This is a genomic window from Microbacterium sp. B35-04 (genome assembly GCF_010634885.1).
Classification (GTDB): domain Bacteria; phylum Actinomycetota; class Actinomycetes; order Actinomycetales; family Microbacteriaceae; genus Microbacterium.
In genome coordinates, this window is record NZ_MWLP01000006.1 from 56849 (window position 1) to 109154 (window position 52306).

At 70.0% G+C, this 52306-nt stretch carries 46 protein-coding genes and 2 tRNA genes (1 of these 48 only partly in view); 17 read left to right on the top strand and 31 right to left on the bottom strand.

All coding sequences use genetic code 11. The features are described from left to right. Nucleotides 1-1317, bottom strand: the 5' portion of a protein-coding gene (locus tag B1729_RS01780) for an Rne/Rng family ribonuclease (protein ID WP_163630371.1). 1026 nt of this gene lie to the left of the window's left edge; only the first 1317 of its 2343 coding nucleotides appear in the window; the start codon lies at nt 1315-1317; the stop codon falls past the left edge of the window. 342 nt (nt 1318-1659) lie between these two features. On the opposite strand from B1729_RS01780, the gene B1729_RS01785 reads away from it, so the two are divergent. After that, nucleotides 1660-2283 carry a vitamin K epoxide reductase family protein gene (locus B1729_RS01785; protein WP_163617263.1) on the top strand — a complete coding sequence of 208 codons (624 nt, stop codon included), beginning with the start codon at nt 1660-1662 and terminating at the stop codon, nt 2281-2283. Between the two features lie 36 nt (nt 2284-2319). On the opposite strand, the gene ndk is transcribed toward B1729_RS01785, so the two are convergent. From ndk to ileS, 4 genes are read right to left on the bottom strand one after another with little or no spacing between them, the layout of a single operon-like run. Then, complete coding sequence (gene ndk, locus B1729_RS01790) at nt 2320-2736, bottom strand: nucleoside-diphosphate kinase (RefSeq protein WP_163617264.1); 417 nt, start codon at nt 2734-2736, stop codon at nt 2320-2322. Between the two features lie 23 nt (nt 2737-2759). Continuing rightward, entirely contained in the window at nt 2760-3173 is a 414-nt protein-coding gene (locus tag B1729_RS01795) for a DUF4233 domain-containing protein (RefSeq protein ID WP_163617265.1), read from the bottom strand. Continuing rightward, nucleotides 3170-4528, bottom strand: coding sequence for a folylpolyglutamate synthase/dihydrofolate synthase family protein (locus tag B1729_RS01800; protein WP_163630373.1), 1359 nt, complete (start codon nt 4526-4528; stop codon nt 3170-3172). The genes B1729_RS01795 and B1729_RS01800 overlap by 4 nt, the downstream gene beginning before the upstream one ends. Next, entirely contained in the window at nt 4525-7962 is a 3438-nt protein-coding gene (gene ileS, locus B1729_RS01805) for an isoleucine--tRNA ligase (protein ID WP_163630375.1), read from the bottom strand. Before ileS ends, B1729_RS01800 begins: the two co-directional genes overlap by 4 nt. A gap of 319 nt (nt 7963-8281) precedes the next feature. On the opposite strand from ileS, the gene B1729_RS01810 reads away from it, so the two are divergent. The 3 genes from B1729_RS01810 to B1729_RS01820 all read left to right on the top strand — a co-directional run bounded on the left by B1729_RS01810 (nt 8282) and on the right by B1729_RS01820 (nt 12627). Further along, complete coding sequence (locus B1729_RS01810; RefSeq protein ID WP_239525755.1) at nt 8282-9637, top strand: MFS transporter; 1356 nt, start codon at nt 8282-8284, stop codon at nt 9635-9637. A gap of 145 nt (nt 9638-9782) precedes the next feature. Beyond that, the gene (gene valS, locus B1729_RS01815; RefSeq protein WP_163630377.1) at nt 9783-12377 is read left to right on the top strand and encodes a valine--tRNA ligase; all 2595 of its coding nucleotides are present in this window, start codon (nt 9783-9785) and stop codon (nt 12375-12377) included. A 1-nt stretch (nt 12378) separates the two neighbouring features. Then, nucleotides 12379-12627: a hypothetical protein gene (locus B1729_RS01820; protein ID WP_163617269.1), complete on the top strand. Its 249-nt coding sequence runs from the start codon at nt 12379-12381 to the stop codon at nt 12625-12627. 22 nt (nt 12628-12649) lie between these two features. Here B1729_RS01820 and B1729_RS01825 read toward each other — a convergent pair whose 3' ends face one another. From B1729_RS01825 to B1729_RS01835, 3 genes are read right to left on the bottom strand one after another with little or no spacing between them, the layout of a single operon-like run. After that, nucleotides 12650-14032, bottom strand: coding sequence for an MFS transporter (locus B1729_RS01825; protein WP_163630379.1), 1383 nt, complete (start codon nt 14030-14032; stop codon nt 12650-12652). Further along, entirely contained in the window at nt 14029-14262 is a 234-nt protein-coding gene (locus B1729_RS01830) for a hypothetical protein (protein WP_163617271.1), read from the bottom strand. The genes B1729_RS01825 and B1729_RS01830 overlap by 4 nt, the downstream gene beginning before the upstream one ends. Continuing rightward, nucleotides 14259-14897 (bottom strand): helix-turn-helix domain-containing protein, encoded by a 639-nt coding sequence (locus tag B1729_RS01835; RefSeq protein ID WP_163617272.1) that lies wholly within the window; start codon nt 14895-14897, stop codon nt 14259-14261. Before B1729_RS01835 ends, B1729_RS01830 begins: the two co-directional genes overlap by 4 nt. Nucleotides 14898-15003: 106 nt before the next feature. Here B1729_RS01835 and B1729_RS01840 point away from each other — a divergent pair, with 106 nt between their 5' ends. After that, a complete protein-coding gene (locus B1729_RS01840; protein ID WP_163630381.1) occupies nt 15004-17055 on the top strand; it encodes a M3 family metallopeptidase in 2052 nt (683 codons plus the stop codon). Between the two features lie 3 nt (nt 17056-17058). On the opposite strand, the gene B1729_RS01845 is transcribed toward B1729_RS01840, so the two are convergent. From B1729_RS01845 to B1729_RS01890, 10 genes are all read right to left on the bottom strand, one after another. Beyond that, nucleotides 17059-18126 (bottom strand): alpha/beta fold hydrolase, encoded by a 1068-nt coding sequence (locus B1729_RS01845; RefSeq protein ID WP_163630383.1) that lies wholly within the window; start codon nt 18124-18126, stop codon nt 17059-17061. A gap of 88 nt (nt 18127-18214) precedes the next feature. Beyond that, nucleotides 18215-19039, bottom strand: coding sequence for a hypothetical protein (locus B1729_RS01850; protein ID WP_163630385.1), 825 nt, complete (start codon nt 19037-19039; stop codon nt 18215-18217). 106 nt (nt 19040-19145) lie between these two features. Beyond that, nucleotides 19146-20264 (bottom strand): epoxide hydrolase, encoded by a 1119-nt coding sequence (locus tag B1729_RS01855; protein WP_163630387.1) that lies wholly within the window; start codon nt 20262-20264, stop codon nt 19146-19148. Between the two features lie 108 nt (nt 20265-20372). Then, nucleotides 20373-21641 carry an ATP-dependent Clp protease ATP-binding subunit ClpX gene (clpX, locus tag B1729_RS01860; RefSeq protein WP_163617277.1) on the bottom strand — a complete coding sequence of 423 codons (1269 nt, stop codon included), beginning with the start codon at nt 21639-21641 and terminating at the stop codon, nt 20373-20375. 210 nt (nt 21642-21851) lie between these two features. Further along, complete coding sequence (locus tag B1729_RS01865; protein WP_163617278.1) at nt 21852-22532, bottom strand: ATP-dependent Clp protease proteolytic subunit; 681 nt, start codon at nt 22530-22532, stop codon at nt 21852-21854. 32 nt (nt 22533-22564) lie between these two features. Further along, nucleotides 22565-23158: an ATP-dependent Clp protease proteolytic subunit gene (locus B1729_RS01870; RefSeq protein WP_163617279.1), complete on the bottom strand. Its 594-nt coding sequence runs from the start codon at nt 23156-23158 to the stop codon at nt 22565-22567. Between the two features lie 79 nt (nt 23159-23237). Beyond that, nucleotides 23238-23729 (bottom strand): tetratricopeptide repeat protein, encoded by a 492-nt coding sequence (locus tag B1729_RS01875; RefSeq protein ID WP_163617280.1) that lies wholly within the window; start codon nt 23727-23729, stop codon nt 23238-23240. Nucleotides 23730-23798: 69 nt separating this feature from the next. Further along, a complete protein-coding gene (gene tig / locus B1729_RS01880) occupies nt 23799-25334 on the bottom strand; it encodes a trigger factor (RefSeq protein ID WP_163630389.1) in 1536 nt (511 codons plus the stop codon). A gap of 80 nt (nt 25335-25414) precedes the next feature. Further along, nucleotides 25415-25488: transfer RNA gene (locus B1729_RS01885), tRNA-Pro, on the bottom strand. Nucleotides 25489-25587: 99 nt separating this feature from the next. Next, nucleotides 25588-25965 (bottom strand): nuclear transport factor 2 family protein, encoded by a 378-nt coding sequence (locus B1729_RS01890; protein ID WP_163617282.1) that lies wholly within the window; start codon nt 25963-25965, stop codon nt 25588-25590. A 100-nt stretch (nt 25966-26065) separates the two neighbouring features. Here B1729_RS01890 and B1729_RS01895 point away from each other — a divergent pair. After that, nucleotides 26066-26139 (top strand) — tRNA-Gly (locus B1729_RS01895). A gap of 65 nt (nt 26140-26204) precedes the next feature. Here B1729_RS01895 and B1729_RS01900 read toward each other — a convergent pair. Continuing rightward, nucleotides 26205-26774 carry a hypothetical protein gene (locus tag B1729_RS01900; protein WP_163617283.1) on the bottom strand — a complete coding sequence of 190 codons (570 nt, stop codon included), beginning with the start codon at nt 26772-26774 and terminating at the stop codon, nt 26205-26207. 182 nt (nt 26775-26956) lie between these two features. On the opposite strand from B1729_RS01900, the gene B1729_RS01905 reads away from it, so the two are divergent. Continuing rightward, on the top strand, nt 26957-27865 hold the full coding sequence (locus B1729_RS01905; protein WP_163617284.1) for an alpha/beta fold hydrolase: 909 nt from the start codon (nt 26957-26959) through the stop codon (nt 27863-27865). Nucleotides 27866-27901: 36 nt separating this feature from the next. Here B1729_RS01905 and B1729_RS01910 read toward each other — a convergent pair whose 3' ends face one another. Together B1729_RS01910 and B1729_RS01915 are read right to left on the bottom strand one after the other, a co-directional pair. After that, a complete protein-coding gene (locus tag B1729_RS01910) occupies nt 27902-28441 on the bottom strand; it encodes a gamma carbonic anhydrase family protein (RefSeq protein ID WP_163617285.1) in 540 nt (179 codons plus the stop codon). After that, nucleotides 28438-30585, bottom strand: a complete 2148-nt coding sequence (locus B1729_RS01915; protein WP_163630391.1) for an acyltransferase family protein — start codon at nt 30583-30585, stop codon at nt 28438-28440. Before B1729_RS01915 ends, B1729_RS01910 begins: the two co-directional genes overlap by 4 nt. 168 nt (nt 30586-30753) lie before the next feature. On the opposite strand from B1729_RS01915, the gene B1729_RS01920 reads away from it, so the two are divergent. Further along, the gene (locus tag B1729_RS01920) at nt 30754-31236 is read left to right on the top strand and encodes a DNA starvation/stationary phase protection protein (protein WP_163630393.1); all 483 of its coding nucleotides are present in this window, start codon (nt 30754-30756) and stop codon (nt 31234-31236) included. A 49-nt stretch (nt 31237-31285) separates the two neighbouring features. Here the strand turns inward: B1729_RS01920 and B1729_RS01925 are convergent, their stop codons facing one another. From B1729_RS01925 to B1729_RS01960, 8 genes are all read right to left on the bottom strand, one after another. Continuing rightward, nucleotides 31286-31954 (bottom strand): response regulator transcription factor, encoded by a 669-nt coding sequence (locus B1729_RS01925; RefSeq protein WP_163630395.1) that lies wholly within the window; start codon nt 31952-31954, stop codon nt 31286-31288. A 20-nt stretch (nt 31955-31974) separates the two neighbouring features. Then, nucleotides 31975-33381, bottom strand: a complete 1407-nt coding sequence (locus B1729_RS01930; protein WP_163630397.1) for a sensor histidine kinase — start codon at nt 33379-33381, stop codon at nt 31975-31977. After that, a complete protein-coding gene (locus B1729_RS01935; protein ID WP_239525756.1) occupies nt 33362-34954 on the bottom strand; it encodes a multicopper oxidase domain-containing protein in 1593 nt (530 codons plus the stop codon). Before B1729_RS01935 ends, B1729_RS01930 begins: the two co-directional genes overlap by 20 nt. A gap of 89 nt (nt 34955-35043) precedes the next feature. After that, the gene (locus B1729_RS01940) at nt 35044-36549 is read right to left on the bottom strand and encodes an amidohydrolase family protein (protein ID WP_163630399.1); all 1506 of its coding nucleotides are present in this window, start codon (nt 36547-36549) and stop codon (nt 35044-35046) included. Then, complete coding sequence (locus B1729_RS01945) at nt 36546-37187, bottom strand: FMN-binding negative transcriptional regulator (protein WP_163630401.1); 642 nt, start codon at nt 37185-37187, stop codon at nt 36546-36548. The genes B1729_RS01940 and B1729_RS01945 overlap by 4 nt, the downstream gene beginning before the upstream one ends. Before the next feature lie 41 nt (nt 37188-37228). Further along, on the bottom strand, nt 37229-38227 hold the full coding sequence (locus tag B1729_RS01950) for a DNA-formamidopyrimidine glycosylase family protein (protein ID WP_163617292.1): 999 nt from the start codon (nt 38225-38227) through the stop codon (nt 37229-37231). Between the two features lie 4 nt (nt 38228-38231). Next, a complete protein-coding gene (locus B1729_RS01955; RefSeq protein ID WP_163617293.1) occupies nt 38232-38774 on the bottom strand; it encodes a ribose-5-phosphate isomerase in 543 nt (180 codons plus the stop codon). 82 nt (nt 38775-38856) lie between these two features. Next, a complete protein-coding gene (locus tag B1729_RS01960) occupies nt 38857-40056 on the bottom strand; it encodes a ferrochelatase (RefSeq protein ID WP_163630403.1) in 1200 nt (399 codons plus the stop codon). 183 nt (nt 40057-40239) lie between these two features. On the opposite strand from B1729_RS01960, the gene pepN reads away from it, so the two are divergent. The 8 genes from pepN (at nt 40240) to B1729_RS02000 (ending at nt 50119) form a co-directional block, all read left to right on the top strand. Continuing rightward, on the top strand, nt 40240-42786 hold the full coding sequence (pepN, locus tag B1729_RS01965; protein WP_163630418.1) for an aminopeptidase N: 2547 nt from the start codon (nt 40240-40242) through the stop codon (nt 42784-42786). Between the two features lie 98 nt (nt 42787-42884). Continuing rightward, complete coding sequence (locus B1729_RS01970) at nt 42885-43793, top strand: ATP-binding cassette domain-containing protein (protein ID WP_163630405.1); 909 nt, start codon at nt 42885-42887, stop codon at nt 43791-43793. Continuing rightward, nucleotides 43793-44653, top strand: coding sequence for an ABC transporter permease (locus B1729_RS01975; RefSeq protein ID WP_204260018.1), 861 nt, complete (start codon nt 43793-43795; stop codon nt 44651-44653). Before B1729_RS01970 ends, B1729_RS01975 begins: the two co-directional genes overlap by 1 nt. Nucleotides 44654-44662: 9 nt before the next feature. Next, nucleotides 44663-45997: a histidine kinase gene (locus B1729_RS01980; protein ID WP_239539319.1), complete on the top strand. Its 1335-nt coding sequence runs from the start codon at nt 44663-44665 to the stop codon at nt 45995-45997. Then, a complete protein-coding gene (locus B1729_RS01985) occupies nt 45975-46667 on the top strand; it encodes a response regulator transcription factor (protein WP_163617296.1) in 693 nt (230 codons plus the stop codon). Before B1729_RS01980 ends, B1729_RS01985 begins: the two co-directional genes overlap by 23 nt. Before the next feature lie 91 nt (nt 46668-46758). Continuing rightward, on the top strand, nt 46759-47871 hold the full coding sequence (locus B1729_RS01990; protein WP_163617297.1) for a mechanosensitive ion channel domain-containing protein: 1113 nt from the start codon (nt 46759-46761) through the stop codon (nt 47869-47871). After that, nucleotides 47868-48410, top strand: coding sequence for a globin (locus tag B1729_RS01995; protein WP_163617298.1), 543 nt, complete (start codon nt 47868-47870; stop codon nt 48408-48410). Before B1729_RS01990 ends, B1729_RS01995 begins: the two co-directional genes overlap by 4 nt. Before the next feature lie 44 nt (nt 48411-48454). Then, complete coding sequence (locus B1729_RS02000; protein ID WP_163630407.1) at nt 48455-50119, top strand: FAD-binding dehydrogenase; 1665 nt, start codon at nt 48455-48457, stop codon at nt 50117-50119. Between the two features lie 39 nt (nt 50120-50158). On the opposite strand, the gene B1729_RS02005 is transcribed toward B1729_RS02000, so the two are convergent. After that, complete coding sequence (locus tag B1729_RS02005) at nt 50159-50836, bottom strand: hypothetical protein (RefSeq protein WP_163617300.1); 678 nt, start codon at nt 50834-50836, stop codon at nt 50159-50161. 112 nt (nt 50837-50948) lie between these two features. On the opposite strand from B1729_RS02005, the gene B1729_RS02010 reads away from it, so the two are divergent. Next, nucleotides 50949-51809 carry an acyl-CoA thioesterase II gene (locus B1729_RS02010; protein WP_163617527.1) on the top strand — a complete coding sequence of 287 codons (861 nt, stop codon included), beginning with the start codon at nt 50949-50951 and terminating at the stop codon, nt 51807-51809. Nucleotides 51810-51812: 3 nt separating this feature from the next. Here B1729_RS02010 and B1729_RS02015 read toward each other — a convergent pair whose 3' ends face one another. Beyond that, nucleotides 51813-52286, bottom strand: coding sequence for a thioesterase family protein (locus tag B1729_RS02015; RefSeq protein ID WP_239539321.1), 474 nt, complete (start codon nt 52284-52286; stop codon nt 51813-51815). Nucleotides 52287-52306: the final 20 nt, after the last annotated feature.

Sequence of the window (52306 nt, forward strand, 5' to 3'; positions counted from 1 at the left end):
CAGCAAGTCGGGCTCGGAGTGCAGCAGCGCCGGCGCCTGGATCGTCTCGATCTGCTTCGAGATGTGCTCCCACTGGTTCGTGAGGCGCTGCACGTCGCGGGTGAGCTGATCCTCGGTGGCACCCTCGGCCGCGGTGCGGACGATGACACCCGACGACTCGGGGAGCACCTCTTTGAGGATCTTCTTGAGGCGCGCACGCTCGGTGTCGGGGAGCTTCCGCGAGATGCCGTTCATCGCACCACCGGGCACGTAGACGAGGTAGCGGCCGGGGAGCGAGATCTGGCTGGTCAGGCGCGCGCCCTTGTGGCCGACGGGGTCCTTCGTCACCTGCACGAGCACGCGGTCGCCGGTCTTCAGCGCCAGCTCGATGCGGCGCGGCTGGTTGCCCGTCTCGACGGCATCCCAATCGACCTCGCCGGAGTAGAGCACGGCGTTGCGACCGCGCCCGATGTCGACGAACGCGGCTTCCATGCTGGGGAGCACGTTCTGCACACGGCCGAGGTACACGTTGCCGATGAGCGACGCGTCCTGGTTGCGCGCGACATAGTGCTCGACGAGGACGTTGTCCTCCTGCACGGCGATCTGGATGCGACCGTTGCGCGAGCGCACGATCATCTGGCGATCCACCGACTCACGGCGCGCGAGGAACTCCGCCTCGGTCACGACGGCGCGGCGGCGCCCGGCCTCGCGGCCGTCACGACGGCGCTGCTTCTTCGCCTCGAGGCGCGTCGACCCCTTGATGCGCTGCGGCTCGGTGATGAGCTCGACCGCCCGCTGACGGGGCTGTGCGGGCTCCGCAGGAGCGGATGCCTCGTCCCGACCCTCGCCACCACGACGGCGGCTGCGCCGGCGGGAGCTGCTCGCCGAGGCGGCCGACTCGGGCTCCTCCTCCTCCGGCTGACGCCCGGAGCGTGCCGGGAGCGGCGCGATCGTGGGTGCGTAGAAGACGAGCTGCGTCGACACCGCCGACACGAACTCCTCGGGCAGCAGACCGAGGCTCACCGCGGTGAGGGGCTGCGGCGCCGCGTCGGGCGCCCCTTCAGCCTCCGGCTGGGGCTGAGGCTCGGACGGAGCCTCGGCGTCGGGGGCAGGCTCTGCCTCGACCGTGGTCGCGGCGTCGTCGTCGGACGACTCAGCGTTCGCTGCATCCGCTGCGGGCAGGGAAGCCTCGCCCGGCGCCGCCGTGTCGGGGGCGGCCTGCGCCGACCCGATCGACGCGTCCGCGTCCGGGGTCGAGGTCACCTCGTCCCCCGCTGAGGTCAGCGGGGCGTCCGATTCGGTCTGAGGGGTGAAGTCGGCATCGTTTCCATCAGCCATCACTGGCGTACTCCTAGCGGGGCGACACCGCGCGTCGCCCGGCGAAATCTCGTGCGGCGCCGCCCATGCCCTCTGGACGGGGCGGTGCCGCGAACTCACTCGGTCTGCAGCGGATATCCGGCGCTAGGCGGATGCTCGCGCTGCCAAGGGCATTCGTCGCCCTGAAGTCTTCTGGTGATGATCGTCACGGCGCGGCCGCGCGTCATCGACCCCCATTATCGCACTTCCCCCGCCAGAATGCCCATTCGCGACGCATGCGGCCCTCCCCCACGCCGTAGGACCGTGATTTGGCACGGCGACGGGTGCGGCATCCGTGCAGATCTCGATGCCATAATCCGAGGCATGCCCGAGCAGCAGACCCACACCCGCCCGACGGGACTCGCCATCTGGCTCGTGATCGCCGGAGTCATCGGGTGGTGGGCCGCCTTCTCGCTGACGATCGAGAAGCTGCACGCGCTCGCGAATCCCGACGCGATCGCGTCGTGCGACCTCAGCGTGCTGGTGCAGTGCAGCGCGAATCTCGACTCGTGGCAGGGCAGCGCGTTCGGCTTCCCGAACCCGATCCTCGGGATCGCCGGCTGGGTCGCGCCGATCGTCGTCGGCATGGCGATCCTCGCCCGTGCCCGCTTCGCGCGCTGGTTCTGGTGGTGCTTCTGGGCAGGGATCGCCTTCGCGTTCGGCCTCGTCATCTGGCTCATCAGCCAGAGCATCTACGCGCCCAACCTGCACACGCTGTGCCCGTGGTGCATGGTGACCTGGTCGGTCACCATCCCCACGTTCTACGCGGTGACCCTGCACCTGCTCCGTGCCGGCCTGGTGCCCGCCACGGAACGCGTCCGCCACGCCGCCGACCGGCTGATGGCCTGGGTTCCGCTGGCGACGATCCTGAGCTTCGCCGTGATCCTGCTGCTTGCGCAGCTCGAGATGAACGCGGTCGTCAACATCTGGCAGACGCTGTTCGGCTGACCGCCGCCGGGCCGCGGCGGTCAGACGGCATCACGCTCAGCCGAACCAGATCTCCAGCTCGCGCGCGGCGGACTCGGGGCTGTCGGAGCCGTGCACGAGGTTCTGCTGCACCTTGAGCCCCCAGTCCCGCCCGAAGTCGCCGCGGATGGTGCCCGGAGCCGCCGTCGTCGGATCGGTCGTGCCGGCGAGCGAGCGGAAGCCCTCGATCACGCGGTTGCCGGCCAGGCGGATGGCGACCGAGGGGCCCGACATCATGAACTCGACCAGCGGCTCGTAGAACGGCTTTCCCTCGTGCTCGGCGTAGTGGTGCTCGAGCGTCTCACGGTCGGGCTCCACGAGCCGGATGTCGACGAGGGCGTACCCCTTCGCCTCGATGCGGGCGAGGATCGCGCCGGTGAGGCCGCGTGCGACGCCGTCGGGCTTGACGAGGACGAGGGTCTCTTCGGTGGCCATGCGGGTCTCCGTTTCGGATCGGGTCATGAGGGGGGACTGAGCTGTTCGGGAGGATTGGCCGCGAGGTCGGCGTTGCGCCGGTCGAGGGCGGCTCCCTTGATCGTCGCATACCCGTACATCCCGCCGAAAATGAGGGCGACGATGGCGAGCGCCGGCACCAGGAAGGCGCCGAGCGCGACGATCCCCTGCAGCACCCATCCGAGCACGATGCCCCAGCGATAGCGGACCACGCGGGTCGTGGCGATCATCAGCAGGGCCAGGACGACGCCGGCGACGATACCCCACCACGGCTCGATCCCCGCAGGAAGCGCCTTCAGGCCGTAGACCGCGAGGCCGGCGAGGAACGCGACGATGGACTCGAAGCCGAGCACGATCGTCGCGAGCGACTCCGCAGCGCCGCGCGGGCGCCGGGGGCGGGGTGCGCGGTCGGCGCTCATTCGCTCCACCCGGCCTTCCAGTCCTCGGCCGCCGCGAGCGTGAGGGCCTCCCCGGCGAGCAGCACGGATCCGGCGATCACGACGGCGCGTCGATCGGATGCCGCCGCCCACGCCCGCGCCGCCTCCGCAGCGTCCGCGAGGCCGCCGTGCACCGACACCCGCAGGTCGTGCGCCTCGGCGAGGTCGGCGATGGCGTCCGCGTCCTCGGCGCGCTCCGAGTCGGGCGTGGTGGCGAACACATGCGCCGCGACAGGCGCGATCTCGGCGACGATTCCGGCGGCGTCCTTGTCGGAGAGCACGCCGAGCACGACGCCCCACTCGTCGAAGTCGAACGCTTCGCGGAGCGCCGTGACCAGCGCACGCGCGCCATGCGGATTGTGAGCGGCGTCCACGAGCACCGTGGGCGCGGCACCGACCAGCTGCAGGCGGCCGGGCGACGTCGCGCCGCCGAGGCCGTCCACGAGCACGTCGCCGGCGATGCGCTGCGATCCGCCGCCGACGAGCGACTCCACCGCGGCGACGGCGAGGGCGGCGTTGAAACCCTGATGCGCGCCGTAGAGCGGCAGGTACTCGTCCTCGTAGGTGCCGGCGAGACCGCGCACGGTGATCTGCTGCCCGCCGACGGCGAGACGCTGCTGTGCCAGTGCGAACTCGGCGCCCTCGAAGGCGATTGAGGCGCCGTGCGCGGCGGCGGCATCGCGGAGCACCGCCTCGGCGGCGGCATCCTGTCGGGCCGACACGACCGCGGCGCCGTCCTTGATGATGCCGGCCTTGACCGCCGCGATCTCGGCGATCGTGTCACCCAGGCGGTCGGCGTGGTCGAGGTCGATCGGGGCGAACACCGCGACGTCGCCGTCGGCGCTGTTCGTCGAGTCCCACGAGCCGCCCATGCCCACCTCGAGCACGAGCACGTCGATCGGGGCGTCGGCGAAGGCGACGAATGCGAGCACCGTGAGCAGCTCGAAGAAGGTGAGCCGCGCGTCGTCGTTCGCCGCCAGCTCGGCGTCGACGAGGTCGACGAACGGCGCGATCTCGTCCCACGCGTCGGCGACGGCGGCGTCATCGATGGGCTCGCCGTCGATCATGATGCGCTCGGTGAAGCGCTCCAGATGAGGGCTCGTGAACAGGCCGGTCCGCAAGCCGTGGGCGCGCACGAGACTCTCGATCATGCGGCTGGTCGAGGTTTTGCCGTTCGTGCCGGTGACGTGGACCACCCGGTAGGTCTTCTGCGGGTCGGCGAGCAGCTCGAGCACGCGGCGGGTGCGCTCCACGCGGGGCTGCACCCACTGCTCGCCCTGTCGCTGCAGGAGCGCCTCGTAGACGGCATCCGCACGCTGCCGCTCACGACCGCTCATCGCGGGACCTCCATCCGGCCCACCGAGACCGTGAACCCGCCGCGGTTGGCGTATGTCCCCGCGTCGATCACCGCCTCGTACTCGACGGGCGCGTCGCCGTCGCCCGCGGCGACGAGCTCGGCGGCCCGCGAGCGCACGTGGTGCGCGACGGCGAGGGTCTCGCCCGCGACGTTGGCGACATCGAACGCGGCGGCGACCGCGTCCGCGTCCGCCGCGTCGTCGAAGAGCAGTCCGAGCCCGATGCGGTCGCTGACGTCGAAGCCGGCGGCCTTGCGGGTGTCCTGGACGGCGCGGATCACGTCGCGGGCCAGACCCTCGGCCTCGAGCTCGGGAGTCGTCGTGGTGTCGAGGAGCACGAAGCCCTCGCCGGACAGCAGCGCGATGGCTGTGCCGTCCGCGACGCCGCCCGCTTCGAGGCTGAGCTCGTACTCCCCCGGCTGCAGCGCGATGCCGTCGACGACCACGCCTCCGTCGCGCTCCTCCCACACGCCCGCCTTGGCGCCGGCGATGATGTGCTGCACCTGCTTGCCGAGGCGCGGACCCACCGCACGCGCGTTGACGGTGAGGCGCTTGCTGATGCCGTAGCGCGCCGACACGTCTTCGCCCAGTTCGATCAGCGCGACCGACTTCACGTTGAGCTCGTCGCGCAGGATGCCCTCGAACTGCGCAAGGGGTGCGGCATCCGTCACCGCCACGGTGAGCGCCGGAAGCGGCAGACGCACGCGGCGGCCCTCCTTCTTGCGCAGCGCGTTGGCGACGCTGGATGCCTCGCGCACGGCATCCATGGCGGTGCGGATGTCGTCCGCGGCCGGGAAGGCGTCGGCGTCGGGCCAGTCCTGCAGGTGCACGCTGCGCCCGCCGGTGAGTCCCTGCCAGACCTTCTCGGAGACGAGGGGGATCAGCGGGGCCGCGACGCGCGTCAGCGTCTCGAGCACCGTGTACAGCGTGTCGAACGCCTCGGTGCTCTTTGCGTGATCAGGGCTCTTCGGATCATCCGAGACGCCCACCCAGAAGCGGTCGCGCGAGCGGCGGATGTACCAGTTGGTCAGCGCCTCCGTGAAGTCGCGCAGTTTCGCCGCGGCGAGCGTCGAATCCAGCGCCTCGAGGTCGGCGGCGACATCCCTCACCAGATCGCCGGTGAGCGCCAGGATGTAGCGATCCAGCACGTCGGTCGAATCGGTGCGCCACGAGGCCTGATAGCCCTCGCCTGCGGTCCCCGAGCCTGTCGAAGGGCCGCCGGCGGCGTTGGCGTACGTCGCGAAGAAGTACCACGCGCTCCACAGCGGCAGCAGGAACTCGCGCACACCGGCGCGGATCCCCTCCTCGGTGACGATGAGGTTGCCGCCGCGCAGGACGGAGCTCGACATCAGGAACCAGCGCATCGCGTCCGAGCCGTCGCGGTCGAACACCTCGCTGACGTCGGGATAGTTCTGCAGCGACTTCGACATCTTGAGCCCGTCGCTGCCCAGCACGATGCCGTGGCACGAGACCCCGGTGAAGGCGGGCCGGTCGAACAGTGCGGTGGACAGCACATGCATGACGTAGAACCAGCCGCGGGTCTGCCCGATGTACTCGACGATGAAGTCGGCCGGCGCGTGCTCGTCGAACCACTGCTGGTTCTCGAAGGGGTAGTGCACCTGCGCGTACGGCATCGAGCCGGAGTCGAACCACACGTCGAAGACGTCCTCGATGCGGCGCATCGTGCTGCGGCCCGTCGGATCGTCGGGGTTCGGGCGGGTCAGATCGTCGATGTACGGCCGGTGCAGGTCCACCTCGCCTTCGGCGTTGCGCGGCAGGCGGCCGAAGTCCCGCTCGAGGTCCTCGAGCGAGCCGTACACGTCGACGCGGGGGTGCTCCGGGTCGTCGCTCTTCCACACCGGGATGGGCGAGCCCCAATACCGGTTGCGGCTGACCGACCAGTCGCGCGCGCCCTCGAGCCACTTGCCGAACTGGCCGTGCTTGACGTTCTCGGGCACCCACGTGATCTGCTCGTTGTTGGCGAGCATGCGGTCCTTGATGTCGGTCACGCGGACGAACCAGCTCGAGACGGCGCGGTAGATGAGCGGGTTGCGGCACCGCCAGCAGTGCGGGTACGAGTGCTCGTAGCTCGCCTCGCGCAGAAGGCGTCCCTCCTGGCGGAGCAGTCGGATCAGCGGGCGGTTGGCGTCCATCCACAGCTGGCCGGCGACGTCCGTCACCTGCGGGAGGAAGCGCCCGCCGTCGTCGAGGCTCATGATGAGCGGGATGCCGGCGGCCTCGGTCACCCGCTGGTCATCCTCACCGAAGGCCGGTGCCTGGTGGACGATGCCGGTGCCGTCGCCGGTCGTGACGTAGTCGTCGACGAGGATGCGCCACGCGCCCTGCGTGCCCCAGGTCGCGGCATCCGCGTAGTAGTCGAAGAGTCGGTCGTAGGTCACGTCCTGGAGGTCAGCGCCGAGGACGGTCTGCTGCACGGCCTCGCGCGCGGCCTCGGCCGACTCGTAGCCGAGGTCCTTGGCGTAGCCGGCGAGCAGCTCCTCGGCGAGCAGGTAGCGGTGCGACTCGGCTTCGGCGGGCTCGTCGTCGCGGTGCACATCCGCCGCGCCGTTCGGGCCGCCGGGCACGACGACGTAGCGGATGTCGGAACCGACGGCGAGGGCGAGGTTCGTGGGCAGCGTCCACGGGGTCGTCGTCCACGCCAGGGCTCGCACGGCGGTGAGGCCGAGCGCCTCGGCCTTCACGCCCGTCAGCGGGAACGTGACCGTCACCGAGGGATCCTGCCGCATCTTGTAGACGTCGTCGTCCATGCGCAGCTCGTGCGCCGAGAGCGGTGTCTCATCGCGCCAGCAGTACGGCAGCACGCGGTGCCCCTCGTACGCGAGACCCTTGTCGTAGATGGTCTTGAACGCCCACAGCACGGACTCCATGTAGGTGAGGTCCAGCGTCTTGTAGCCGCGCTCGAAGTCGACCCAGCGCGCCTGGCGCGTGACGTAGTCCTCCCACTCGCGGGTGTAGGCGAGCACCGACTCCCGGGACTTCGCGTTGAAGGCGGCGATGCCCATCGCCTCGATCTCGCTCTTCTCGGTGATGCCGAGCTGCTTCATCGCCTCCAGCTCGGCCGGCAGGCCGTGCGTGTCCCAGCCGAAGACCCGATCCACCTTCTTGCCGCGCATGGTCTGGAAACGCGGGAAGAGGTCCTTGGCATAGCCGGTGAGGAGGTGGCCGTAGTGCGGCAGGCCATTGGCGAAGGGCGGGCCGTCGTAGAAGACCCACTCGTCGGCGCCCTCGCGCTGATCGATCGAGGCACGGAAGGTCTGGTCCGCCTCCCAGAACGCGAGGGTCTCGCGCTCGATTTCGGGGAAGCGCGGGCTCGGAACGACGGGACTCACTCCGGCGCCGGGGCGTGCCGAAGCATCGGCTGCAGGTCCGAAGGCGGAGGGGCGGGGGTAGGTCATGTTCTCTCGCAGGTGCTCGCTCGTGTGCTTCCTGCGGGGACGACATGCCTGGACCGGTGACCAGACGTACCGCGGTACCACCCTGCTTTGACGTCTCGGGACCCTTCGACAGGGACCGAGCTGCCCTCTCTCACTGCGGCTGTGACGGGCCTGACCCGCTCGGTTCTAATGGGGAATCCGCTCGCGCGGCGTCCTGTTCTTCCGAGTGCTCCCCGGTGATGGCCGGATCGACGCTGTGGAACGAGTCTACCGTGGCCGCACAAGAGGGAATGCGGAGCACGGCGACGGGGTTTCTGGACTCGTGCCAAGATTGACATCCGTGACCGCAGCCGCACCCGAATCCGCTCTGGTTCCCGAATCCGCCCCGACGCGTCGCGTCGCCTGGGCCTCGATGGTGGGAACCTCGCTGGAGTCCTTCGATTTCTACCTGTTCGCCTACTTCTCGGCGTTCTTCGTCGGGCCGCTGTTCTTCGACCCGCTCGGGCAGTTCGGCGCGACCAGCGCCGCGTTCCTGACGATCGCGCTAGCGTTCGTGGTGCGACCGATCGGCGCCGTGATCTTCGGCTACATGGGCGACCGCGTCGGCCGCAGGGCGACCCTGCTGTGGACGGTCGGCATCATGGGTGTCGCGACGGGGCTCATCGGCCTCCTGCCGACCTACGCGCAGGCGGGCTGGCTCGGTGCCGCGCTCCTGATCCTGCTGCGCATCGTGCAGGGCCTGTCACTGGGCGGCGAGTGGGGCGGCTCGATCCTCATCGCGACCGAGAACTCCGGCCCCGTCAAGCGCGCGTTCTACGCCGCGATCCCCCAGCTCGGCTCCCCTGTCGGCTCGATCCTCTCGGCCACCGTGTTCATCGTCCTCACGGCGGTGCTTCCGGCCGAGCAGATCGCGGAGTGGGGATGGCGCATCCCGTTCCTCCTCGCCTTCCCGCTGCTGCTGGTCTCGCTGTACCTGCGCTGGTCGATCTCCGAGACGCCGGTGTTCGAGGGCGTCGTCGCCCAGGGCCGCCGCGACCGCGTCCCCTTCGTGACCATGTTCGCCAAGCGTCCCGGCGCCATGGCGATCGCCATCGGCGCGGCCCTGCTGGGCATCGGGTCGTACTCGCTGATGAACACCTACACCGTCAACTACGGCGTGGAGCAACTGGGCTTCAGCTTCCAGGACCTGCTCATCGCGACCACGATCGGCGGCCTTCTGCAGCTCGTGACCATCCCGCTGTTCGGCGGGTGGGCGGCACGCATCGGCTCAGCGCGCGTCGTGCTCTGGGGCGCACTCGGGACGCTGCTGATCACGTTCCCGATGTACTTCCTGCTCCAGTTCGCGACCTTCCCGATCCTCGTCGCGACGATGCTGATCGGCGGCATCCTTCCGACGATGGCGTGGGCGGCGCTCGGAGGCCTCATGAACGACCTCTTCCCCGACCGCTTCCGCTACTCGGCACTCTCGTTCGCCTACGCGCTGGCCGCGACGATCAGCGGGTTCGTCCCCTACCTCACGCTCACCCTCGGTGAGGCGACGGACTACGCGTGGTGGCACCCCGGTGTGATCCTGGCGATCATGTCGGCCGTCACGCTCGTGTCCGCCTGGCTGGCCACGCGCCGCGCCGTCGAGCCGGAGCTGGCGACCGATCCCGCGAGCGCGACGGCGACCGCGACGGCGAACGCAACGGCCTGATCGGGACGCGTCACGAACGGACGGATGCCGGCTGTCCGGCATCCGTCCGTTCCCGTGTGCAGGAACGCCCGGGCTAGAATCGAGCGACATCCCACACTCAGGCACGCTCACACAGTGCCGCACATATCGCTCGAGGAGTCCCGCCATGACCGACGCTCGCCCCGCACAGGGACCGATTCCGGACAAACCCGTACTGGAGGGCCTCGAGGACAAGTGGGATGCGGCGTGGTCCCGGCAGGGCACCTACCTGTTCGATCGCGCGCGTGCCGCGGAGGTGGGTCGCGAGGGCGTCTACTCGGTGGACACTCCCCCGCCGACCGCGTCGGGGAGTCTTCACATCGGGCACGTCTTCTCGTTCACGCACACCGACCTCAAGGTGCGGTACGAGCGCATGCGCGGCAAGACCGTGTTCTACCCGATGGGCTGGGACGACAACGGCCTGCCCACCGAGCGCCGCGTGCAGAACTACTACGGGGTGCGCTGCGACCCCTCACTCGCGTATGAGTCCGGCTTCACGCCCCCCTTCGAGGGCGGCGACAACAAGTCCAGCCGCGCCGCCGACCAGGTGCCGATCAGCCGCCGGAACTTCATCGAGCTGTGCGAGCGGCTGACCGTCGAAGACGAGAAGCACTTCGAGGCGCTCTTCCGCCAGCTGGGGCTCAGCGTCGACTGGACGCAGACCTACCGCACCATCTCGGACGACACGATCCGCACCAGCCAGCGGGCCTTCCTGCGCAACCTCGAGCGCGGCGAGGCCTACCAGGACCTCGCCCCCACCATGTGGGACATCGACTTCCGCACCGCCATCGCGCAGGCCGAGCTCGAGGAGCGCGACCAGCCGGCGGCGTTCCACCGCGTGGCGTTCCACAAGACCGACGGCTCGGGCGATGTGCACATCGAGACGACCCGCCCGGAGCTGCTGGCCGCGTGCGTCGCGCTCGTCGCGCACCCCGACGACGAGCGCTACCGGCCGCTGTTCGGCACGACCGTTCGCACCCCCCTCTTCGAGGTCGAGGTGCCGGTGCTGGCCCACCCCCTCGCCCAGCCCGACAAGGGCTCGGGCATCGCCATGATCTGCACCTTCGGCGACGTGACCGACATCATCTGGTGGCGCGAGCTGAACCTCCCCAACCGCACCATCCTCGGCCTCGACGGACGCATCGTCCCCGAGGCGCCGGAAGCGATCGAGACGGATGCCGGCGCCGCCGCGTACGCGGAACTCGCCGGCAAGACGGTGTTCAGCGCGAAGAAGCGCGTGGTGGAGCTGCTCCAGGAGTCCGGCGAGCTCGTCGGCGACCCGAAGCCCTTCACCCACGTCGTGAAGTTCTACGAGAAGGGCGATCGCCCGATGGAGATCGTCTCCACTCGTCAGTGGTACATCCGCAACGGCGCCCGCGACGAGGCGCTGCGCGAGAAGCTCATCACGCTCGGGAAGCAGATGTTGTGGCATCCCGATTTCATGCGCGTGCGCTTCGAGAACTGGACCAACGGCCTCACCGGCGACTGGCTCGTCTCGCGCCAGCGGTTCTTCGGCGTGCCGATCCCCGTATGGTACGCGCTCGACGAGAACGGCGAGCGGGACTACGACCGCGTCCTCACTCCCGACCACGCCTCGCTCCCCGTGGACCCGTCGACCGATGTTCCCGCCGGCTACACCGCCGATCAGCGCGGCGTTCCCGGTGGCTTCGAGGGCGAGAACGACATCTTCGACACGTGGGCGACCTCGTCGCTCACGCCGCAGCTCGCCGGCGGCTGGGAGCGCGACCCGGAGCTCTGGAACCTCGTCGCCCCGTTCGACATGCGCCCGCAGGGCCAGGACATCATCCGCACCTGGCTCTTCTCGACGCTGCTGCGCAGCGCCCTCGAGGACGACCGTGCGCCGTGGACGGATGCCGCGATCTCGGGCTTCATCGTGGACCCCGACCGCAAGAAGATGTCGAAGTCCAAGGGCAACGTCGTCACCCCGGCCGACATCCTGTCGCAGCACGGCTCGGACGCGGTCAGGTACTGGGCGGCGTCGAGCCGCCTCGGCACCGACGCGGCGTTCGACCCGCAGAACCCGACACAGGTGAAGATCGGCCGCCGGCTCGCGATCAAGGTGCTCAACGCGGCGAAGTTCGTGCTGTCGTTCCCCGTGCCCGAGGGCGCCCAGGTGACGCACGCGCTGGATGCCTCGATGCTCACGGCGCTGGACGCGGTGGTGCGCGACGCGACCAAGGCGCTGGACGCCTACGACCACGCACGAGCGCTGGAGCTGACGGAGTCGTTCTTCTGGACGTTCTGCGACGACTACCTCGAGCTGGTGAAGGAGCGCGCCTACAACCAGACCGACGTGGGGCAGGCCTCGGCCGCCCTGGCACTGCGCACGGCGCTCTCCACGCTGCTGCGGCTCTTCGCTCCCGTGCTCGCGTTCGCGGCGGAGGAGTCGTGGTCGTGGTTCAACGAGGGCTCGGTGCACAATGCCCAGTGGCCCGAGCCGCTCGGCATCGAGGGCGACCCGGCGGTGCTCCGCATCGTCGGAGAGGCGCTCATCGGCGTCCGTCGTGCGAAGACCGAGGCAAAGGTGTCGCAGAAGGCCCAGGTGTCACATGTCACGATCGGCGCTCCCGCTGACGCCATCGCCGCGCTGCGCCTGGCCGAGGGCGACCTGAAGGCCGTCGGTCGCATCGCCGAGATCCGCTACGACGAAGCCGACGCACTGTCGGTCACCGATATCGAGCTCGCACCGCAGGAGGACTGACATGCAGCTGGGAACCCGCTGGACATCCGGCGACGAACCGCCCCAGGCCGTGCCCGAGGCGCTGCGCCGCGGCATCCGCTCGGTCGATGAGACCATCCCGGCCGACCAGCTCGGTCAGCCGCGTCCGCACTGGACGCTCACCTGGCTCGAAGGCAAGCCGATCGCGGAGCTCGACACCGGCGTGATCGTGACACTCGATGCCGACGGCAAGGCCGTCGCCCGGAACGATCCGGACGACGGCTTCGGCTAGACCGGTTCGAAGAGACCGGGACTCAGTCCTCCGGAGCGTTGTGCGTCGATGCGGAGAGCAGCAGACGCACCGCGACGAGACTCGCGACCAGGGTGACGCCCGCGGCCAGCAGGAACGGCAGCCGCAGATCGATGCGCGCCACCCAGCCGCCGAGCAGGGTCGCGAAGGGGAAGATGCCCCACGTCAGCGTGCGGCTGATGCCCAGCACACGGCCGAACAGGTGCCCGGGCACGATCCGCTGCCGGAGGGCGCCCCACGGCACGTTCCAGGTCGAGACCGCCGCAGCCATGGTGGCGTAGGCGATCGTGGCCGAGATCGCCTCGGGCGCCGCCCACACCCCGGCGAGCCCGATGGCTGCGACGAAGTTGGCCGCGAGCATCACTCGGCCGCGTCCGAACCTGGCGACCAGTGACGCCGCCACCAGCGAGCCCGCGAGGCCGCCCAGCCCGATGCCGGCGGTGACGAGTCCGATGGCGGCCGGCGCGACGTGGTGCACATCGAGGAAGTAGAGGAACACCGGCGCCTGCGCGAACGCGAACGCGCAGCCGACGATCGAGGTGAAGAGGACCATCGAGCGGAGGAAGCGGTGGCTCCAGAGATAGGCGAGCGCTTCTCGTGCCGAGACGTTCGAAGGTGCGGATGCCGCTGCCTCGGGGTCGGCGTCGGTCTCGGTCTCGGCTCCCATGTCGGCCGTAGCGAGAGGCTCACCGGCTGCGACCGCGGCCTCTGCCGTCGATGCGCTGTTCTTCGGCACCGACCGCTCCGACTGCAGCGGCCGGGCGGCCGAGAGCGGCAGCATCACCGCCAGGACGATGGGGATGAGGTAGCCCGCAGCACCGACCCACAGCGGCAGCGCCAGCGAGATGGCGAACAGGACACCGGCGATCGGCGAGGCGATGAAGCTGTCGATCGTGATCTGCGCCGCCTGCAGCCAGCCGTTCGCACGATCCAGTGCAGGGCGCTGCACGACGCTCGGCACGATGGAGTTCGTCGCGTTGTCGAACAGCGTCTCTCCGAGGCCGAACACGAGCACGCCCGCGAACAGCCACCAGATGTCGATCGCCCCCGCGACGGTCAGGGCGGCCAGCCCCACCGCCGCGACTCCCCGGAGCCCATTGGCGATCGCCATGATCCATCGACGGTCGAAGCGGTCGACGATCATGCCGGCGGGCAGTCCGAAGACGAGCCAGGGCAGGAATGCCAGGGCGCCGATGGCCGAGATGGCGAGCGGGTCCCGGGTCAGGGTGGTCGCGACGAGCGGGACGGCGACGCGCCCCAGGCCGTCGGCCAGGTTGCTGAAGGCGGCGGCGGTCCACAGCTTGCCGAAGTCGCGGCCGAGTGGGACCCTGCCCGCCCGCCCGGCCGACGCTCCTGGAGGCTCTGCCGTGCCGAGCCGCTCGCTCATCGCGGGGGCATCCCCAGCGCGGCGAGTGCCTCGGCATCGCGACGTGCGCCGGTGGCGGTGGCTCGAGCGGACATCGCACGGCGCCACTCGGCACCGTGTCGCAGCTCGACGCGTGCGATGACGTAGGCATCGATGGCGGATGCCGTCCGCAGCAGCGTGCGGTCGAATCGTGTGGTGGCAGATGCCACGAACCCGCGTGCCGCGAGCTCGCCTGCCGTGATGGTGCTCATGACTGTGCTCCTAGGTCGGGGAGCGGGAAGACGTCTGCCCGAATGGTGACAGGGCGCACGTTCTCGCCGGTCTGATTGCGGTACTTGTCCACGGCCTCGTCGATCATGGCCATGATCTTGATGGTGAGCTCTTTGCTCTGCTCGGGGGTGAGTCGAGCGGTGGCCGTCGAGATGAGGGTGCCGTCCTGCCACGCCTCGTCTTCGCCTCCGATCCCCCGATTGACGAAGTCGAGCAGCTGCTCGTTGCGGTTGCGCAGGAATTCGTTCATGACGACCTGGGTCGCCGCCCGGCCGGCAGGGGTCGCCATGGCTTCGGGATTGGCGAACGACACACCGCCGACGGGGCGTTCCCACCACCGCTCGCGGCCCGTGCCCCGGTCCGCGGCCTCACGGATGAGGTCCTGCTTGGCGAGCGCGCGGAGGTGGTAGCTCGTCGAGCCGCTGGACTCCCCCAGCCGCTCGGCCAGCGAACTCGCCGTCTGCGGGCCGTACTGGCTCAGGATGTCGTAGATCCTCACGCGCAGGGGGTGGGCCAGCGCTCGGAGCGCACCGGAATCGAGGACCCGGTCTTGGTGCGGACGCTGAGCGTCGGCGCCTGCGGCGTCCGGCTGCTGCGGTGTCTCGTTCTCTGGCATGTCCTCACGATAGCAATGCAAAGGAATCTTTGCAAGGGTTTTTTTGCAAGTAGTTGTTTGCAAACGGATCTCGGCATTCCCCGACCGCGCCACTAGGCTGGTCGCCATGCCGAACGCCAACCCGCTCCTGTCCCCCAGCGCCCTGCCCTACGGAATTCCGGACTACTCCGCGATCCGCCCCGAGCACTATCTGCCCGCGTTCGAGCAGGCGTTCGCGGCGCACACGGCCGAGGTCTCGGCGATCACGCGGGTGCGCTCCATGCCGACATTCGAGAACACCCTGGTCCCGCTCGAAGAGAGTGGGCGACTTCTGGGCGATGTCGCGCGGACGTTCTACACCGTGTCGTCGGCGGATGCGACATCCGAGATCCAGGAGATCGAGGAGCAGCTGGCGCCGCTCATGTCGGCGCACCAGGACTCGATCCAGCTGGACTCCGATCTGTACTGGCGGATCAAGACGATCCACGACCAACTGGACCAGCTCGACCTCACGGCGGAGCAGCGGTATCTCGTGGAGCGCCACTACACCGAGATGTCCCACGCCGGCGCCGGCCTCGACGACGACGCGAAGAAGCGCCTCACCGAGCTGAACCAGCGCTTGTCGACGCTCACCACGCAGTTCGAGAAGAACCTCCTCGCCGATACCAACGACTTGGCGGTCGTGTTCGACGACGCCTCCCAGCTCGACGGGCTCTCGGAGGGCGAGCTGTCCGCGGCCGCGCAGGCCGCCGCCGACCGTGGCCTCGACGGCAAATGGGTCGTCACACTCACGCTGTTCACGGGCCACCCCTACCTGTCGAGTCTGACCGACCGGGAAGCACGCGCACGCCTGCTCGCGGCATCCCGTTCACGCGGCTCTCGCGGCAACGAGCACGACAACCGTGCCACCCTGCTGGAGATCGTGCGCCTGCGGGCCGAGCGAGCGGCGCTGCTGGGGTACGACTCGCACGCCGCCTACATCACGTCGGATGAGACCGCGGGCTCTCCTGCAGCGGTGCACGACCTGCTCCGACAGCTCGCGGTGCCCGCGGCCCGCAATGCGCGCCGTGAGCAGCAGAAGCTGCAGGCGATCATCGACGCCGGGAGCGATCCGTTCCTGCTCGAGGCGCACGACTGGGCGTTCTACACCGAGAAGGTGCGGGCTGCGGAGTACGACCTCGACCGGGCTGCGCTGCGCCCGTGGTTCGAAGCCGAGCGTGTGCTGCAGAACGGCGTGTTCCGCGCCGCGACCGACCTGTACGGCATCACGTTCAGCGAACGCGGCGATCTCGGCGCGTACCACGACGACGCACGCGTCTTCGAGGTGCACAACGCCGACGGATCCACCCTCGGGCTCTACATCCTCGACCTGTACACGCGTGACACGAAGCGCGGCGGCGCCTGGATGAACTCGATCGTTCTGCAGTCGCGCCTGCGCGGGACGCAGCCCATCGTGGTCAACAACCTCAACGTACCGAAGCCCGCCGAGGGGCGACCGACGCTCCTCAGCCTCGACGAGGTCACGACGCTGTTCCACGAATTCGGTCACGCGCTGCACGGCCTGTTCGCGACGGTCACCTACCCGCACTTCGCGGGCACCAACGTGTACCGGGACTTCGTGGAGTTCCCGAGTCAGGTGAACGAGATGTGGATCTACTGGCCCGAGATCCTCGGGTCGTATGCCCGCCACATCGACACCGACGAGCCGCTTCCGAGCGAGATCGTCGAGAAGCTGCATGCCTCCGAGGCGTTCAACCAGGGCTTCGCGACCAGCGAGTACCTGGCGGCGGCGTGGCTCGACCAGGCGTGGCACTCGCTCTCGGTCGACGAGGCGGCGGCCGACCTCGACGTCGCTGCGTTCGAGGCATCCGCTCTCGCCGACATCGGCCTCGACAACCCGGTGGTGCCGACGCGCTACTCGTCGACGTACTTCGCGCACGTCTTCTCGGGCGGCTACAGCGCCGGCTACTACTCGTACATCTGGAGCGAGGTCCTCGACGCCGACACCGTGGAGTGGTTCCGTGAGAACGGCGGCCTCCGCCGCGAGAACGGCGACCGCTTCCGCGATCGACTGCTGGGCGTCGGCGGATCGAAGGATCCGCTCGAGGCGTACCGGGACTTCCGCGGGCGGGATGCAGAGATCCAGCCGCTGCTCGAGCGCCGCGGCCTCGCAGGGTAGGCGCTAGCCACCGCCGGCGTGGGCTATCGCCCATGCCGCCGCTGCCGCGCGCGTCGGCACTCCGAGCTTCGTCCGGGCATTGGCGACGTGCCGGTGCACCGTGTGGACGCTGAGGAAGAGCTCGGCCGCGATCTGCGCATCCGTCTTGCCCTGTGAGATCAGCACGAGCACCTCTCGCTCCCTGGCCGAGATCGGAGAGGCCATCCGGCCCGGCCCCGTCTCCGGCTCCCGCGTGTCGGCCACGAGTCCGCCGGGGAGCTGCGCGTCGGTGACGCCGTCGAAGGCGAGCGCAGGGCGCAGGAAGCCGGCGGCGTCGCCGTGCCACGGGTGATGAGCGGAGCCGTCGAGCACCTCCAGCCGCGCACCGGGGATCGCGGCCGCGGCGGCGGCACCGAGCGCGAGGGGAATGGCCCGATCTCCTCTCCGGTGCAGCACGAGGGCGGGCGTCCGCACGCGAGACGCTGCCGCGCGAGCGTCGAACGAGTACACCGCGCGAAGCCCCGCAGCCGCGGCATCGGCGGTCGCGGTCGATCGCTGGTGGCGGGCGTAGGCGCGGCGCTGCTCCGCCGTGGCGTCCGGGTAGAAGATGTCGGACATCACTCGCGAGCTGACCCCCCAGCTGCGGCGCACCAGCTCGACGAGTGCCGCACGGTCGGCGGGCGAGGCGATCGAGGAGCCGTCGAGGTACGCCCCGGACAGGATGAGACGCCGCACGCGATCCGGATGCCGCGCCGCGAACTCGACCGCGACCGCGCACCCGGACGAGCCCGCGAACAACGTCGCCTCCGGTGCGTCGGCCGCGTCGAGCACCGCCTTCATCGCCGCGACGTGAGGCTCGAGGCTCTCGGGAGTCTCGGGGCGCGACCGTGAGAGCCCGCTTCCGGGCGGGTCCGTCCGGATGACGCGACGATGACGCGCCATCTCCTCCACGAACGCGCGGAAGGGCGCGTACTCCCAATCGCGCTCGAGATGACTCATCCACCATCCCCCGATGAGCAGGGGCGCGCCGGACCCGATCTCCGACCATGCGACGTCGTCGGAGCCCGACCAGACGTAGCTGACGGTGGACACGACATCAGTATGGGCCACGCTCCCGCCCGCCGCGGGCGGGGCGTGGCCGCCGGCGCGCGGCGCCTCGGGCTCGCTCACCGATCGAGCGCTATCCCAGCCGGGCGAGCAGGGCAGTCGCGCGTGGATGCCTCAGGGCGATCCAGGTCGCGTCCGCGCGCGCGACCACACCACCGCTCTCGTCGACCATCGCGGCGGACGTCTCGTACCGCCGACCGTGCTGCTCGCGGGTCCAGCTGTGGAGTACGAGATGCTCCCCGACGCGTGGACGGCGTTCCACGTGGCCCGTGATCGTCCCCAGCAGGCACAGGATGCGCTCTTCCAGCGCGTGCGCCGGGTAGCTCGGGCAGTCGAGCGCAGCCCACACCGCGGGATAGTCGGCGACGCCCGCGTGCGACACGTGCGTGTCGACGCTCCACGGCGCGGCGAGACGCGTGCCACCGGCCAGTGGGCCCGGCGTGACGTGCATGCCGTCCACGCGCTCCGTTCCGCACACGACGCAATCGGCCAGAGCGTGGCGCACGCCGGCCAGCGGGTAGCGGGATCTCGCCGCGAGCGCTTCGTCATAGGTGGGCGCGGCCGGCATGGCCGCATCCACGAGGCGACCCGGGCGCGCCCGCGCGAGAAGTCGCCGCCGGTCGAAAACCAGTCCGCCACCACTCCCGTCACCGACCACCGGCAGCTCGCGGCCGAGAGGGATCGGCCGGTGCAGGACCACGGTGGTCGTCTCCGCGTCGATGTGCTGGGCGATGGAGCCGGCGGCGAAGCCGCCGTTGGCGGAGCGGCGTGGACCGTTCAGCCGGCGATCGATGGCGACGGTGCCGATCTGTTCGGGCGAGGTGGCGAAGTCGGGCGCCGAGAGGGCGTGCGTCGAGGAGGGGTCGAGTTCGAGGGCGGGAAGAGCGAGTGCTGACATGCTCCGAGTAAAGGCGTGGCGGCACCCGCCCCGCCTCGCCCGATCCGGCTATTCGCGCATGGCCCGAAATGGCCAGACCGAGGGAGGCTGATGCCGTCGGAGCTCGTCAGATCAGCTGGAGCTCTCGCGCGAACGCCCGCACACGATCGGCCATCACCGTCGGCACTTCGGCGACGGCGAAGTGTCCGCCCTCGCTCAGCCGCTCGAAGGTGCGCAGGTCACGGTAGAAGCGCCGCGCGAGCGATTCCGGGTAGTCGCCCTCGTGGCGCTGGATGTGGACGGATGCCGGGATCACGACCGGGGGCATCTCGTCGGGCTGGTCTGCCCCCTCGTAGTACGGGCGGAACGAAGAGCCGATGCTCTGCGTCGTCCAGTAGATCATCGCCTCCGTGAGGATGCGGTCGCGCGAGATCCGGCGTTCGACCGCCCGTGGATCCCCCGCGGGCGTGTCGCTCCACTCCACGAGCTTCTCGGCCAGCCAGGCGACGAGCCCCGCCGGAGAGTCGTTCAGCGCGGCCGCCAAGGTGTCGGGTCGCGTCCCCTGCACGTGCCCGTACGCGCCGTTCGCACCACCCCACTGCTCGAGGCGGGCGAAGAACGCCACCTCGTCGGGCGCCGTGAGGTCCGGTCGCTCGACCATCGACGGGAAGTGGGAGTGCGTCACGATGACCCCGGCGATCGCGTCGGGGTACGAGCCGGCGATCAGATCGTTCACGTTGGCCGAGACGTCCTCGCCGTACGTGAGATACCTCTCGTAGCCCAGCACCTCCGTCATGAGGGCGTGCATCGTGGCCGCGAGGCGGACCTCGGTGACCGGCCCGTCGGCATAGACCGACGAATAGGCGAAGCCCGGGAAGCTCGGCACCACCACGTGGAAGTCGGGCAGCAGGTCGGCGAAATCCAGCTGCAGTGCGAACGTGTGCGGCCAGCCGTGCATCACCAGCAGCGCCGGCGCGTCGGCGCGTTCGGAGCGCAGATGCGCGAAGTGGACCGTGCTGTCGCCGACCTCGGCGAGGAACTGGGGATGCCGGTTCAGCCACCGTTCGCGGCTGCGCCAGTCCCAGGTGCGCCAGGTCGCGACGAGTTCCGCAAGGTAGTCGGCGCTCATGCCGGCCCGCGGCCGGCGGGGCGAGTCCGGCAACGGCCGGAAGCGATCGAGACGCTCGCTCAGATCGGCGAGTTCGGAATCGGGCACCTGGATGGAGAAGGGGCGCGGGCTGTTCACACGCCGAAGCTACTCGGCACCTCCGACACGCGCGCGCATCGCCTGCATGGCCCGCTTCGTCCGCGCGAAGGTGGTCCGCCGGCCTCCCGACGGGACCGCGCGGATGGATCAGGCGCTCTTGCGCTTCTCCCGCAGGACGAAGGTCGGCGCTGCGCCCTCTTCCACGGCGGCCCGGGTCACGATGACCTTGTCTACGTCGTCGGTCGAGGGGATGTCGAACATGATCGGGCCGAGAACGTCCTCGAGGATCGCGCGCAGGCCGCGCGCGCCGGTCTTGCGTGCCACGGCCAGATCGGCGATGGCTTCGAGCGCTTCGCGGTCGAACTCGAGCGCCACACCGTCCAGTTCGAACATGCGGTGGTACTGCTTCACGAGCGCGTTCTTCGGCTCGGTGAGGATCTCCATGAGCGCTTCGCGATCGAGCGGAGATACAGACGCCACCACCGGCAGCCGGCCGATGAACTCGGGGATCAGGCCGAACTTGTGCAGGTCTTCGGGCTGCACATCGCCGAACAGATTGAGGTCTTCGTCCTTGCGGTGCAGCGAGGCGCCGAAGCCGACGCCGTGCTTGCCGACGCGTGACGAGATGATGTCTTCCAGCCCGGCGAAGGCGCCGGCCACGATGAACAGCACGTTCGTCGTGTCGATCTGGATGAACTCCTGGTGGGGATGCTTGCGACCGCCTTGCGGCGGCACGGATGCGACGGTGCCCTCGAGGATCTTCAGGAGCGCCTGCTGGACGCCCTCCCCCGACACGTCGCGGGTGATCGACGGGTTCTCGGCCTTGCGGGCGATCTTGTCGACCTCGTCGATGTAGATGATGCCGGTCTCGGCGCGCTTCGTGTCGAAGTCGGCGGCCTGCAGCAGCTTGAGGAGGATGTTCTCGACGTCCTCGCCGACATACCCCGCCTCGGTCAGTGCGGTCGCGTCCGCGACGGCGAACGGGACGTTGAGGCGCTTGGCCAGGGTCTGTGCGAGGTAGGTCTTGCCGCACCCCGTGGGCCCGAGCAGGAGGATGTTGCTCTTCGCGAGCTCGATCTCGTCGGCGCGCTGCTCGGCGGACTGGATCGTGCCGTGTGCGCGCACGCGCTTGTAGTGGTTGTACACCGCGACCGACAGCGCCCGCTTGGCATCGGTCTGACCGACCACGTACTCCTCGAGGAACGCGAAGATCTCGCGCGGCTTGGGAAGATCGAAGTCTGCGACGACGCCCGACGAGGACTCGGCCATGCGCTCTTCGATGATCTCGTTGCAGAGCTCGACGCACTCGTCGCAGATGTAGACGCCCGGCCCAGCGATGAGCTGCTGGACCTGCTTCTGGCTCTTGCCGCAGAAGGAGCACTTGAACAAGTCGGCGCTTTCACCGATGCGTGCCATGCCGCTCCTCCTCGTGACGTCGGGGGCAAGCCCCCCAGCTGTTCTCCGAGCCTAATAGCTGACGCCGACATGCGGCGGCATTGCGACGCACGTTGTGGAATCGGCGGTTTCGCGCTCAGCGGACGCCCCGCCGCCCGGCCGCACGACGACGCCCCGCCGCCCGGAGAATCCGGGCGACGGGGCGTTGAAGAACCGCTGCTGTCGAAGCGACTACTTCGTCAGGGCAGCCTGCTGGCCGCGCTTGCGCGTGGTGAGCACCTGGTCGACGAGGCCGTACACGACGCTCTCCTCGGCGGAGAGGATCTTGTCGCGGTCGATGTCCTTGTTGACCTCTTGCTGCGTCTTGTTGGAGTGCTTCGCGAGCGTCTCTTCGAGCCAGGTCCGCATGCGGAGGATTTCCGCGGCCTGGATCTCGATGTCGGACGCCTGACCGTGCCCGGCCTCGCCGACGGCGGGCTGGTGGATCAGGATGCGGGCGTTCGGCAGCGCGAGGCGCTTGCCGGGCGCACCGGCGGCCAGCAGCACGGCCGCCGCCGACGCCGCCTGACCGAGCACGACCGTCTGGATCTGCGGCGACACGTATTGCATGGTGTCGTAGATCGCCGTCATCGCCGTGAACGAGCCGCCGGGCGAGTTGATGTACATGATGATGTCGCGGTCGGGATCCTGGCTCTCGAGCACCAGGAGCTGGGCCATGACGTCATCCGCCGAGGCGTCGTCGACCTGGACGCCCAGGAAGATGACGCGGTCCTCGAAGAGCTTGTTGTACGGGTCCTGGCGCTTGTAGCCGTAGGCCGTGCGCTCCTCGAACTGCGGCAGGATGTAGCGGCTGCCGGGCATCTGGAGGCCCTGGGGTGCCAGCGGCGCGCCGCCGAAGGTGGGGGTCTGCATTCGGGTTCTCTCTCTTTCGCCTTCGGGTGCCGTCAGCTCGCGGATCCGGCGGTGCCGCCGCCGCCGATGACGTCGAGTGCCGAGTCGCGGATGTGGTCGACGAAGCCGTACTCGAGCGCTTCCGGAGCGGTGAACCAGCGGTCGCGGTCACCATCGGCATTGATCTGCTCGACGGTCTTGCCGGTCTGGGCCGCCGTGATCTCGGCGAGGCGCTTCTTCATGTCGAGGATCAGCTGGGCCTGGGTCTGGATGTCGCTCGAGGTGCCGCCGAAGCCGCCGTGCGGCTGGTGCAGGAGCACGCGCGCGTTCGGCGTGATGTAGCGCTTGCCCTTGGTGCCGGCCGTCAGGAGCAGCTGCCCCATCGATGCCGCCATGCCGATGCCGACCGTGACGATGTCGTTGGGGACGAACTGCATGGTGTCGTAGATCGCCATGCCGGCCGTGATCGACCCGCCGGGCGAGTTGATGTAGAGGTAGATGTCCTTCTCGGAATCCTCGGCGGCGAGAAGCAGGATCTTCGCGCAGATCTCGTTGGCGTTGTCGTCGCGCACCTCCGACCCCAGCCAGATGATGCGGTCCTTCAGCAGCCTGTCGAAGACGCTGGTCGCGACAAGTGGTTCGGCCATGTGTACTCCTGTTTCCTTGGGTCGCCATCGAATCTACCGGCGCGTCACGAGCGACCCGCCCGTGTTCGCCCTGGGCAGATCAGGCGGTGCCGTCGCTCAGCTCATCGGCGTACGCGGCGACCGATCGTGTGTATCGGCTGAGGTGCGGGGCGAGGGTTCGCAGGGCGACGGATGCCGCCTCCCGCTCGCGACCGAGCGACACCAGGGCGAGAGCCAGAAAGGCCGACGCCTCGTCGTGGAGCGGCGAAGCGGGCTCGCGGGACAGCTCCGCCCGCAGCAGCCCGACCGCTTCCTCCGCGCGCCCGAGATTGCGCAATGTGCTCGCGAGCTGGATCACGGCCTGCGGCCGGTGCACGTCGTCCAGCCCTGCGTCGAGGGCTGCGCGATACAGCGGGGCGGCGTCCGCCTCGAGCCCGGCGGCGTCTCGCGCGCCAGCACGCTCGAACAGCGCGACCGGGTCGCCGACCGGCCGCTCGGCCGCGAGGGCGTCGATCCGCTCGACCCTGGATTCGTCGCTCAGCCCGTCATCGTTCCAGACGGCCTCGATACGCGCGGCCCAGTCGTCGTGCACGGTTCCTCCTCGATGAAGAAGGGGACGGATGCCGCGGCATCCGTCCCCCGATCACTGCGGTCGCAGCGATTACTCCTTGTCGGCCGCGGCCTTCTTGGCCGGAGCCTTCTTGGCCGGAGCCTTCTTCGCAGCCGGCTTCTCGGCCGGGGCCGCTTCGGCGTCGGCGTCGGCGTCGGCAGCAGCCTTCTTGGCGGCGGGCTTGCGGGCGGGCGCCTTCTTCGCGGGCGCCGCGGCCTCTTCCGCCTCGATCACGGCGTCTGCGTCGGCTGCGGCATCCGCGATCTCCTCCGCCTCGTCGACGACTGCTGCTTCGTCCGCAGCCTCGTCCTCGGTGGCGACGAAGCCGCTGAGGTCGACCGGGTTGCCGTTGGTGTCGACGACCGTGACCTTGCCGAGCGCGACGGCCAGGGCCTTGTTGCGGGCGACCTCGCCGATCATCGCGGGGAGCTGGTTGCCCTCCTGCAGCGCGTTCACGAACTCCTGCGGAGCCATGCCGTACTGGGCGGCGGACTGCACGAGGTACTGCGTGAGCTCGTCCTGCGACACCTGGACGTTGACCGTCTCGGCGATCTTGTCGAGCAGCATCTGCGTCTTGAACTGCTTCTCGCTCGCCTCGGCGACCTCGGCGCGGTGCACGTCGTCCTCGAGACGGCCTTCACCTTCGAGGTGGTTGTGCACCTCGTCCTCGATGAGCTGCGGCGGAACGGGGATCTCGACCTGCTCCAGCAGCGTCTCGATGAGCTTGTCGCGCGCGGCGGAGCCCTGCGAGAAGGCGCCCTGCTGGCCGACCCGCTCCTTGAGGCTGTCACGCAGCTCGGCGATGGTGTCGAACTCGCTCGCGATCTGAGCGAAGTCGTCGTCGGCCTCGGGAAGCTCGCGCTCCTTGACGGCCTTGACGGTCACCGAGACCTCGGCTTCGTCGCCGGCGTGGTCGCCGCCGACGAGCTTCGAGCGGAACGTGGTGTCCTCACCGGCGGTGAGCGACTCGATGGCCTCGTCGATGCCCTCGAGCAGCTCGCCCGAGCCGACCTCGTACGACACGCCCTCGGCGCGGTCGATCTCGGCGTCGTCGATGGTCGCGACGAGGTCCAGCTCGACGAAGTCACCGGTGGCTGCGGGGCGGTCGACCGTGACGAGCGTGCCGAAACGGGCGCGCAGACGGTCGAGCTCCTCGTCGATCGCGGTCTCGTCGACCTCGATGGCGTCGACCTCGACGGTCGTGCCCTCGAACGAGGGCAGGTCGAACTCGGGGCGCACGTCGACCTCGACGGTGACCTCGAGGTCGCCCGAGAAGTCCTTCTCGTTCGGCCACTCGGTGACCTCGGCCGACGGGCGGCCGAGCACGCGCAGCTCGTGCGACGCGGCGGCCTCACGGTAGAACGTGTCGAGGCCTTCGCTGACGGCGTGCTCCAGCACCGCGACGCGGCCGATGCGCTGGTCGATGATCGGAGCGGGCACCTTGCCCTTGCGGAAGCCGGGGATCTGCACGTCCTGCGCGATGTGCTCATACGCGTGCTTGATCGACGGCTTGAGCTCGTCGGGGCTGACCGTGATGTGCAGCTTCACCCGGGTCGGGCTGAGCTTCTCGACGGTGCTGTTCACCATGCCTGTACTTCTCCTCTATCGGACCGCGCGAGGACGCGGCAGTTGAAGGTCTGGGTTCGGAATTCTGAGGGCCGTGATTGTCGGGGCGACAGGATTTGAACCTGCGGCCTCCCGCTCCCAAAGCGGGCGCTCTACCAAGCTGAGCTACGCCCCGGGCGGGTTCGCACGCGTGCGTGCGCCCTTTCTGCGCTCCGAAAAGCACAGTGGCCCCGAGAAGTCTAGCCGACCCGCCCGGGCCGTACCTGCGCGGGCCTCAGATCGACTCCACCCAGGCGGCTCGCCAGGCGGGCGCCGGGAACGGCTTCGTCCAGTACGCCGTCTCCTTGGCGATTCGACCATCGCGCATCTCGAAGAGGAAGACCGTCTGATATGGGTCGCCGTCGCCGTAATCGAGATCGGCCTCCAGCACCCACAGGTCGCCCTCGCCGTTGAGCTGCCGGGGCGAGATGGTCGGCAGCTGCGGAAACGCTCCGTAGATCGCACGGCGATTGGCGGCGCCGACGATGCGCTCCCCGGATTGCGGCCACTCCATGACCGCGTCGTCATGGAACAGATCGTCCATCCCGCCGATCTCGCCGGCGTTGAGCGTCGCGACGAGCGCTTCGACAACGTGCCTGCCCGTGCGTTCCATCGCAGCGGTCCTTCCCTCAGCCGCGCGTCGGGACTGCGGGTCGGAAATGTTTGACCGCCGCGATGTACTACGATTGGGCGGTGCCCGCTCGCGGGCGCACGGGGATGTAGCTCAATGGTAGAGCCTCAGTCTTCCAAACTGATGGTGCGGGTTCGATTCCCGTCATCCCCTCCACAGGGCCCCCAACGTGCCGCCGAGGCGATACCGCGGGCCTTTCGCGCGGACGCCGTCCGAAACGGTCATCCCGATCCATCGTCCGACCCGCGAATGCCGGCCTGCTGCTCGGCCCCTCGGAGGAAGGGCCGGGGGCGGAACTTCTCAGGATGGCTCAACCACGAGGCCGCGACGGGAGGAAACTCCATCCGGAGGCGGTGCCGGTCCATTCGCCGCTCTGTTTCATCGGGATCGTCGATGATCGTGTCGATCGCCGTCGTCAACCAGTCCGTCAGCACCTCGGCGTTCGGCTCGTCGATCTCGGCGATGATGCCGCGCGCGAGAGGAAGGTAGTGCCGAATGCCGCTGCGCTGCCCGAGACCCATGTCCTTGGCTCGCGAAGCCCTGTAGGCCTCGAGCGCATCGACCAGTCGGCGTCGCTCGGAGCGGCGGATGAGTTCCACGTTCTGCCTGGCCAGCCGATTCGCAGCCGACGACGCCCGCAGTGCCGCCACTGCGAGCACTGTGGCCACTGCAGCCGAGATGAGCGCGACGACGAGGGCGGTCAGCCCCACTCGACTCTGGCCTTCCAGCAGAGTGACCACGACGTCGAGCCGGCAGCTGACGGGATCCAGGCGCTCCTCACAGCCTCCCACGGGGCAACCATACTGTCCGGGTCCAGACGCGCACAGGGCGATGCTGCGGGTGCGGCCGACGGCCGACGGCCGAAGGCCGCCCCGGTGGCGGCCCTTCGTGCTCAGGCGATCCGCGCTATTGCGCCGGCGCCGCAGCGGGCAGACTGACAGCAGCACCGTTCACCACTCGCTCAGGAGGCGTGATGAGCAGCCGGAAGCCGCCACCCGGTCCGCCGCAGCCGCGCAAGCTGCCGCGCCGCCCGGCATCGACCCTCGCCGAGAAGTGGACGCGCATCGACGACGTCGACGTCTTCTATCGCGAGTCGCCGCGGCCGTCCCGCGATCCTCGCGTCATGGCCCACGTGCACGGGTTCGGCCTGTCGGGCCGCTACCTGCTGCCGACGGCCGAGATGCTCGCCGACGATTTCCACACGTACGTCCCCGACCTTCCGGGCTTCGGCCGCAGCGGCAAGCGTCGAGACATGCTCGACATCCCGGACCTCGCGCGCGCCGCGCTCGATTTCCTCGACGATCGCGGCGTGGAGAAGGCCTCGCTCGTCGGCAACTCGATGGGATGCCCTGTCATCATCGAGTTCGCCCACCGGTACCCCGAGCGGATCGACCGCGCCGTGCTCGTCTCCCCCGCCGGAGGACTGTTCAATCAGCCGCTTCGCCGGGCGATGAAGCAGCTCTCGCAGGACGCTCCGCGCGAGCCCGTCCGGATGGCGCGCGTCGCCGTTCCCGACTACGTCCGGTTCGGCGTGCCCAGCACCGTGCGCATGTTCCGCTCGCTCACGCAGTATCCGTCGCTCCAACGACTGCTCGAGATGCGCATCCCGACGCTCGTCGTGCTGGGGCAGCGCGACCCGCTGCTGCCGCACGCGCACCGCGTCGACGAGATCGCCAGCCAGACAGACAGCCATGTGCTCGTCGTGATGCTGGAGGGCGCCGCGCACGCGATCAACTTCAGCCATCCCGGACAGCTGGCGCACGTCATCCGTCAATTCATGGACGATCTGCCGATCGAGAACGACCCGGCCTGGCCGGGGCACGTGCGGCTCTACGAGGTGCACCGGGGCAAGCATCACCCGCCGGCGCGGCCCAGCGAGTGACGCGCGCGCCTTGGCGCCGCGGCCGAGCCCCCGGCTTCAGCCGACGGGGCGGGCCTTGACGTGCTCCTGCACGTGCGCGAGGTAGTGCTGGGCGTTGCGCAGCAGTCCGGCGCGCTCTTCGTCGGTCAGCTCACGACGCACCTTGCCGGGAACGCCGGCGACGAGTGAGCCGTCCGGGATGTCGGATCCCTCGAGCACGACCGCACCGCCGGCGATGAGGCATCCCGAGCCGATCCTGGCGCCGTTGAGCACCACCGCCCCCATGCCGATGAGAGACCCGTCGCCGATCGTGCAGCCGTGCACCACGGCGTTGTGCCCGACCGACACGTTCTCTCCGATCACGACGGGACTGCCGGCGTCGACGTGCACCGACACGTTGTCCTGCAGGTTGCTGTTCGCGCCCACGGTGATCGTGTCGCCGTCGGCGCGGAGCACCGCGTTGTACCAGACGCTCGCACCCGGACCGAGGGTGACTCCCCCGACGATGCGTGCGCCGGCGGCCACGAACGACGTGGGGTGGAGGTCGGGCGTCCTGCCCGCCGCGGCGAGGACGGAGGCTTCAGCTGCGATCGTCATGACCCGACCCTATTCGCGAGCGCCGCCTCGATGGCCTCGGTGTACCAGGGCGCGAGACTGTCGGCGAAGGTCACCGTGAGGTGATCCTGGTCGCGATAGATGTTCGCACCCCCCACCACGGGCGCGCACGTGTCCTCTCCGCAGAACACGTCGGTGAAGTCGAGCAGCGTCACCGCGTCGAGACCGGCTGCCGCGTCCCGCAGCGGATCGTCCTCCACGAGCACATCGGAGCGGGCGCCGTCGCACTCCGACACGTCACGGGTGCGCAGGCACTTGTTCGGGTCGGTCTCCCAGACCGGGTTGTCGACCACCGTGATGACGGGGACGCCCCGATCGGTGACCGTGCTCCACGCCTCGCGGTAGCCGGCGACAGCGGCGTCATGGGCCGAGTCGTACCCGGCCGACGAGTACGGGGTCGTGGCGATGGCCGCGGTGAACACGGCATCGAGGTCGGCATCGTCGATCGCGTTCTGCACACGGTCGCGCCACTCGGTGCACGCCGCGCCGAAGGCGCCGGGCGTCGAGAGCGGTGTCGTGTTCCAGGGGCAGGCGCCCTTGAACCAGGTCACGAGCTGCCAGCCGTTCTCGTCGGCCATGCGCTGGAACGTCGACAGCAGCTGGTACGCGTGGCTGTCGCCCACGAGCGCGACCCTCGGGGCGCCGGGGTCGTCCGATCCGAACGTGCACGACACCGGTCGCGCGTCGGTGAGCTGCACGAAGCATTGCGGATACTCGGGGCGGTCGATGCCGGCGAAGCCCGGCGCGGGCAGGATCTGGCCGCCGAAGTCGGCGTCGGCGCAGGAAGGATCCAGAACGGATGCCGCGCCGAAGCACTCCGGCGGGTTCTGCTGCAGCGTCGCGATATCGCGCGTGCCCTGGTTGTACAGCGGCGCGTTGACGAGCCACGCGGTGCCGGCGACGAGGGCGACGACGATCATCGCGGCGAGCGACGACCACAGCGTGACGCGCGCGGGCCGAGAGGTGAGCACTTTCCAGCCCCGTGCGGGGTCTTCGACGAAGCGCTTGGTGAGCCACGCGAGCACGAAGCACAGCACCAGGAGGGCGACGCGGTGGTAGATGGTGAGACCCCAGAAGGGCACGGACGGCGCGATGACGATCAGCGGCCAATGCCAGAGGTACAGCGAGTACGAGATGTCGCCGACGAACTGCGCCGGGCGGATTGCGAGCAGGCGTGTCGGGTACCACCAGCGGTCCGTGTTGGACGCGGCGATCACCGCCGCCGCGCCCAGCGTGGGCACCGCCGCCATGTACCCGGGGAACGGGGTCTGCCCGTCGAAGGTGAAGGCGGCGTACAGCAGCATCAGGATGCCCGCCCACCCGAGCACGAAGCTGCCGATCGCGTTGCGTACGCGCAGCATCGGCACGAGCGCGACGAGCGCCCCGACGCCGAACTGCCACATCCGGCCGAACGTGACGAAGTAGGCCGGCGCCGGGTTCGTGATGGTGAAGATCACGCAGAACACGAACGACACCACGGCCACGACGCCGAGAGCGGCGATGACGGTGCGGCGCCGCTCGCCGCGGAACCACTTCACGCCGATCCACGCCGCCAGCAGCATGATGAGCGGCCACATCACGTAGAACTGCTCTTCGAGCGACAGTGACCAGTAGTGCTGGACCGTGGTCGGCGAGCCGGCGTGGTTGAGGTAGTCCGCCGAGTTGAGCGCCAGGTACCAGTTCTCTACGTAGAACGTCGACGCCAGGATCTCGCGCACCTCGTTCGGCAGGGCCGAGGTGGGCATCAGGTACGGCGACATCACCACGACCGCGCAGAAGAGCAGGACGAGAAGGGATGCCGGCAGCAGACGCCGTGCGCGCCGGGCCCAGAACTGACCCAGCCTGACGGTGCCGGTGGCGGTGAGCTCGCGCATCAGATGCGCCGTGATGAGGAAGCCCGAGATCACGAAGAAGATGTCGACGCCGATGTAGCCGCCGGTGAGGCGACCCGGCCAGAAGTGGTAGAGCACGACGCAGAGCACGGCGATGGCGCGCAGACCCTGCACGTGCGGGATGAACCGGGACGGCTCGGCGTGTTCGGGCGAGCGGTCGCGGGGCTCGCGGGTCACGGTCTTGGCGGGGGCGCTCAGATGCTGCGGTCCGAGGTCGTGATCGGCGGAAGGCACGAATCGACGTTAGCCGCTGTCGCGCGTCCGGCCCGCACCCGCGGCGCGGATTCGCCGGTTTAGCCCAGCCTTGTCTTGCTTGCGGAATTACTCCCGCTGAGTAGCGTTGCAGTCACTGGAGGGCGATCGCCGAGTTGAGCGACCCTCCGCACGATGGAGGCGACAGATATGACGAACACCCAGACCACCCCCGCAACCGCAGCGAACCCCGACGTCGCCGCCGCGACGGCGCAGTTCCTCACCCCCGTCGTCCTGGGCCTGCAGGCCCTGGCCGTGAACGGAAAGCAGGCGCACTGGAACGTGCGCGGCGCGAACTTCATCGCGATCCACGAGCTCCTCGACTCCGTCGTCGCCCACGCGCAGGACGGCGCCGACCAGGCCGCGGAGCGCATCGTCGCCCTGGGCCTGCCGGTCGATGCCCGCGTCGGCACCGTGGCGCAGAAGACGGCGACGGCCGTGCCCGCCGGCTTCACGCAGTGGGACGCGCTCATCCGCAACGTGATCACCGACATGGACACCGTCATCGCGGACGTCCAGGCGGCGATCGACGGGCTGGACGAGTTCGACCTGACGAGCCAGGACATCGCGATCGGCATCAAGGAGTCCCTCGAGAAGGACCGCTGGTTCCTCTTCGCGCACCTCGCCGAGTGAGCTGATCTCATGACGAAGACCCCCGGAACCCCCGGGGGTCTTCGTCGTCTCACGGATGCTGCAGGAACGCGAGGACCGCGTGCACCCGGCGATGCTCGGTGCCCGACTCCTCCAGCCCGAGCTTCGCGAAGATCGCGCTGATGTTCTTCTCGACCGCGCCGACGCCGATGAAGAGCTGTTGCGCGATGTTGGCGTTGCTGCGTCCTTCGGCCATCAGGGTGAGGACGTCGCGCTCGCGCGGAGTGAGTGTCGCCAGGGGATCCGGCCGCGCCGACAGCAGTCCCTGCACCACGAGCGGATCGAGCACCGTGCCGCGCTCGCGGACGCGGCGGACGGCATCCGTGAACTCGTCGAGCGAGGTGACCCGATCCTTCAGGAGGTACCCCACGCCTCCTTCCCCACAGGCGAGGAGCTCGCGGGCGTACACGCCCTCGACGTACTGACTGAGGACGAGGATGCCGACCTGCGGCAGCGCCGCCCGCACGGCGAGCGCCGCGCGGATGCCCTCGTCACGGAAGCCCGGGGGCAGCCGGACGTCGAGGATCGCGACGTCGGCGCGCGCTTCACGCACCCGCTCGACGACATCCTGCGCATCACCCCATGCCCCCGCGGTCGTGTAACCGGCCTCGCCGAACAGGCGGACGAGCCCCTCGCGCAGCAGGACGGAGTCCTCGAAGAGGACGACCCGCAGCGGTGCGGTGTCGGAGGATGCAGCCATCCCCTCAGGATAGGCATCGGTCACGACGCGACCGCCAGCGGGATGTGCGCACCGACCGAGGTCGGGCCGCCGACAGGGCTCGTGACCACGAGCAGTCCGCGCAGGCCCGCGAGGCGCTCGCGGAGCCCCTCGAGACCGTGGCCCGACGTGATGACCGCACCGCCGCGGCCGTTGTCGACGACCCACACATCCAGGTGGGTGGGCGCCCCCGAGGCGCCGCGGCGGAGCGAGGCGCGCACGGTCGCCGCGGTCGCACCGGAGTGCTTGACGGCGTTGGTCATCAGCTCGGCGAGGACGAAGTACACCGTGCGCGCAACCTCCTGGCTCACGGCGCGGTCGATCGCCGGATCGATCTCGGCCTGCACCGACAGCGGAGACGTGGTCGCCAGCGCGTCGAGTGCGGCGGCCAGGCCCCGGTCCTGCAGCAGCGGTGGCGCGACGCCGCTGGACAGCGCACGCAGCTCGTCGAGCGCCGCCTTGGCGTGACCGCGTGCCTCGCGCGCGAGCTCGGCAGCGGCATCCGCGTCTCCCGACTCGGCTCGACGCTCGAGCGCCGCGAGATCCATCTGCAATCGCACCAGGCGCTGCTGCGGACCGTCGTGGATGTCGCGCTCGAGGCGGCGCAGGGCGACGTCCTCGGCGTGCACCGCGGCACCCCGGGCAGCCGCCTCGGCACGCACCTCGGCGGCGAGGTCGTCCGAGCTCCACCGGCCGAGCATGCCGCGGGCGACCGCGTGGTGGCCGCGCGCCAGCCCGCCGAGCACCCACGGCATCGTGGCCGTGAAGAGGATGCCGGCGATGAGGTAGAGCGTCACCTCGACGGCCCAGCTCGACCATCCGCCGAACAGCCACGGCAGATAGTCCGCGACGTAGTTGCCCCACTCCCCGCCGGAGCCGTCGTCGTTCCAGCCCCGGGGCAGGAACAGTCCCCAGAACCAGTAGGTGAGGCCGCCGAGGCCGATGCTCAGCCACACCGTCGTCAGCGCGAACGAGATGGTGCTGATGATCGGGTTCACGATCATGCCGTGCACGAGATAGAGCCAGTAGTGCGCATTGCGGATGGGCCGGGTGAGCGTCCTCCAGAAGCCGGTGCTGTCGGTGGTGTCGCGGTTCCACTCCGGCTCCGGGATCTCCGGCAGGCCGGTCAGCAGCAGGAGGTACCTGTCGGCGACGCCGAAGCCGCGCGCGATCAGCAGCGTCAGCACCCCCAGCGGCAGACCGATCAGGATGACGAGCAGGCCGACGCTCGTCCAGAACAGCGGCGCCAGCACGCTGATCGAGAGCATCGCGAGGACGAAGACCGCGAGGAGGTAGACGGCGCTGCCCGGCGTACGGATCCAGGCCCGCCCGTAGGACTCCCAGAACCCGGTGACGGGTCTGGACGCGTCCGGCTGCAGCGGGGCCGGTTCAGTGGTCGTGACGGTCATCGGTGTCTCCCTCAGGACGCTTCAGGTCGGGCTGCTGGCCCGGCTCGACGACCAGGAACTGTCCCATCATGCCCTGGTCCTCGTGCCACAGGAGGTGGCAGTGATACATGTACGGAGTGGTCGGATCGGCATAGTCGTCGAACCGCACCAGAAGCCGGTATTCGCGGTCGCGCTCGAGCGCGATGGTGTCCTTGGAGCCGGCCAGCCGGGCGGGCGGCGGGGCGCCGTCGACGCTGAGGACCCGGAACTGGGTGTCGTGGACGTGGAACGAGTGCGGCAGCGGATTGTTGTTTCGCACGGTCCAGATCTCGCTGCTGTCGACCGTCGCGACGACATCGACCCGGTCGAGGTCCATCTCCCGGTCGTTGATGTCGTGGCCCGACATGACGAAGTCACGCTCTGCCGCTGCGCTGCTCGCATCCGCCGCAGGCAGGCTGGCGAGGCGTGAAGGCACCTCCGGTGAGTCAGCGAGGGAGTCAGCGGCCCGCAGCTCCATCACGTCGAAGCCGGCCGCGCCGGCGTTGAGCGCCGGGTCGGGCGCCAGAGATCGGAGCACGATGCGCTCCCCCGGCTTCACTGACACCACGATCTCGGCGCGCTCCCCCGGCGACAGCGGGATGTCGGTCGCTGTGACGGGCGCTTCGAGCAGGCCGCCGTCGGTGCCGATGAGGGAGAACTCGCGGCCGTCGGCGAAGGCGAAGTCATACATCCGCGCACTCGAGCCGTTCAGGAGCCGCAGGCGCACCCGCTCGGTCGTGACGTCGAAGTACGGCGCGACGGTGCCGTTCACCAGGATCGTGTCGCCCAGCACTCCGTCGAACTGCATGCCCAGTCCGCCCGCGAACGACCCGTCGGAGTTGAAAGATCGGTCCTGCACGATCACCGGCAGATCGTCGACGCCGTACTCCCGCGGCAGGGCGAGCGCGGCCTCCGCGTCGTCGCGCACCACGAACATCCCGGCGAGACCCGCATCGACCTGTTCCTGCGTGCGGCCATGCAGGTGGGGGTGGTACCAGAGCGTCGCGGCCGGCTGGTCGATCGTCCACTCGGGCTGCCACCTGCCACCCGCGGCGATCGGCGAGTAGGGACCGCCGTCCATGGCGGCGGGCAGGTGCATGCCGTGCCAGTGGACGGTCGTGGGATCCGCGAGGCCGTTGGTCACGTCGACCCGCACCTGCTCGCCCTTCTCGGCGACGAGCGTCGGGCCGAGGTAGTCGCCGTCGTAGCCGAGCGTCGGCGTGTCCCCTTGGGGAACCATCGACGACCGGCCTTCCTGCGCGGTCAGCTCGAAGACCCGCACGCCGTTCTCGACGCGAGACGGCGCCAGCGGCGGCACGGCGAGCGGCGCACCGAAGTCGATCGTCCCGACGGCCGGAGGTGTCTTGCGCACCGCGTTGGACGCGAACCAGATCCCTCCGGCGGCGATCAGCAGGGCGACGACGGCGAGCGGGATCGCGATAAGCGTGATGATGAGCCGCCGACGTCGCCTGCGGCGTGGCGTCGCGCTCGGCGGCGCCATGGACGGCGGGGCGGGCGGCTGCGGGGCGCGCGGTGTGGACGAGGTGAAGGTCATGCCTCCAGCCTCGCGACGACGCCGCCGCGGCGGCATCCGACCCCCTCCCGAACCCGTACGGGGGAAGACCCCCGCCCGCGGGGAGGGCTTTACGCCAGGTGCGTCAGGCGTCCGCCGAGCAGCGTCGCGTCGACGCGCATGCCGCGGAGCCCGGTCTCGTCGGCGGTGAGCGGATCACGCTCGCAGATCGCGAGGTCGGCGAGGTCGCCCGGCTGGACACGTGCGGGCACGGCCGAGCCGCCGCGGGTGGATGCTGCGAGAGCGGTGGCGGCGTCCACCCGCTGCTGAGGCTGCCAGGGGTCGCGGCCGTCGCGCGTGCGGAACACCGCCGACGCCATTCCCGCCCACGGATCGAGGGGCGTCACAGGTGCGTCGGAGCCGAACAGCAGATTCGCTCCGGAGTCGGCCAGCGCTCGCAGGGGGTACGGCTGCGCGGCCTGACCGGCCCACACCCTGTCGGTCAGGTCGCGGTCGTCGAGCGCGTGCTCGGGCTGCACGCTCGCGGCGACGCCCAGGCGCGCGAACCTCGGAATGTCGGCGTGGGCGACCAGCTGCGCATGCTCGATGGAGCCCCATGCGCCGGTCGCGGCGAAGGCGTCGAGCGCGTGCGAGTTCGCGACGTCCCCGATCGCGTGGATGGCCGACCCGATGCCGGCCGCGGTCGCACGTGTCATCAGGTCGACCAGCATGGCGAGATCGACGGTGAGGAGCCCGTGGTTGTGCGGGTCGCCAGGGTAAGCGTGCGAGGTCGCCGCCGTGCGGGTTCCCAGCGAGCCGTCGGTGATCACCTTGAGCGCACCCACACGGGCGAGATCGGATCCGGCGCCGCGGGCGACATCGCCGGTCTGCAGGCCCTCCGCGATCGCCCGGTCGAGGAACTCGGGGTAGATCCCGAAGATGATCCGCAGGGCGTCGAAGCCACCGGCGAGGCGGCGCGCCCAGGCGTCCTCGTTCCACGCCATGTCGAGGTCGACGAGTCCCACGACACCGCGGGCAGCGGCATCCTGCGCCATGCGTCCGACGAGCGGATCCGACACCGACGCGTCGACGGCGTTGAGCCGCCGCGAGATCTCGAACGCGGGTTCCTCACGAAGGATGCCGGCCCCGTCGGGCGCGAAGCCTTCGCGGCGGAGTGCCGCGCTGTTGAGCCACACGCTGTGCACGTCGGCGTTGATCAGGTAGGTCGGCACCTCGCCGGTCGCAGCGTCGAGAACCGCGAGATCGAGCGCGTCCGCCCAGAACGCGTCACGGAAGCCGGCGCCGACACGGCGGCCGTCCGGCAGTGCCTCGGCCTCACCCATGAGGGCGGCCGCCTCCGCCGCGGACGTCGCACCGCCGAGCGCTACGCGCTGGGCGGACAGCGCCCACTGGACGGTGTGCACGTGGTGGTCCCAGAGGCCCGGGATGACCCACCCGCCCCCGGCGTCGAGCACGAGGCCGTCCCGCGGCAGCCCACCGGCGGGGGCGATGTCGACGACCAGTCCCTCCGCGAGATGGACGTCGACGGGGTCGGAGCCGAAGGGGTCGGTGCGCTCGGAACCGGTCAGCCGCGCATTCGCGATGACGTCGGGCGCATCACCGCGAGCGAGCGTCACCGGGCGGCCTTCCGGGTCTCGAAGTCGCGGCGCATCTCTGCGGAAAGCCGCGGATCGGCGTACGGGCTCGCACCGGCCTCGAGCTCGACGATCACGGTCTCGACGATCTCGTCCGCCTTGTTCTGGCTGAGCTTGCGCTTGCCGACGACCCGGGTCGGCGTGAGACGGAACCCCGCCGTGCCCTTCTCCAGTCGGCGCACGAACTCGGGGTCGTTCGGTGGCGCCCACATCAGCCGCGGCTCGGGCATCCCGCTCTCGAAGCGGGCGACGAGGCGCTCGAGCACGTCCAGGTTCTCCTCGGGGGTCAGCAGCTCGGGGACGCCGCTGAGGTGCGCCGAGACGAAGTTCCAGGTGGGCACGCTCTGCGCGTCGCCGTACCAGCCGGGCGAGATGTACCCGTGCGGCCCTTGCACGACGACGAGGAGCTCGCGCTCGCCGAGGTCGTGGATGAAGTCGTCGGGCTTGCCGACGTGGCCGACGATGGTCAGGTCGTCGCGCTCGGGGTCCAGCATCACGGCGTAGTGCGACGCGACGAGTCCGGCGTCGGTGGCGCTCATCAGCGTGACCCAGGGATTCTGCTCGATGAGCCGGCGGATCTCGCCGACATCCGACATCGCGAAGCTCGGGTTCTGGCGCATGGACTCAGCCTATTCGCGCCGCGGACTCGGTCGTCGCGGCGTCAGGCCTGACAGGAGGGGCACCAGTAGAGCTTGCGGGTGGCGACCTCCTCGACCACGATCGCGGTGCCGCACACGCGGCAGGGCAGCCCGGCTCGGTGGTAGACCCAGTGCCGGTCGTCACGGCTCGCCATCGCCTTGCGGTAGGCGTCGGGGTCCAGGTCGTCCATCGTCATCATCTGACCGGTCTCGACGCCGATCGCGATGAGCCGCACCCAGTCGCGCCAGATCCCCCGCACCACCTCTTCGGGCACGTCCCGGCCCGGCGTGTGCGGATTCTGGCGCGCGCGGAACAGCAGTTCGGCGCGGTACACGTTGCCGATGCCGCTGACGACGTTCTGGTCCATCAGCAGCAGGCCGATGGAGGTGGGCTTGCGGCGCACCACCGAGGCGAACCGCTCCTCGCCCTCTGCGACGTCGTCGACGAGAGGGTCCGGGCCGAGCTTCGCGATGGTCGCGGCGACCTCGTCGGGCGTCTGCAGCTCGCAGGCGGTCGGGCCCCGCAGATCGGCGCACGTCGTTTCGCTGAGGAGCCGCAGGCGCACCTGCCCGACGATGGGGGGCGGCCATTCCTCTCCCTCGTCGGCGAGACCCGTGGTCTGCTCCGACATGCGCACGTGCACGCGGGCACGCCGCGGGGCCCCGATCGAGGTCAGCGAGTTCTCGCCCGCGCTGTCGAGGATCGGCTCGCCGATGTCGGTTCCGCGCTGATTGGTCTGCCCCATGCGGCCGTTGGCCGAGGCGATCGTCGGGTCGACGACGATCTCTCCGGCGAAGTCCCACGCCCCGTACATCCCGAGATGCACGCGCAGCCAGAGGTCGTCGTCGAACTCCAGGAACATCTGCTTTCCGACGGCACGCACCTGCGTGGCGGTGCGGCCGCTGATCACCGCCGCACCCTCCACGAACCGGCCCTGCGGACTCGAGGCCGCGACGGCACGGCCGACGAAGTTGCGGTCGAACTGGCGGGCGATGCGGTGGACGGAATGGCCCTCGGGCATCGGGTCAGCCGGCTTCGGGGTCGAACGAACTGTCGTCGGCGGCCAGGACGTCGGGCTGTCGGGCAGCGCGCGGGTCGGGCTGCAGCGCACCGTCCTCCTCGTACGCGGCGAGCTGTGCGATGCGTCGCGCGTGGCGCTCCTCGCCCGAGAACGGGGTCGCGATGAAGCGGTCGATGAACGTGGTCGCCTCGTCGAACGTGTGCTGGCGGGCGCCGATCGCGATCACGTTCGCGTCGTTGTGCTCGCGCGCGAGCTCCGCCGTGGCGATGCTCCACGCCAGGGCTGCGCGGACCCCGCGCACTTTGTTCGCCGCGATCTGCTCGCCGTTGCCCGAACCGCCGAAGACGACCCCGAGCGTCTCGATGCCGGCGGCCTGGTCGCGGACGACCGCCTGGGCGGCGCGGATGCAGAACGCCGGATAGTCGTCGAGCGGGTCGTATTCGAGGGGGCCGTGGTCGATGACCTCGTGGCCCGCCGCGGCGAGATGGTGCTGCAGCTGCGTCGAGAACTCGAGGCCGGCGTGGTCGGTCGCGATGTGGATGCGCATGGGCTCAATCCTAGGCAGGCGAGAGGGACGAGGACGGATGCCGCGGCTCCGTGCGCGGCCGAGGAGACGTGTCGTCCGCGACTCAGGGCGCGACGCCCGCGGCAGCCGGCTTGAACCCCGCGCGCACGTTCTCGCAGCACGCCGGGCGGCACACGTCGAACCACGGTCCGAGGTCCGTCGCGTGCGGGCGCTCGCCCGCCGGCGTGCCGCTCAGTCGCTCCTGGACGAGATCCACGAGCCCCGAGACGAACACCGGGTCGACACCGGGGGTCGGCGTGCGCACGGCGCGGATGCCCGCCTCGGCCGCGGCATCCATGGCCTCGGTGTCGAGGTCCCACAGGACCTCCATGTGATCGCTCATGAAGCCGAGGGGCACGATCGCCACCGCCTGCACGCCGGCAGCGGGAAGCTCGGCGATGACGTCGTTGACGTCGGGCTCGAGCCACGGCTGGCTGGGCGGGCCCGAGCGCGACTGGTACACGAGGTCCCACGCGACGCGGTCGGCGCCGGGAATGTCGGCCGCCACCGCGGCCATCACCACTTCGGCGACGGCGAGGTGCTGCGCCGCGTATGCGCCGCCCTCGCCGAGGTCGCGATGCTGCTCGTCGCCTTCGCGCGGGCCGGAGCGCTCGGCATCCGCCGTCGGAATGCTGTGCGTCGAGAACAGCACCCGCACAGCCTCAGGAGCGATGCCGTCGCCCAGGAATCCGCCCACCGCGTCGCGCACGCCGTCGACGAACGGCTGCACGAAGCCGGGGTGATCGAAGAACTGCCGCACCTTGTCGATCGTGACCGTGTCCCCGAGCCCGGTCTCGGTGAGCACCCGCGCGAAGTCCTCGCGATACTGCCGGCAGCTCGAGAACGACGAGTAGGCGCTCGTCGCCAGACCCAGGAGTCTGGTGTCACCTGCGGCTGCGGCATCCGTCACCGCCTCGTCGAGGTACGGCGCCCAGTTGCGGTTGCCCCAGTACACCGGCAGGTCGATGCCGCGGCCGGCGAGCTCCGCCTCCAGGGCCGCCTTCAGGGCACGGTTCTGCGCGTTGATGGGGCTCACCCCGCCGAAGTGCCGATAGTGGTGGGCGACCTCTTCGAGGCGCTCGTCGGGGATGCCTCGGCCGCGCGTGACATTGCGGAGGAACGGGATGACGTCGTCCTGGCCCTCAGGACCGCCGAAGCCGGCGAGCAGGAGGCCGTCGTAGGCGACGGCCTGCTCCACGTAGGGAGCGCCGGATGCTGCGGCGGGCGAGGCGAACGGGACGACGTGCTGCTCGGGAGAAGTCACCCCTCCATCCTGACACCCGGCGCGCGGGTTTCCGTCACCCGATCGGTGCTTTCCCCGGCGGCTGGCATAGGCTGGGACGGTTGTCATCGGCGCCAGCAGCGCTGATGGCGGCCGCCGGATCGAGCGTCCGCGCAACGGGCTTATCGAGATCATCCGTCATCCTCACCCATGGGAGCCACAGCAGTGCCTGGAGAGAACCTCACCCGCATCGAGGCGCAGGAGCGCCGCGCGATCGTCGAGACGCAGTCCTACGAGATCGCGCTCGACCTGACGAAAGGCGCCGAGGTCTTCGGATCCCGCACCGTCGTCCGCTTCACCGCCACGCCGGGTGCCGCGACGTTCATCGACCTGATCGCGCGCGAGGTGCGCGAGATCACCCTCAACGGCCGGTCCCTCGACCCGGCGACCGCGTTCGCGGACTCCCGCGTCGCACTCGACCGGCTCGCCGCCGACAACGAGCTCGTCATCGACGCCGACTGCCTGTACACCAACACCGGCGAGGGCCTGCACCGCTTCGTCGACCCCGTCGACGACGAGGTCTACCTCTACTCGCAGTTCGAGGTGCCCGACTCACGTCGCGTCTTCGCGGTCTTCGAGCAGCCCGACCTCAAGGCGACGTTCGCGTTCACCGTCACCGCGCCGGAGCCCTGGAAGGTCGTCTCCAACTCCCCCACCCCCGAGCCCAAGAAGCACGGCGACGGCACCGCGACGTGGCGCTTCGAGCCCACTCCCCGCATCTCTTCGTACATCACTGCTCTCATCGCCGGCCCGTACGAGGCGACGTTCTCGGAGCTCACGAGCTCGTCGGGCCGCGTCATCCCTCTCGGCGTGTACGGCCGCAAGAGCCTCTGGCAGTACCTGGACTCCGACTACATCTTCGACAAGACGCGTCAGGGCTTCGCGTACTTCGAGGAGAAGTTCGACTACGCCTACCCGTTCGCGAAGTACGACCAGCTGTTCGTGCCGGAGTTCAACGCGGGTGCGATGGAGAACGCCGGGGCGGTGACGTTCACCGAGACGTACGTGTTCCGCTCGAAGGTGACGGATGCCGTCAAGGAGCGTCGCGTCGTCACGATCCTGCACGAGCTCGCGCACATGTGGTTCGGCGACCTGGTCACCATGAAGTGGTGGAACGACCTCTGGCTGAACGAGTCGTTCGCCGAGTGGGCGTCGACGATCGCCACCGCCGAGGCCACCGAGTGGACCGAGGCGTGGACGACCTTCAACGCCATGGAGAAGACCTGGGCGTACCGCCAGGACCAGCTCCCCTCCACGCACCCCGTCGTCGCGCAGATCAACGACCTCGAGGACGTGCAGGTCAACTTCGACGGCATCACGTACGCCAAGGGCGGCTCGGTGCTCAAGCAGCTGGCCGCGTGGGTCGGCATCGACGAGTTCTTCGCCGGCGTGGGCGCCTACTTCAAGAAGCACGAGTGGTCGAACACCGAGCTGTCGGATCTGCTCTCGGAGCTCGAGGTCACCAGTGGCCGTGAGCTCTCGACGTGGTCGAAGAAGTGGCTCGAGACGGCGGGCGTCAACACGCTGTCGCCCGAGATCGTGACGGATGTCGACGGCACCATCACGCGCTTCGCGATCGTGCAGACCGCGCCGGCCGACTACCCGACCATCCGCCCGCACCGCCTCGGCGTCGGGTTCTACGACCTCGACGGCGACGCGCTCGTGCGCGTGCACCACGTCGAGCTCGACGTCGACGGCGACCTGACCGAGGTGCCCGAGCTCAAGGGCCGCAAGCGCCCCGCGCTGGTGCTCCTCAACGACGAGGACCTGGCCTACGCCAAGATCCGTCTCGACGACAAGTCGCTGCAGACCGCGATCGGCCACCTCGGCAAGATCACCGACCCGCTCGCCCGGTCGCTGGTGTGGGGGGCCGCGTGGGACCAGACACGGGATGCCGAGGCATCCGCGTCCGACTACGTCGATCTGGTGCTGCGCAACATCGGCGCCGAGACCGAGTCGACCACGGTGCGCACGACACTCGCCCAGCTGCAGCTCGCGGCGAACTCGTACGTCGCCCCCGAGAAGCGCGACGCCACCCGTGCGCACGTCGCCGACGCATTGTGGCAGCTCGCGGAGTCCGCCGAGGCGGGCAGCGACAGCCAGCTGCAGTTCGTCACCGCATTCGCCTCCGCCGCAGCCACGCCGGGCCAGTGGGAGAAGGTGCGACAGGTGCGCGACGGTGAGGTGACGTTCGCCGACCTCGCGATCGACACCGACCTGTCGTGGCAGCTGCTCGTCTCGCTCGCCGCCGGCGGCGGTGTGTCCCCCGCCGACATCGACGCGGCACTCGCCGACGACAACACCGCCAAGGGCGGCGAGTTCGCCGCTCAGGCGAAGGCCGCGCTGCCGACAGCCGAGGCGAAGGCGGCCGCATGGTCGTCGCTCGTCGACAGCGATGACCAGCCGAACACGATCGTCCGCGCCGCCGCCGCCGGGTTCGTGCACCCCGCCGGCCGCGAACTGCTCGACGGCTTCGTCGGGCGCTACTTCGACGCGCTGCTGCCGATCTGGAACTCGCGCACCTACCAGATCGCGCAGTACGTCATCGTCGGGCTCTACCCCGCGCCACTCGCGAACGTCGCCCTGCGCGACGCCACGCGCGCCTGGCTCGAGGCGAACTCCGACGCCGCGCCGGCGCTCCGACGCCTCGTCGCCGAGAACCTCGCGGGCGTCGAGCGGGCGCTGTCGGTGCAGGACCGCGACGCCCAGTAGCGCACCACCGGCGTGGTACCCCGGTACCAGTCGCCGTGCTCCAAGACCCTCCCTGCGGCCGACGCGGCCCGGGGAGGGTCTTGCGTAGCGTCGAAGTCATGATCGTCGCAGAGAGTCTGAGCAAGAGCTTCGGAGCCAAGCACGCCGTCCAGGATGTGAGCTTCACCGTCCAACCGGGCCGGGTGACCGGGTTCCTCGGTCCCAACGGCGCCGGCAAGTCCACCACGATGAGGATGATCGTCGGGCTCGACCGGCCCACCAGCGGAAGGGTCACCGTCGACGGCCGCGACTACCGTCGCCTGCGGTCGCCACTGACCGAGGTCGGTGTGCTGCTCGACGCGAAGGCCGTCCACACCGGCCGCAGCGCCCAGAACCATCTCCGGGCGATGGCCGCGACCCACGGCATCCCTCGCCGGCGCGTCGACGAGGTCATCGAGATCACCGGGCTCAGCTCCGTCGCGCGCAAGCGCGCCGGAGGATTCTCCCTCGGCATGGGTCAGCGCCTCGGCATCGCGGCGGCGCTGCTCGGAGACCCGAAGACGCTCATCCTCGACGAACCGGTCAACGGCCTCGATCCCGAGGGCGTGCTCTGGGTCCGCCGCTTCGTCAGGCACGCGGCATCCGAGGGCAAGACAGTGCTGCTGTCCAGCCACCTGATGAGTGAGATGGCACTGACGGCGGACCACATCATCGTGCTCGGTCGTGGACGGGTGCTCGCCGATGCGCCGGTCGACGAGCTCGTCCGGCAGTGGACGCGCGCCACGGTGCGCATCCGCACGCCGCGGGCGGTCGACCTCGCTCGGCTCGTCGCCGGAGACGGCGTGACCGTCACCCACCTGGCGGACGGCGTGATGGATGTCGAGGGCGCCGCCGCGCATGACATCGGCGATCTCGCCCTCGCGCACGGCATCGTGCTGCACGAGCTCACCCCCGCATCCGGCACCCTCGAGGACGCCTACCTCCGGCTCACCGGCGACGACGTCGAATACAAGACGAAGGACATCTGATGACCACCGCACTCGCCCCCGCCCCCTCCACCGCCACGGACGCCGTGGTCGACGGCTCCCCCTACCGCCTCTCGTTCGCGCGTCTGGTCGCCTCCGAGTGGATCAAGTTCACGAGCCTCCGCTCGACCTGGTGGTCGATCGGACTCGTGGCCGTCGTCTCGATCGGCCTCAGTCTCCTCATGGCGTTCTCGTTCGCGGCCTTTGCCGGAGACATGCCGCCGATGTCGGTCGAAGAGGCGAACCGGCAGGCGGTGCAGGTCGTCGTGTTCAGCACGGTGCTGACGCAGCTGCTCGCCGTCGTCCTCGGCACGATCACCGTGACGGGCGAGTACTCGACCGGCATGATCCGTTCGACGCTCACCGCTGCACCGGCGCGCACGGCGGCGCTGTTCGCCAAGGCTCTCGTCGTCGCGGCCACGATGTTCGTCACGAGCGCCGTCGTCTTCGCGGTCGCCGCGGTCGCATCGGGGGCCGTGCTGCCCACGGGCGCTCTCGACGTCAGCGAACCCGACAGCTCACTCATGCCGCTGCTGGGCGCGGCCGTCTACCTCGCGCTCATCGCCGTCATCGGCGTGGGAATCGGGTTCATCATCCGCAACGGTCCGGGCGCACTGGCCGCCGGCATCGGTCTCGTGTTCGTCGCGCCGATCCTCGTGCTGTTCTTCCCTCGTCTCGACTCCTTCCAGTGGATCCACGACGCTGCGAGCTACCTGCCCTCGAACGCCGGCCAGTCCCTGTTCATGGGGTCTCCCATGACCGGGGAGGTCCTGGAGCCCGTTCCGGCGCTCATCACACTCGCCGTGTGGACCGTGGCCGCCATCGCCGGGGGCATCGCGGTGCTGAAAACACGCGACGCGTAGAGTCGAGCGGTGCTCGAACGCCCAGACATCGTCCTCGGCCGGGAGAGACTCTCGGCCGAGGACGAGCTGCGTCTGCCGAAGCCGCCCGGGGTGTTCCGACAGTTCTGGGCGCGGCATCCGCTCGGCACCGACATCCTGATCGCCGTCGTCGCGCTCCTCCTCTCGGTGCCCGCCGTCATAGCGCGCTCGTCCCTGCCGGAGCCGATCGATCCCTGGACGACCGGGACCGGAATCGCACTCGCGCTCCTCGGCTGCGCGGCACTCGTGTGGCGGCGGCGCTGGCCGCTCACGGTCTTCGCGATCACCCTGCTTCCGGTCCTGGTCATGGACCCCGCGCTCGCGGCCGCGCTGAGCGGCCCCGTGTCGCTGATAGCGATGTACTCCGTCGCCGTCTACCGCGGCGTGCGGGCCTGCTGGATCGCGTTCGGCTGCGCTGCCGCACTGATCGCGCTCCACAGCCTCGCACTCGTGCTCGCGCAGCCGTCACAGGCCGGCACGCAGATCAACGTCGATGTGATGACAGTGGTGATGCTCCTGCTCGGCGCGCTCGTCGGCATCAACGTCGGCAACCGTCGCCGCTATCTCAGTGCGCTCATCGACCGGTCCCGTCAGCTGCTCGTGGAGCGGGACCAGCAGGCCGAGCTCGCCGCCGCGTCCGAGCGTGCGCGCATCGCCCGGGAGATGCACGACATCGTGTCCCATTCGCTGACCGTCATCGTGGCCCTCGCGGAAGGCGCGAACGCCACGGCGGATCCTGTGCGCTCGCGAGAGGCGAGCCGGGCGGTGGCGGCGACCGCCCGCGAGGCGCTCTCCGAGATGCGGATGATGCTCGGCGTGCTGCGCGCCGCGGGCTCCGAGAGCGAGGCGCCGCTCGGGCCGCTCCTCGAGGCATCGCTCCACGACGTCATCGAAGCCGCCCGGGCGGCCGGCTTCCCCGCGACGCTTTCGGTCTCCGGCGACCCGGCCGTGCCGGCCGCGCACCGGCTCGCGATCCTGCGTATCGTGCAGGAGGCCATCACCAACGCCATGCGGTACTCGCGGGACGGGAGCTTCATCCGGGTCATCACCGACTATGCTCCGGCCGGTGTCCGGATCGTGGTGGAGAACGACGGCGCCCAGCCCGAAGCCGAGTCGGCCGGTGCGGGCTGGGGCCTGCGCGGCCTGCAGGAGCGCGTCGCCACCCTCGGCGGCACAGTGGTCGCCGGGCCCGCCGCGCCCGGTGTCTGGCGTCTCACCGCCGAGCTGCCGACGGGCGCAGACGATGACCGACCCGACGACGACCGAGCAGACCAGGAGCGCGCAGACGGTGACCGAACCGACGATGACCGAGCCGACCGTGGCTGAGCCGATCCGCGTGCTGCTTGTCGACGATCAGCAGCTGATCCGGCTCGGGTTCCGGCTCGTGCTCGAGGCCGAGCCGGATCTCGTCGTCGTCGGCGACGCGGCGGACGGCATCGAGGCCGTCGCGGCGGTGGACACCGCTCGTCCCGACGTGGTGCTGATGGACGTGCGGATGCCGCGGATGGACGGCCTCGAAGCCACGCGGCGCATCGTGGCGGAGCATCCGCACGTCCGCATCGTCGTGCTGACCACCTTCGACCTGGACGAGTACGCATTCGCGGCGCTGCGCGCTGGGGCGAGCGGGTTCCTCCTCAAGGACGCCCACCCCCACCAGCTCACCGGCGCGATCCGGGCCGCGCACGGCGGTGACGCCGTCCTGGCGCCACGCGTCACGCGCCGGATGCTCGAGATGTTCGGCGACCGTCTCCCGTCGGATGCCGCGACCGATGAGCGTCTGAACGACCTCACCGAGCGCGAGCACGAAGTCTTCGTCGCACTGGCACGCGGGCTAACCAACGCCGAGATCGGCGCCGAGCTGTTCGTCAGCGAATCCACGGTGAAGACCCACGTCGGGCGCGTGCTCGCGAAGCTGGGTGCACGCGATCGCGTCCACGCGGTGATCCTCGCCCATCGCCTGGGTGTCGTCCCTCCTGATTCCGGACTGACAGGCTGATGCCGCGAAGCCGCACGCGCCGCAGGCTCCCGCTCGCCACGGGATCCTCCACTCGGCGGATGCTCGGGCGTCGCTCATTAGGATCGACACGATGATCCCCTTCGACACGACCACGCCGCCCCCTGAAGAGTCCGTCGACATCACGGATGCGGAATTCTGGCAGGGCGTCGGTTCGTTCTTCGCCGACGCGGGATGGAACCTGCTGACGGTCTTCAGCATCATCGTGGGCGCGCTGGTGGTCACCTGGATCCTGCGCCTCGTCATCCACCGTGTGGTGAACCGCATCGTCAACGGCGCGAAGAACAAGGCGAACGTCGACGACACGCAGGCGCTGGAACGGTCCCCCCTCGCATCGGTGCGACTCGTGCAGCGCACGCGAACGCTGGGCTCGATCCTCGGCAACATCGTGAACGTCTCGATCGTCATCATCGCGCTGCTGCTGATCCTGAATGTCCTGGCTCCCACTGCACTCGGGTCGCTGACCCTCCTCACCGCCGCCATCGGCGCCGGTCTCGGCTTCGGTGCGCAGAACATCGTGAAGGACGTGCTGAACGGCATCTTCATCGTCGCCGAGGACCAGGTCGGGATCGGCGACGTCGTCGACCTCGGCCTCGCCACCGGCATCGTCGAGTACGTGAGCGTGCGCGTGACGCACGTCCGCGACGTCAACGGCACCCTCTGGTACGTCCGTAACGGCGAGATCACCCGCATCGGCAATCTCTCGCAGGGCTGGTCGCGCGTGATCCTCGACCTGTCGGTGGCCGCCGACTCCGACATCGCCGAGGTCGAGAAGGCGATGCTCGACACGGCCAAGGAGCTGGCGAAGGACCCCAAGTGGCGCACGCGCATCCTCGAGCAGCCCGAGGTCTGGGGCCTCGAGTCGATCTCGGGCGACGCCCTCGTCATCCGCCTCGTCATGAAGACGCGCGCCAACGCGAAGGACGACGTCGCCCGCGAGCTGCGCGTCCGCCTGAAGCACACGATCGACGACATGGGCATCACCCTCCCCGCGCTCACCGCCGTCATGCCTACGGGGCTCGAGGGTGCTCAGCGCGTGCGGGGCGCCAACCCCCCGAAGACGAAGCCCACGCCCGTCGCGTCCACCACCGAACGCCCCGTCTGGAAGCCCAAGCGCACCAGCAAGAAGCCCTCGTCGCCGGCGACCGGCGACGAGCCGGGCACGACTCCCGGAGGAACCTCATGACGGACCCCACCACCCCGCCGCCCCCCGCTGGCGCGACGCACGGAGACTCCGGTCGCGTGGATCCGCCCGCCGCGCCGCTGAGCTTCTACGACGAGATCGGCGGGCACGAGACCTTCGTGCGTCTCGTCGACGCGTTCTACCGAGGCATCGCGGACGACGAGGTGCTGCGGCCGATGTATCCCGAGGAGGACCTCGGGCCGGCCAAGGAGCGCCTCACCCTCTTCCTCGAGCAGTACTGGGGTGGGCCGACGACGTACAGCCAGGAGCGCGGCCACCCGCGCCTGCGGATGCGTCACGCGGCGTTCCATGTCGACCCCGATGCGCGCGACCGCTGGCTCGCCCACATGCGCGTCGCCGTCGACGAGCTGCACCTGCCACCGCTTCACGAGGTCACGCTCTGGGACTACCTGCAGCGTGCCGCGTACGCGATGGTGAACACCTTCGAGCCCTCGGGCATCGGACCCGCCGCGGGTGCCCGCAACGCGACCGGTCTGCCCATGACGGCCGCACCGCCCGCGTCGCCCGGCCACACCGGCTGACCACCCGCTCTTCCCCCAACCCCGCCGCCGACGAAGGAGTCGACATGCCCCTCGCCACCCACCACACCGACATCCTCGTCATCGGATGGGGCCTCGCCGGTCTCGTCGCCACGGCAGAGGCCGTGGCTGCCGGCAAACGCGTCACGATCGTCGACCAGGAGCCGCGGTCCAATCTCGGAGGCCAGGCGTGGTGGTCGTTCGGCGGGCTCTTCTTCATCGACTCGCCGGAGCAGCGCCGGCTCGGCATCCACGACTCGCTCGAGCTCGCGCGCCAGGACTGGCTGGGCAATGCCGGATTCGATCGCGACGAGGACCTCTGGCCCGGCCGCTGGGCCGAGGCATACCTGCAGTTCGCGCACGAGGAGAAGCGTGCGTGGCTGCGTGAGAAGGGCGTCGGCTTCTTCCCGATCGTGGGCTGGGCGGAGCGTGGCGGCTACTCGGCCACGGGTCCGGGGAACTCCGTACCCCGGTTCCATGTCACCTGGGGCACCGGGCCGGGCGTCGTCGCCCCTTTCCAGGCCGCCGTCGAGGCCGGCGAGGCGGACGGGCGCGTGACGATCCTGCCGCGCCACCGCGTCACATCGCTGACCGTCGAGAACGGCACCGTCACCGGTGCCGAGGGCGACGTGCTCGCCCCATCCGGAGCCGCGCGGGGTGTGGCGAGCTCCCGAGAGGTCGTCGACGCGTTCGCGATCACCGCCGGTGCGACGATCGTGTCGTCCGGCGGCATCGGCGGCAACCACGACCTCGTCCGCCGCTGGTGGCCGGAGCGCCTCGGCACTCCCCCGGAGACGATGGTCACCGGAGTCCCCGCCTACGTCGACGGCTCGCTGCAGCCCGTCAGCGAGGCGGCGGGCGCCCGCCTCATCAACGGCGATCGCATGTGGCACTACGTCGAGGGAATCCAGAACTGGGACCCGGTGTGGCCGGATCACGGCATCCGGATCCTCCCAGGGCCGTCGTCGGTCTGGCTCGATGCGACCGGCAACCGCCTGCCGGTGCCCCTCTTCCCCGGCTTCGACACGCTCGGCACCTTGGCGCACCTCCGCGCCACCGGGTACGACCACTCGTGGTTCGTGCTGTCGCAGCAGATCATCGAGAAGGAGTTCACACTCTCGGGCAGCGAGCAGAACCCCGATCTCACCGGCAAGGACGTGCGTCTGCTCGCAAAGTCGCGCCTGGGCAAGGGCGCTTCCGGACCGGTGCAGGCCTTCATGGACCACGGCGCCGACTTCGTCGTGCGCAACACCCTCGACGAGCTGATCGCGGGTATGCGGGCCCTCCCGGGCGGCGATGCGCTGGACGGCGATCGCGTGCGGTTCGAGGTCGAAGCGCGCGACCGCGAGATGGACAACGACTTCACGAAGGACGCGCAGATCGCCATGCTGCGGTCGGCCCGCGCCTTCCGTGGCGATCGACTCATCCGCACTGCGACGCCGCACCGGATCCTGGACCCCAAGTCCGGGCCGCTCATCGCGGTGAAGCTGCACGTGCTGACGCGCAAGTCCCTGGGCGGCATCGAGACCGACCTGTCCGCCCGCGCGCTCGGCGCCGGCGGCGAGCCGGTGCCCGGGCTGTACGCCGCGGGCGAGGCGAGCGGCTTCGGCGGCGGCGGCGTGCACGGCTATCGCGCGCTGGAGGGCACGTTCCTCGGCGGATGCCTCTTCTCGGGGCGCGTGGCCGGGCGCGCGGCGGCCGCCGCGGTGTGACGAACTCGACCGTCGAGTTGATCGCCGATCACGTCGGCGTCAGACGGCCGAGGAGCCCGTCCGGCGCACCGGTGTGAGTCCGGTCGCCACCGGTCCCCGCACGAGCACGTGCCCGCGCGTGAGGCTCACGCGGGTCCACGGTCCGCTCCCGAACACGCGGGCGGTCTCGCGGCCGCTGATGAACCCGAGGCTGAGCGCCGCGAAGGCGACGCCAAGCGGCAGGCCGCCGAGGTCGTCGTCCGGCACGCCCCACACCGCGGCGCGCACCGTCCGTACGACGTCTTCGCCGGCATCCGTCGGCACCGCGTCCGCGACACGCGCGATGCCGCCCTGCGCTTTCGCCGCCAGGGTCGACGCATCGATGCCGGGCCGGGCGTCCCATCCGGTGCGTGGCGGCGTGATGCCGGCCCAGGCCGGTGACAGCGCGGTCTCGGGCAGCGAAAGCGCGCGGGGGTCGTCAGGAGCGGCGGCGAGTGCGGATGCCTCGACCACCAGATCGCACACCAGTTCGGGGTCGGCCGAGAGAGTGCGCAGAGCAAGCACGGTGGGCGTCGGATCGCCGAAGCCCCGCGGGGCGAGGGGCGCCGCGGTCATGGCCAGCACGCCTGAGGAAGCCTGCAGCCGAACCCCCTCCACGGTGAAGCGCGCTGCACGCCCGGCGAAGGTCAGGGCATCGGCGGCGGAATCGGGATCGGCGAGCAACAGGCGCGGGGACATGGCCCTCTAAGCTACCAAGCGGACCTGCGGGCGGCCGCCGCCCCGGAGAGGAGCACCCGTGGATGCCGAGCCGAACGCCGAGGCGGCTCCCGAGACCGATCCGGTCGCGTCGATGCTGTCGGTGATCGATCTCAGCGCCTCGGATGCGCGGACCACCGAGGACATCTTCACCGGGGCCTCGCAGTCCATGCCGCTCGGCCGGGTCTACGGCGGCCAGGTGCTGGCGCAGTCGATCGTCGCCGCGTCGCGCACGATCCCGGACGAGCGGATCGTGCACTCGATGCACGGCTACTTCCTCCGACCGGGCGACTCCGCCAAAGGCATCACCTTCTCGGTCGACCGCATCCACGACGGGCGATCCTTCTCGACACGGCGCACGCAGGCGTACCAGGAGGGGGTGCCGATCTTCTCCATGATCGCGTCCTTCCAGGACGAGGACCCCGGCCTCGAGCACCAGGAGCCGATGCCCGAAGGGCTGCCCGGCCCGGACGAGCTTCCCGACATCGAGTCGCAACTGCGGGGCCTGCATCCGATGTCGAAGCGACTGTTCACCGATCGGCCGGTCGACCTGCGTCACATCCCCTCGCCCATCTATGTCGCAGCGGGGGCCGAACAGGTCCCGCGACAGGCCGTGTGGATGCGGATCCGACGGCCGATCCCCGACACGCCCGCGGTCCACCGCGCGGCCCTCGCCTACCTGAGCGACTTGACCATCCAGGAGTCGATCCTGCGGGCGCACGGCGTCTCGTGGGCCACGCCCGGGCTCAAGGTGGCCAGTCTGGATCATGCGATGTGGTGGCACCGCTTCGGCCGCGTCGACGAATGGATGCTGTACGTCCAGGAGTCGCCGAGCGCCCGAGGCGGCCGGGGACTCGCGACCGGACGCATCTACGCCGCGGACGGCACGCTGCTCGCGAGCGTCGCGCAGGAGATCATGGTCCGCGTACCCGACGCCGAGGAGCGCCGGGGCTGACCTTCAGCGGCGCTTCGCGTACACGATGGGCTCGCCGACGAACGGCGCCCACGCGTCTCGCTCGGCCGCTCCCCATCGCGTCGGCCGGCCGCTGGCGGTGTCCACCAGGACGACGACGGCCGAGGCTCGGGCGTACATGACCTGCGCCTGCTCGCCCGCGGGGCTGAACACCTCGTAGCAGACCTCCACGCTCGAGCCGCCGATGCGGCCGACCCACAGCTGCACGTCCAGCGGCCTCTGTCCGTAGGGCACAGGGCGCAGGTACTCGATCTCCTGCCGTGCGACGAGCGTCGCCCGCGAGCCGCCACCCTCGAGGACCGACATGTCGAAGACCGCGGTGGCCGCGGCATCCGTCCCGTCTTCAGGTCGCCAGAAGGCGCGCAGGCGCGCCTCTTCGAGCAGCTTGAGCATTGAGGTGTTGTTGACGTGCCCGAGCGCGTCGAGGTCTCCCCACCGCAGGTGGATGGGGACGTGCAGGCGGCGACCGTTCGCGGCGG

Excerpts from the sequence above, each read along its gene's own strand:
- B1729_RS01785 (WP_163617263.1), top strand. The coding sequence starts at position 1,660 with ATGCCCGAGCAGCAGACCCACACCCGCCCGACGGGACTCGCCATCTGG.
- ndk (WP_163617264.1), bottom strand. The coding sequence starts at position 2,736 with ATGGCCACCGAAGAGACCCTCGTCCTCGTCAAGCCCGACGGCGTCGCA.
- B1729_RS01795 (WP_163617265.1), bottom strand. The coding sequence starts at position 3,173 with ATGAGCGCCGACCGCGCACCCCGCCCCCGGCGCCCGCGCGGCGCTGCG.
- B1729_RS01800 (WP_163630373.1), bottom strand. The coding sequence starts at position 4,528 with ATGAGCGGTCGTGAGCGGCAGCGTGCGGATGCCGTCTACGAGGCGCTC.
- ileS (WP_163630375.1), bottom strand. The coding sequence starts at position 7,962 with ATGACCTACCCCCGCCCCTCCGCCTTCGGACCTGCAGCCGATGCTTCG.
- valS (WP_163630377.1), top strand. The coding sequence starts at position 9,783 with ATGACCGACGCTCGCCCCGCACAGGGACCGATTCCGGACAAACCCGTA.
- B1729_RS01820 (WP_163617269.1), top strand. The coding sequence starts at position 12,379 with ATGCAGCTGGGAACCCGCTGGACATCCGGCGACGAACCGCCCCAGGCC.
- B1729_RS01825 (WP_163630379.1), bottom strand. The coding sequence starts at position 14,032 with ATGAGCGAGCGGCTCGGCACGGCAGAGCCTCCAGGAGCGTCGGCCGGG.
- B1729_RS01830 (WP_163617271.1), bottom strand. The coding sequence starts at position 14,262 with ATGAGCACCATCACGGCAGGCGAGCTCGCGGCACGCGGGTTCGTGGCA.
- B1729_RS01835 (WP_163617272.1), bottom strand. The coding sequence starts at position 14,897 with ATGCCAGAGAACGAGACACCGCAGCAGCCGGACGCCGCAGGCGCCGAC.
- B1729_RS01840 (WP_163630381.1), top strand. The coding sequence starts at position 15,004 with ATGCCGAACGCCAACCCGCTCCTGTCCCCCAGCGCCCTGCCCTACGGA.
- B1729_RS01850 (WP_163630385.1), bottom strand. The coding sequence starts at position 19,039 with ATGTCAGCACTCGCTCTTCCCGCCCTCGAACTCGACCCCTCCTCGACG.
- clpX (WP_163617277.1), bottom strand. The coding sequence starts at position 21,641 with ATGGCACGCATCGGTGAAAGCGCCGACTTGTTCAAGTGCTCCTTCTGC.
- B1729_RS01865 (WP_163617278.1), bottom strand. The coding sequence starts at position 22,532 with ATGCAGACCCCCACCTTCGGCGGCGCGCCGCTGGCACCCCAGGGCCTC.
- B1729_RS01870 (WP_163617279.1), bottom strand. The coding sequence starts at position 23,158 with ATGGCCGAACCACTTGTCGCGACCAGCGTCTTCGACAGGCTGCTGAAG.
- tig (WP_163630389.1), bottom strand. The coding sequence starts at position 25,334 with ATGGTGAACAGCACCGTCGAGAAGCTCAGCCCGACCCGGGTGAAGCTG.
- B1729_RS01890 (WP_163617282.1), bottom strand. The coding sequence starts at position 25,965 with ATGGAACGCACGGGCAGGCACGTTGTCGAAGCGCTCGTCGCGACGCTC.
- B1729_RS01905 (WP_163617284.1), top strand. The coding sequence starts at position 26,957 with ATGAGCAGCCGGAAGCCGCCACCCGGTCCGCCGCAGCCGCGCAAGCTG.
- B1729_RS01910 (WP_163617285.1), bottom strand. The coding sequence starts at position 28,441 with ATGACGATCGCAGCTGAAGCCTCCGTCCTCGCCGCGGCGGGCAGGACG.
- B1729_RS01920 (WP_163630393.1), top strand. The coding sequence starts at position 30,754 with ATGACGAACACCCAGACCACCCCCGCAACCGCAGCGAACCCCGACGTC.
- B1729_RS01925 (WP_163630395.1), bottom strand. The coding sequence starts at position 31,954 with ATGGCTGCATCCTCCGACACCGCACCGCTGCGGGTCGTCCTCTTCGAG.
- B1729_RS01930 (WP_163630397.1), bottom strand. The coding sequence starts at position 33,381 with ATGACCGTCACGACCACTGAACCGGCCCCGCTGCAGCCGGACGCGTCC.
- B1729_RS01935 (WP_239525756.1), bottom strand. The coding sequence starts at position 34,954 with ATGACCTTCACCTCGTCCACACCGCGCGCCCCGCAGCCGCCCGCCCCG.
- B1729_RS01945 (WP_163630401.1), bottom strand. The coding sequence starts at position 37,187 with ATGCGCCAGAACCCGAGCTTCGCGATGTCGGATGTCGGCGAGATCCGC.
- B1729_RS01950 (WP_163617292.1), bottom strand. The coding sequence starts at position 38,227 with ATGCCCGAGGGCCATTCCGTCCACCGCATCGCCCGCCAGTTCGACCGC.
- B1729_RS01955 (WP_163617293.1), bottom strand. The coding sequence starts at position 38,774 with ATGCGCATCCACATCGCGACCGACCACGCCGGCCTCGAGTTCTCGACG.
- B1729_RS01970 (WP_163630405.1), top strand. The coding sequence starts at position 42,885 with ATGATCGTCGCAGAGAGTCTGAGCAAGAGCTTCGGAGCCAAGCACGCC.
- B1729_RS01975 (WP_204260018.1), top strand. The coding sequence starts at position 43,793 with ATGACCACCGCACTCGCCCCCGCCCCCTCCACCGCCACGGACGCCGTG.
- B1729_RS01985 (WP_163617296.1), top strand. The coding sequence starts at position 45,975 with ATGACCGAGCCGACCGTGGCTGAGCCGATCCGCGTGCTGCTTGTCGAC.
- B1729_RS01990 (WP_163617297.1), top strand. The coding sequence starts at position 46,759 with ATGATCCCCTTCGACACGACCACGCCGCCCCCTGAAGAGTCCGTCGAC.
- B1729_RS01995 (WP_163617298.1), top strand. The coding sequence starts at position 47,868 with ATGACGGACCCCACCACCCCGCCGCCCCCCGCTGGCGCGACGCACGGA.
- B1729_RS02000 (WP_163630407.1), top strand. The coding sequence starts at position 48,455 with ATGCCCCTCGCCACCCACCACACCGACATCCTCGTCATCGGATGGGGC.
- B1729_RS02005 (WP_163617300.1), bottom strand. The coding sequence starts at position 50,836 with ATGTCCCCGCGCCTGTTGCTCGCCGATCCCGATTCCGCCGCCGATGCC.
- B1729_RS02010 (WP_163617527.1), top strand. The coding sequence starts at position 50,949 with ATGCTGTCGGTGATCGATCTCAGCGCCTCGGATGCGCGGACCACCGAG.